The organism is Pantanalinema rosaneae CENA516, assembly GCF_050753385.1.
GTDB lineage: Bacteria > Cyanobacteriota > Cyanobacteriia > Leptolyngbyales > Leptolyngbyaceae > Pantanalinema > Pantanalinema rosaneae.
In genome coordinates, this window is the sequence record NZ_JBLZFZ010000025.1 from 1 (window position 1) to 55,231 (window position 55,231).

61 protein-coding genes and 2 tRNA genes (1 of these 63 cut by a window edge) are annotated in these 55,231 nt (G+C 50.6%); 37 read left to right on the plus strand and 26 right to left on the minus strand.

Annotated features, from left to right (window positions below; genetic code table 11):
* A partial coding sequence (locus ACN4EK_RS15605; RefSeq protein WP_431658923.1) for a P-loop NTPase family protein occupies nucleotides 1-806 on the minus strand: 806 nt, incomplete at its 3' end.
* Between the two features lie 112 nt (nucleotides 807-918).
* On the opposite strand from ACN4EK_RS15605, the gene ACN4EK_RS15610 reads away from it, so the two are divergent.
* From ACN4EK_RS15610 to ACN4EK_RS15650, 9 genes are all read left to right on the plus strand, one after another.
* Nucleotides 919-3,798 (plus strand): cation-translocating P-type ATPase, encoded by a 2,880-nt coding sequence (locus ACN4EK_RS15610; RefSeq protein ID WP_431658924.1) that lies wholly within the window; start codon nucleotides 919-921, stop codon nucleotides 3,796-3,798.
* Nucleotides 3,799-4,971 carry a DNA replication/repair protein RecF gene (recF, locus tag ACN4EK_RS15615; protein WP_431658925.1) on the plus strand — a complete coding sequence of 391 codons (1,173 nt, stop codon included), beginning with the start codon at nucleotides 3,799-3,801 and terminating at the stop codon, nucleotides 4,969-4,971.
* A 77-nt stretch (nucleotides 4,972-5,048) separates the two neighbouring features.
* A complete protein-coding gene (locus ACN4EK_RS15620) occupies nucleotides 5,049-5,546 on the plus strand; it encodes a hypothetical protein (RefSeq protein ID WP_431658926.1) in 498 nt (165 codons plus the stop codon).
* Between the two features lie 212 nt (nucleotides 5,547-5,758).
* On the plus strand, nucleotides 5,759-6,649 hold the full coding sequence (locus tag ACN4EK_RS15625) for an EI24 domain-containing protein (protein ID WP_431658927.1): 891 nt from the start codon (nucleotides 5,759-5,761) through the stop codon (nucleotides 6,647-6,649).
* Nucleotide 6,650: 1 nt separating this feature from the next.
* On the plus strand, nucleotides 6,651-8,240 hold the full coding sequence (locus ACN4EK_RS15630) for a gamma-glutamyltransferase family protein (RefSeq protein WP_431658928.1): 1,590 nt from the start codon (nucleotides 6,651-6,653) through the stop codon (nucleotides 8,238-8,240).
* Nucleotides 8,241-8,482: 242 nt separating this feature from the next.
* The gene (locus ACN4EK_RS15635) at nucleotides 8,483-8,641 is read left to right on the plus strand and encodes a hypothetical protein (RefSeq protein ID WP_431658929.1); all 159 of its coding nucleotides are present in this window, start codon (nucleotides 8,483-8,485) and stop codon (nucleotides 8,639-8,641) included.
* A 3-nt stretch (nucleotides 8,642-8,644) separates the two neighbouring features.
* Nucleotides 8,645-9,019: a DUF952 domain-containing protein gene (locus tag ACN4EK_RS15640; protein ID WP_431658930.1), complete on the plus strand. Its 375-nt coding sequence runs from the start codon at nucleotides 8,645-8,647 to the stop codon at nucleotides 9,017-9,019.
* Nucleotides 9,006-9,452 (plus strand): GNAT family N-acetyltransferase, encoded by a 447-nt coding sequence (locus ACN4EK_RS15645; protein WP_431658932.1) that lies wholly within the window; start codon nucleotides 9,006-9,008, stop codon nucleotides 9,450-9,452. Before ACN4EK_RS15640 ends, ACN4EK_RS15645 begins: the two co-directional genes overlap by 14 nt.
* Nucleotides 9,453-9,605: 153 nt before the next feature.
* Nucleotides 9,606-9,779, plus strand: a complete 174-nt coding sequence (locus tag ACN4EK_RS15650; RefSeq protein WP_431658933.1) for a hypothetical protein — start codon at nucleotides 9,606-9,608, stop codon at nucleotides 9,777-9,779.
* A 29-nt stretch (nucleotides 9,780-9,808) separates the two neighbouring features.
* Here ACN4EK_RS15650 and ACN4EK_RS15655 read toward each other — a convergent pair whose 3' ends face one another.
* Both ACN4EK_RS15655 and ACN4EK_RS15660 read right to left on the minus strand, forming a co-directional pair.
* Nucleotides 9,809-10,075 (minus strand): DUF2584 family protein, encoded by a 267-nt coding sequence (locus tag ACN4EK_RS15655; protein ID WP_431658934.1) that lies wholly within the window; start codon nucleotides 10,073-10,075, stop codon nucleotides 9,809-9,811.
* Between the two features lie 19 nt (nucleotides 10,076-10,094).
* Nucleotides 10,095-10,394, minus strand: coding sequence for a restriction endonuclease subunit S (locus tag ACN4EK_RS15660; RefSeq protein WP_431658935.1), 300 nt, complete (start codon nucleotides 10,392-10,394; stop codon nucleotides 10,095-10,097).
* Nucleotides 10,395-10,429: 35 nt separating this feature from the next.
* Here ACN4EK_RS15660 and ACN4EK_RS15665 point away from each other — a divergent pair, with 35 nt between their 5' ends.
* Nucleotides 10,430-11,584, plus strand: a complete 1,155-nt coding sequence (locus ACN4EK_RS15665; RefSeq protein ID WP_431657427.1) for a transposase — start codon at nucleotides 10,430-10,432, stop codon at nucleotides 11,582-11,584.
* 44 nt (nucleotides 11,585-11,628) lie between these two features.
* On the opposite strand, the gene ACN4EK_RS15670 is transcribed toward ACN4EK_RS15665, so the two are convergent.
* Together ACN4EK_RS15670 and ACN4EK_RS15675 are read right to left on the minus strand one after the other, a co-directional pair.
* On the minus strand, nucleotides 11,629-12,882 hold the full coding sequence (locus ACN4EK_RS15670) for a restriction endonuclease subunit S (protein ID WP_431659027.1): 1,254 nt from the start codon (nucleotides 12,880-12,882) through the stop codon (nucleotides 11,629-11,631).
* 3 nt (nucleotides 12,883-12,885) lie between these two features.
* The gene (locus ACN4EK_RS15675) at nucleotides 12,886-13,131 is read right to left on the minus strand and encodes a hypothetical protein (protein ID WP_431658936.1); all 246 of its coding nucleotides are present in this window, start codon (nucleotides 13,129-13,131) and stop codon (nucleotides 12,886-12,888) included.
* 34 nt (nucleotides 13,132-13,165) lie between these two features.
* Between ACN4EK_RS15675 and ACN4EK_RS15680 the strand changes: the two genes are divergently transcribed.
* Together ACN4EK_RS15680 and ACN4EK_RS15685 are read left to right on the plus strand one after the other, a co-directional pair.
* Nucleotides 13,166-13,417, plus strand: a complete 252-nt coding sequence (locus ACN4EK_RS15680) for a type II toxin-antitoxin system Phd/YefM family antitoxin (protein WP_431658938.1) — start codon at nucleotides 13,166-13,168, stop codon at nucleotides 13,415-13,417.
* Nucleotides 13,414-13,800: a type II toxin-antitoxin system VapC family toxin gene (locus ACN4EK_RS15685; RefSeq protein WP_431658939.1), complete on the plus strand. Its 387-nt coding sequence runs from the start codon at nucleotides 13,414-13,416 to the stop codon at nucleotides 13,798-13,800. The genes ACN4EK_RS15680 and ACN4EK_RS15685 overlap by 4 nt, the downstream gene beginning before the upstream one ends.
* A 21-nt stretch (nucleotides 13,801-13,821) precedes the next feature.
* On the opposite strand, the gene ACN4EK_RS15690 is transcribed toward ACN4EK_RS15685, so the two are convergent.
* Entirely contained in the window at nucleotides 13,822-14,745 is a 924-nt protein-coding gene (locus tag ACN4EK_RS15690; protein WP_431658941.1) for an N-6 DNA methylase, read from the minus strand.
* An 87-nt stretch (nucleotides 14,746-14,832) separates the two neighbouring features.
* A tRNA-Val gene (locus ACN4EK_RS15695) sits at nucleotides 14,833-14,906 on the minus strand.
* Between the two features lie 196 nt (nucleotides 14,907-15,102).
* On the opposite strand from ACN4EK_RS15695, the gene ACN4EK_RS15700 reads away from it, so the two are divergent.
* Together ACN4EK_RS15700 and ACN4EK_RS15705 are read left to right on the plus strand one after the other, a co-directional pair.
* Nucleotides 15,103-15,303: a hypothetical protein gene (locus ACN4EK_RS15700; protein ID WP_431658942.1), complete on the plus strand. Its 201-nt coding sequence runs from the start codon at nucleotides 15,103-15,105 to the stop codon at nucleotides 15,301-15,303.
* Between the two features lie 419 nt (nucleotides 15,304-15,722).
* Complete coding sequence (locus ACN4EK_RS15705) at nucleotides 15,723-18,149, plus strand: hybrid sensor histidine kinase/response regulator (RefSeq protein ID WP_431658943.1); 2,427 nt, start codon at nucleotides 15,723-15,725, stop codon at nucleotides 18,147-18,149.
* 13 nt (nucleotides 18,150-18,162) lie between these two features.
* On the opposite strand, the gene ACN4EK_RS15710 is transcribed toward ACN4EK_RS15705, so the two are convergent.
* Entirely contained in the window at nucleotides 18,163-19,131 is a 969-nt protein-coding gene (locus ACN4EK_RS15710) for an NAD-dependent epimerase/dehydratase family protein (protein WP_431658945.1), read from the minus strand.
* Nucleotides 19,128-20,309, minus strand: coding sequence for a GNAT family N-acetyltransferase (locus tag ACN4EK_RS15715; RefSeq protein ID WP_431658946.1), 1,182 nt, complete (start codon nucleotides 20,307-20,309; stop codon nucleotides 19,128-19,130). The genes ACN4EK_RS15710 and ACN4EK_RS15715 overlap by 4 nt, the downstream gene beginning before the upstream one ends.
* Here ACN4EK_RS15715 and ACN4EK_RS15720 point away from each other — a divergent pair.
* The 3 genes from ACN4EK_RS15720 to ACN4EK_RS15730 are packed head-to-tail and all read left to right on the plus strand — an operon-like array spanning nucleotide 20,300 to nucleotide 23,885.
* A complete protein-coding gene (locus ACN4EK_RS15720) occupies nucleotides 20,300-20,833 on the plus strand; it encodes a CU044_2847 family protein (protein ID WP_431658947.1) in 534 nt (177 codons plus the stop codon). The two genes, ACN4EK_RS15715 and ACN4EK_RS15720, sit on opposite strands and share 10 nt — an antisense overlap.
* Nucleotides 20,830-21,540 carry a S1 family peptidase gene (locus ACN4EK_RS15725; protein WP_431658948.1) on the plus strand — a complete coding sequence of 237 codons (711 nt, stop codon included), beginning with the start codon at nucleotides 20,830-20,832 and terminating at the stop codon, nucleotides 21,538-21,540. Before ACN4EK_RS15720 ends, ACN4EK_RS15725 begins: the two co-directional genes overlap by 4 nt.
* Nucleotides 21,540-23,885: an ATP-binding protein gene (locus ACN4EK_RS15730; RefSeq protein ID WP_431658949.1), complete on the plus strand. Its 2,346-nt coding sequence runs from the start codon at nucleotides 21,540-21,542 to the stop codon at nucleotides 23,883-23,885. Before ACN4EK_RS15725 ends, ACN4EK_RS15730 begins: the two co-directional genes overlap by 1 nt.
* Nucleotides 23,886-23,973: 88 nt before the next feature.
* On the opposite strand, the gene ACN4EK_RS15735 is transcribed toward ACN4EK_RS15730, so the two are convergent.
* Nucleotides 23,974-25,224, minus strand: coding sequence for an HD domain-containing protein (locus tag ACN4EK_RS15735; RefSeq protein WP_431658952.1), 1,251 nt, complete (start codon nucleotides 25,222-25,224; stop codon nucleotides 23,974-23,976).
* A gap of 1 nt (nucleotide 25,225) precedes the next feature.
* Nucleotides 25,226-26,485 (minus strand): carboxyl-terminal processing protease CtpA, encoded by a 1,260-nt coding sequence (gene ctpA, locus ACN4EK_RS15740; RefSeq protein WP_431658953.1) that lies wholly within the window; start codon nucleotides 26,483-26,485, stop codon nucleotides 25,226-25,228.
* Nucleotides 26,486-26,767: 282 nt separating this feature from the next.
* On the opposite strand from ctpA, the gene petB reads away from it, so the two are divergent.
* From petB to ACN4EK_RS15755, 3 genes are all read left to right on the plus strand, one after another.
* Entirely contained in the window at nucleotides 26,768-27,436 is a 669-nt protein-coding gene (gene petB / locus ACN4EK_RS15745) for a cytochrome b6 (RefSeq protein ID WP_431658954.1), read from the plus strand.
* Nucleotides 27,437-27,550: 114 nt separating this feature from the next.
* Nucleotides 27,551-28,033: a cytochrome b6-f complex subunit IV gene (gene petD / locus ACN4EK_RS15750; RefSeq protein WP_431658955.1), complete on the plus strand. Its 483-nt coding sequence runs from the start codon at nucleotides 27,551-27,553 to the stop codon at nucleotides 28,031-28,033.
* Between the two features lie 239 nt (nucleotides 28,034-28,272).
* Nucleotides 28,273-28,653: a hypothetical protein gene (locus ACN4EK_RS15755; protein ID WP_431658956.1), complete on the plus strand. Its 381-nt coding sequence runs from the start codon at nucleotides 28,273-28,275 to the stop codon at nucleotides 28,651-28,653.
* Between the two features lie 77 nt (nucleotides 28,654-28,730).
* On the opposite strand, the gene ACN4EK_RS15760 is transcribed toward ACN4EK_RS15755, so the two are convergent.
* On the minus strand, nucleotides 28,731-29,150 hold the full coding sequence (locus ACN4EK_RS15760) for a hypothetical protein (protein ID WP_431658957.1): 420 nt from the start codon (nucleotides 29,148-29,150) through the stop codon (nucleotides 28,731-28,733).
* 385 nt (nucleotides 29,151-29,535) lie between these two features.
* Here ACN4EK_RS15760 and ACN4EK_RS15765 point away from each other — a divergent pair, with 385 nt between their 5' ends.
* Complete coding sequence (locus tag ACN4EK_RS15765) at nucleotides 29,536-30,093, plus strand: hypothetical protein (protein WP_431658958.1); 558 nt, start codon at nucleotides 29,536-29,538, stop codon at nucleotides 30,091-30,093.
* Between the two features lie 182 nt (nucleotides 30,094-30,275).
* Here ACN4EK_RS15765 and ACN4EK_RS15770 read toward each other — a convergent pair whose 3' ends face one another.
* Nucleotides 30,276-31,469, minus strand: a complete 1,194-nt coding sequence (locus ACN4EK_RS15770) for an RNA-guided endonuclease InsQ/TnpB family protein (protein ID WP_431658960.1) — start codon at nucleotides 31,467-31,469, stop codon at nucleotides 30,276-30,278.
* Nucleotides 31,470-31,557: 88 nt separating this feature from the next.
* Between ACN4EK_RS15770 and ACN4EK_RS15775 the strand changes: the two genes are divergently transcribed.
* The 5 genes from ACN4EK_RS15775 (at nucleotide 31,558) to ACN4EK_RS15795 (ending at nucleotide 35,051) form a co-directional block, all read left to right on the plus strand.
* Nucleotides 31,558-31,764, plus strand: a complete 207-nt coding sequence (locus ACN4EK_RS15775) for a DUF167 domain-containing protein (protein WP_431658961.1) — start codon at nucleotides 31,558-31,560, stop codon at nucleotides 31,762-31,764.
* A 59-nt stretch (nucleotides 31,765-31,823) separates the two neighbouring features.
* A complete protein-coding gene (locus ACN4EK_RS15780) occupies nucleotides 31,824-32,546 on the plus strand; it encodes a pyridoxine 5'-phosphate synthase (RefSeq protein ID WP_431658962.1) in 723 nt (240 codons plus the stop codon).
* 189 nt (nucleotides 32,547-32,735) lie between these two features.
* Nucleotides 32,736-33,065: an MgPME-cyclase complex family protein gene (locus ACN4EK_RS15785; protein ID WP_431658963.1), complete on the plus strand. Its 330-nt coding sequence runs from the start codon at nucleotides 32,736-32,738 to the stop codon at nucleotides 33,063-33,065.
* Nucleotides 33,066-33,836: a hypothetical protein gene (locus ACN4EK_RS15790; RefSeq protein WP_431658964.1), complete on the plus strand. Its 771-nt coding sequence runs from the start codon at nucleotides 33,066-33,068 to the stop codon at nucleotides 33,834-33,836. It abuts the gene before it with no gap.
* A gap of 231 nt (nucleotides 33,837-34,067) precedes the next feature.
* Complete coding sequence (locus tag ACN4EK_RS15795; RefSeq protein WP_431658966.1) at nucleotides 34,068-35,051, plus strand: alpha/beta hydrolase; 984 nt, start codon at nucleotides 34,068-34,070, stop codon at nucleotides 35,049-35,051.
* A 77-nt stretch (nucleotides 35,052-35,128) separates the two neighbouring features.
* Here ACN4EK_RS15795 and ACN4EK_RS15800 read toward each other — a convergent pair whose 3' ends face one another.
* From ACN4EK_RS15800 to ACN4EK_RS15810, 3 genes are all read right to left on the minus strand, one after another.
* Nucleotides 35,129-35,338 (minus strand): TOBE domain-containing protein, encoded by a 210-nt coding sequence (locus ACN4EK_RS15800; RefSeq protein ID WP_431658967.1) that lies wholly within the window; start codon nucleotides 35,336-35,338, stop codon nucleotides 35,129-35,131.
* A 166-nt stretch (nucleotides 35,339-35,504) separates the two neighbouring features.
* Nucleotides 35,505-36,761: a murein transglycosylase A gene (gene mltA, locus ACN4EK_RS15805; RefSeq protein ID WP_431658969.1), complete on the minus strand. Its 1,257-nt coding sequence runs from the start codon at nucleotides 36,759-36,761 to the stop codon at nucleotides 35,505-35,507.
* A gap of 12 nt (nucleotides 36,762-36,773) precedes the next feature.
* Nucleotides 36,774-37,085: a hypothetical protein gene (locus ACN4EK_RS15810; protein WP_431658970.1), complete on the minus strand. Its 312-nt coding sequence runs from the start codon at nucleotides 37,083-37,085 to the stop codon at nucleotides 36,774-36,776.
* Here ACN4EK_RS15810 and ACN4EK_RS15815 point away from each other — a divergent pair.
* Nucleotides 37,084-37,293 carry a hypothetical protein gene (locus tag ACN4EK_RS15815; RefSeq protein ID WP_431658971.1) on the plus strand — a complete coding sequence of 70 codons (210 nt, stop codon included), beginning with the start codon at nucleotides 37,084-37,086 and terminating at the stop codon, nucleotides 37,291-37,293. The two genes, ACN4EK_RS15810 and ACN4EK_RS15815, sit on opposite strands and share 2 nt — an antisense overlap.
* On the opposite strand, the gene ACN4EK_RS15820 is transcribed toward ACN4EK_RS15815, so the two are convergent.
* Nucleotides 37,277-38,044 (minus strand): hypothetical protein, encoded by a 768-nt coding sequence (locus ACN4EK_RS15820; RefSeq protein ID WP_431658972.1) that lies wholly within the window; start codon nucleotides 38,042-38,044, stop codon nucleotides 37,277-37,279. The two genes, ACN4EK_RS15815 and ACN4EK_RS15820, sit on opposite strands and share 17 nt — an antisense overlap.
* Nucleotides 38,045-38,833: 789 nt before the next feature.
* Nucleotides 38,834-39,208 (minus strand): Mo-dependent nitrogenase C-terminal domain-containing protein, encoded by a 375-nt coding sequence (locus ACN4EK_RS15825; protein ID WP_431658973.1) that lies wholly within the window; start codon nucleotides 39,206-39,208, stop codon nucleotides 38,834-38,836.
* A 372-nt stretch (nucleotides 39,209-39,580) separates the two neighbouring features.
* Between ACN4EK_RS15825 and ACN4EK_RS15830 the strand changes: the two genes are divergently transcribed.
* The 4 genes from ACN4EK_RS15830 to ACN4EK_RS15845 all read left to right on the plus strand — a co-directional run bounded on the left by ACN4EK_RS15830 (nucleotide 39,581) and on the right by ACN4EK_RS15845 (nucleotide 43,468).
* Complete coding sequence (locus tag ACN4EK_RS15830; protein ID WP_431658974.1) at nucleotides 39,581-40,171, plus strand: cytochrome b/b6 domain-containing protein; 591 nt, start codon at nucleotides 39,581-39,583, stop codon at nucleotides 40,169-40,171.
* A gap of 3 nt (nucleotides 40,172-40,174) precedes the next feature.
* Nucleotides 40,175-40,897: a molybdopterin-dependent oxidoreductase gene (locus ACN4EK_RS15835; protein WP_431658975.1), complete on the plus strand. Its 723-nt coding sequence runs from the start codon at nucleotides 40,175-40,177 to the stop codon at nucleotides 40,895-40,897.
* Between the two features lie 598 nt (nucleotides 40,898-41,495).
* On the plus strand, nucleotides 41,496-41,897 hold the full coding sequence (locus ACN4EK_RS15840) for a hypothetical protein (RefSeq protein ID WP_431658976.1): 402 nt from the start codon (nucleotides 41,496-41,498) through the stop codon (nucleotides 41,895-41,897).
* The gene (locus tag ACN4EK_RS15845; protein ID WP_431658977.1) at nucleotides 41,897-43,468 is read left to right on the plus strand and encodes a caspase, EACC1-associated type; all 1,572 of its coding nucleotides are present in this window, start codon (nucleotides 41,897-41,899) and stop codon (nucleotides 43,466-43,468) included. Before ACN4EK_RS15840 ends, ACN4EK_RS15845 begins: the two co-directional genes overlap by 1 nt.
* Before the next feature lie 93 nt (nucleotides 43,469-43,561).
* Here the strand turns inward: ACN4EK_RS15845 and ACN4EK_RS15850 are convergent, their stop codons facing one another.
* Together ACN4EK_RS15850 and ACN4EK_RS15855 are read right to left on the minus strand one after the other, a co-directional pair.
* Nucleotides 43,562-44,350, minus strand: coding sequence for a transposase (locus tag ACN4EK_RS15850; RefSeq protein ID WP_431658978.1), 789 nt, complete (start codon nucleotides 44,348-44,350; stop codon nucleotides 43,562-43,564).
* Between the two features lie 64 nt (nucleotides 44,351-44,414).
* Entirely contained in the window at nucleotides 44,415-45,065 is a 651-nt protein-coding gene (locus ACN4EK_RS15855; protein ID WP_431658979.1) for a hypothetical protein, read from the minus strand.
* 110 nt (nucleotides 45,066-45,175) lie between these two features.
* On the opposite strand from ACN4EK_RS15855, the gene ACN4EK_RS15860 reads away from it, so the two are divergent.
* A complete protein-coding gene (locus tag ACN4EK_RS15860; protein WP_431658980.1) occupies nucleotides 45,176-45,508 on the plus strand; it encodes a DUF565 domain-containing protein in 333 nt (110 codons plus the stop codon).
* 45 nt (nucleotides 45,509-45,553) lie between these two features.
* Nucleotides 45,554-47,455 (plus strand): aminopeptidase P family protein, encoded by a 1,902-nt coding sequence (locus tag ACN4EK_RS15865; RefSeq protein ID WP_431658981.1) that lies wholly within the window; start codon nucleotides 45,554-45,556, stop codon nucleotides 47,453-47,455.
* A gap of 127 nt (nucleotides 47,456-47,582) precedes the next feature.
* Here the strand turns inward: ACN4EK_RS15865 and ACN4EK_RS15870 are convergent, their stop codons facing one another.
* Complete coding sequence (locus ACN4EK_RS15870) at nucleotides 47,583-48,224, minus strand: SH3 domain-containing protein (protein ID WP_431658982.1); 642 nt, start codon at nucleotides 48,222-48,224, stop codon at nucleotides 47,583-47,585.
* 82 nt (nucleotides 48,225-48,306) lie between these two features.
* The gene (locus ACN4EK_RS15875) at nucleotides 48,307-49,344 is read right to left on the minus strand and encodes an NADP(H)-dependent aldo-keto reductase (protein ID WP_431658983.1); all 1,038 of its coding nucleotides are present in this window, start codon (nucleotides 49,342-49,344) and stop codon (nucleotides 48,307-48,309) included.
* A gap of 240 nt (nucleotides 49,345-49,584) precedes the next feature.
* Here ACN4EK_RS15875 and ACN4EK_RS15880 point away from each other — a divergent pair, with 240 nt between their 5' ends.
* A complete protein-coding gene (locus tag ACN4EK_RS15880) occupies nucleotides 49,585-50,796 on the plus strand; it encodes an AAA family ATPase (RefSeq protein WP_431658984.1) in 1,212 nt (403 codons plus the stop codon).
* Nucleotides 50,797-50,841: 45 nt separating this feature from the next.
* On the opposite strand, the gene ACN4EK_RS15885 is transcribed toward ACN4EK_RS15880, so the two are convergent.
* Nucleotides 50,842-51,714, minus strand: coding sequence for an S-methyl-5'-thioadenosine phosphorylase (locus ACN4EK_RS15885; RefSeq protein WP_431658985.1), 873 nt, complete (start codon nucleotides 51,712-51,714; stop codon nucleotides 50,842-50,844).
* Between the two features lie 66 nt (nucleotides 51,715-51,780).
* A tRNA-Gly gene (locus tag ACN4EK_RS15890) sits at nucleotides 51,781-51,851 on the minus strand.
* 402 nt (nucleotides 51,852-52,253) lie between these two features.
* On the opposite strand from ACN4EK_RS15890, the gene ACN4EK_RS15895 reads away from it, so the two are divergent.
* From ACN4EK_RS15895 to mnmA, 3 genes are all read left to right on the plus strand, one after another.
* Nucleotides 52,254-53,327 carry a M4 family metallopeptidase gene (locus ACN4EK_RS15895; RefSeq protein WP_431658987.1) on the plus strand — a complete coding sequence of 358 codons (1,074 nt, stop codon included), beginning with the start codon at nucleotides 52,254-52,256 and terminating at the stop codon, nucleotides 53,325-53,327.
* 11 nt (nucleotides 53,328-53,338) lie between these two features.
* The gene (locus ACN4EK_RS15900; protein WP_431658990.1) at nucleotides 53,339-53,632 is read left to right on the plus strand and encodes a protealysin inhibitor emfourin; all 294 of its coding nucleotides are present in this window, start codon (nucleotides 53,339-53,341) and stop codon (nucleotides 53,630-53,632) included.
* Nucleotides 53,633-53,751: 119 nt separating this feature from the next.
* Nucleotides 53,752-54,834, plus strand: a complete 1,083-nt coding sequence (mnmA, locus tag ACN4EK_RS15905; protein ID WP_431658991.1) for a tRNA 2-thiouridine(34) synthase MnmA — start codon at nucleotides 53,752-53,754, stop codon at nucleotides 54,832-54,834.
* On the opposite strand, the gene ACN4EK_RS15910 is transcribed toward mnmA, so the two are convergent.
* On the minus strand, nucleotides 54,797-54,991 hold the full coding sequence (locus ACN4EK_RS15910) for a hypothetical protein (protein ID WP_431658992.1): 195 nt from the start codon (nucleotides 54,989-54,991) through the stop codon (nucleotides 54,797-54,799). The genes mnmA and ACN4EK_RS15910 overlap by 38 nt on opposite strands.
* A gap of 6 nt (nucleotides 54,992-54,997) precedes the next feature.
* On the minus strand, nucleotides 54,998-55,231 hold the 3' portion of the coding sequence (locus ACN4EK_RS15915; protein ID WP_431658993.1) for a hypothetical protein. 288 nt of this gene lie beyond the right edge of the window; only the last 234 of its 522 coding nucleotides appear in the window; its start codon lies off the right edge, out of view — the gene reads right to left on this strand; the stop codon is at nucleotides 54,998-55,000.

A 55,231-nucleotide genomic window follows, 5' to 3' on the forward strand; every position in this document is an offset into this window, starting at 1 on the left:
AGATGTGTATAAGAGACAGGTCCAAGATCGCAGTTTAACGCTCGATAGTCGAGCCAAATCCGGCGAGCCAGGGCGATCGCATCCCCTAAGTTGCCTTGAACATAGTTGAGAAATAGCTTCAGGGCTTGGCTATCTGGATCAAACTTTAATCCTTGGGTTGCCATTGTGGTGATGATCCAGGGTTCCAGTTCCCGATCGGCAAGGGGCGGTAGAAATACCACTTGCATGTTGCTGTGTTGTACCCAACTTTCAGCAGTTGTGGCGATTAAGGCATAACTCACCCGGCTTTGGTGTTGAATTTCCTGGCGTAAATAGCGCTCCCATTGTCCCGATCGATCCCAGGAGCGAATGTGAGGAAAATTCTCAAACACCAACACAATCCGGCAGTTGAGCCATTCTGCCATGACCTGCGGTAGGGTCAGGAGGATTTGAAACAGTTTCCAGGACTCTTTGGGCGATGAATGCCACACTAGCTTGGCACGTCCGCCGATCGGGTGCTCTAAAACAATGGGTTGATTGCTACTCCAGTGTCGAATCAGGGCTAAGTCAGGGGCGGATTCAAACACTGTCAGAATACTTTCAGCAATTAAGTGTAAGAAGCGGTTGCTATCTGTGGCTCGCAGGCAGTCGATTTCAACCATCCTGGCACCAACGGCTTGCGCGGCGAAACGAACCAGGGTTCGTCGTCCACTACCGGGAACTCCGGCAATCAACAAATCACCATCAGCGGCGAGAATTTGGCTAACTTGCTGCAATTCTGCCTGCCGCCCTACTAATGTTTCGGGAATAAACGGGTTAGCAACCATCTGAAGAAGGAAATTGGCTTTAACTTAACACTATTTAATAGTGCTATTTGATTAGTATAGGCACTATCATTAAGTTCTGTAGGTGTTATAGCACTTCCCGTAACATTTCTGTATGACTGCACAACCTCCTGCGTCTGGCTCTGTCACGCTTTGGCATACTTTGGACGCTGACAAAGCTCTGGAATTATTACAGACCGATCGCCAACTCGGTTTAACCAGTGAACAAGCGGCTGAGCAACTAGAGCGCTATGGTTCCAATGAATTGGTAGAAGCCCAGGGACGGAGTGCCTGGAAGATTTTGTTCGACCAGTTCACGAACATCATGCTGCTGTTGTTGATTGCCGTGGCGATCGTCTCTGGCATTTTGGACTTTGTTTCCTGGCAAGCGGGGGATCTGAAGGCGAATGATGTGCCGTTTAAGGACACGATCGCAATTCTGGCGATCGTGATTCTGAATGGGCTACTGGGTTACTTGCAGGAAAGTAAAGCGGAAAAAGATCTAGCTGCCTTGAAGCAAATGGCCTCGTCCCGAGTGCGGCTCATTCGGGATGGTAGAACGATCGAAGTCGATTCCCGTGATTTGGTGCCGGGAGATGTGATGTTGCTGGAAGCCGGGGTACAGGTGGCTGCCGATGCCCGGTTAATCGAAGCAGCAAATTTACAAGTGCGGGAAGCTGCATTAACCGGGGAAGCCCAGGCGGTGAATAAGCAGGTTGCTGCCGTACTGCCTGAAGATACCCCCTTAGGCGATCGCGTTAATCTCGTGTTTCAAGGGACGGAAGTCGTGAATGGTCGGGCAACGGCGATCGTCACGAACACCGGGATGAAAACGGAATTGGGACGGATTGCCACCATGTTGCAAGAGGTGGAAACGGAACCGACTCCCTTGCAGCAACGGATGGATCAACTCAGCCAAGCCTTAGTAACCGGTGCCTTAGCCCTGGTGGGATTGGTGGTATTTGGTGGGATTGGCTATGCCGCCTGGAGTACCGGCAGGAATGTATTGGCGGTGGCACTGGGTGATGTGGGAAAAGAGTTTTTAGAAGTGTCGCTGAGTATGGCAGTGGCGATCGTGCCGGAGGGGTTGCCTGCGGTGATCACCGTGACGCTGGCATTGGGAACGCAACGGATGGTGAAGCGCCATGCCCTGATCCGTAAACTACCGGCCGTCGAAACCCTGGGGTCTGTCACCACAATTTGCTCGGATAAAACGGGCACCCTGACTCAGAACAAAATGGTGGTGCAATTACTCCATACGGGTAACACAGTGCTGCAAGTGACGGGTTCGGGTTACGATCCGGTGGGAGAATTTCAGCCGCTAACCGACAGCAGTCATGCCGTGATCGCGCCCAGCCATCATCCAGAACTGTTAAACCTGCTAACTGCCTGTACATTATGTAACGACGCGGTATTACAGAAAGAGCAAGGCGATTGGGTGATTTTAGGCGATCCGACGGAAGGAGCCTTACTATGCCTGGCGGGTAAAGCGGGATTTCAAAAAGACCAGTGGATGAATGAGATGCCCCGCGTGGCAGAGTTTCCATTCTCATCGGAACGGAAGCGCATGAGCGTGATTGTGGAAACAGCGCCTGAAAATGCGGCGGGTCGTGGCATCGATCGCTTCATGATGTTTACGAAAGGTTCCCCGGAGTTAGTTCTGGAGCGGTGTACGCAAATTCAGGTTGGGGAAGCGGCACAATCCCTGACACCAGAGCAACGCCAGACGATTTTAGAGCATAACAATCAAATGGCAGGGCGGGGACTGCGGGTACTGGGCTTTGCCTGCAAGCCATTGTCAACGGTGCCATCCGAGGCGGAAGAGGATGCCGCCGAGCAACAGTTAATTTGGTTAGGTCTGGTCAGTATGTTAGATGCGCCTCGTCCGGAAGTGCGGGGGGCTGTGGCTCGTTGCCGGACGGCGGGTATTCGTCCGGTGATGATTACTGGCGATCACCAATTAACGGCGCAAGCGGTAGCGGAAGACTTAGGCATGGCGGAACCGGGCGATCGCGTGTTAACCGGACGCGACCTGGAGAAACTCAGTCTGGCGGAACTGGAACAGGTGGTGGGCGAGGTCAGTGTCTATGCCCGAGTTGCCCCGGAACACAAGCTGCGGATTGTCCAGGCGCTTCAGCATCGCCAACAAATTGTTTCGATGACCGGCGATGGTGTAAATGATGCCCCAGCCCTGAAACAAGCCGATATTGGGGTAGCAATGGGGATTACGGGCACCGATGTCAGTAAAGATGCCAGCGATATGGTGCTGCTGGACGACAACTTTGCCACGATCGTCGCGGCGGTAGAAGAAGGTCGGGTGGTCTATACCAATATTCGGCGCTTTATTAAGTACATTCTGGGCAGTAACATTGGTGAACTGCTAACGATCGCGGCGGCACCATTAATTGGTTTAGGGGGGGTGCCACTCACGCCATTACAAATTCTCTGGATGAACTTAGTCACCGATGGTTTACCCGCGTTGGCACTAGCCGTCGAACCGGCGGAACCGAATGTGATGAATCGTCCGCCCCATGATCCGCAGGAAAGTATTTTTGCGCGGGGGTTGGGGAGCTATATGCTGCGAATTGGCTTAATTCTGTCAATTCTGGCGATCGGACTGATGACCTGGTCGTATAGCTATACCCATACTGTTTATACCAATCCTGCCGATCAAGAACGCTGGAAAACGATGGTATTTACAACCCTGTGTCTGGCACAGATGGGACATGCGTTGGCAATTCGGTCTAACACCCGCCTGACGATCGAAATGAATCCGATGACGAACCTGTATGTTTGGACATCGGTCGTGTTTACAAGCCTGTTGCAACTTGCTTTGATTTATGTGCCATTCCTGCGTAATTTCTTTGGGACTCATTACCTCAACTTGACCGAATTAAGCATTTGTTTAGGCTTTAGTGTCTTAATGTTTGTCTGGATTGAACTGGAGAAGATTGCCCTCCGGCTCTATGTAACCTGGCGGAAGCGAAAAGGCTAAATGTTTCTGAAAGCCCTGCACCTGCGGCAGTTCCGCAACTATCACGATCAGGTGGTGGAATTTGATGCAGCCAAAACGATTTTGGTTGGCAATAATGCCCAGGGTAAATCCAATTTATTAGAAGCAGTAGAACTGTTATCGACCCTGCGATCGCACCGGACTTCCCGTGATCGCGATCTGATTCGGGATGGGGACACGGTGGCTCAGATTGCGGCTCAGTTGGAACGGATGACCGGGACGATCGATCTGGGAATTACGCTTCGGCAAAATAGTCGCCGGACGGTCGCCCTGAATCACCAACCGATGCGACGGCAACTGGATTTTCTAGGTACATTGAACACCGTCCAGTTTTCTAGCCTCGATCTGGATTTGGTTCGGGGCGGTCCCGAGCAACGTCGTCACTGGCTGGATGCTTTGCTGATTCAACTGGAACCTGTTTATGCCTATATCTTGCAGCAGTACAACCAAATTCTGCGTCAACGGAATGCGTTGTTAAAGGAAGGGCGGGCAGATGGGGGAGTAGGGAGATGGGGAGATGAGGGAGATGAGGCAGGTGGGGCTGTAGCAGATTCGTCGTCTGTGGATGAGTTGGCGTTGTGGGATGCTCAGTTAGTCACGGCAGGAACGCGGGTGATCCGGCGACGATCGCGGGTGGTGCAGCGGTTAGCGCCGTTAGCGCACTACTGGCATCAGGCGATTAGTGGGAGTTGTGAAGCGTTGACAATCCGTTATGCGCCCAATGTGCCTCTGGAGCAGGATGAGCCAACTGTGGTGCAACAGGCGTTTTTCGAGAAATTGCAGACACGGGCGATCGCCGAGCAACAGCAGCGCAGTACCTTAGTGGGACCGCATCGGGATGATGTGGAATTCACCATTAATCAAACCTCGGCGCGGCAATATGGTTCTCAAGGTCAACAGCGCACTTTAGTTTTAGCCCTTAAATTGGCAGAACTGAAGTTAATTGAAGAGGTAATTGCTGAACCACCTTTACTATTACTGGATGATGTCTTGGCAGAGTTAGATCTCGATCGGCAGAACCAACTATTAGAAGCGATTCAAGATCGCTTTCAAACGTTAATTACCACCACTCATTTAGGCTCATTTGATGCCCAATGGTTGAAGTCCTCCCAGATTTACTCAGTGAAAGCTGGACACTTATTTGCTAGTGATTAGGGATAAATAAGCTAGAGAATGGTTGTAATTGAGTTATCTTAGTCTTGCGATCTCTCTAGCAAATATCTGTAGGTAATATGATTGATTTTGATCGGCTGGAATACATCAAAAATGTTAATGATGATGATGATAAGAAGTGGGCATACAAAGATTTTTTGGTTGGCTCTTACTTTCAATTGAGCTTTAGAGATGGTGTAGGGGTAAGGAATCATGCTTTAAACTTACCCAAAGGAGCATTGATTATCTTGTCTCAGAAACGGTCTACAGACGTTCGCCGTCTAACACATATCGTTGAACTTGTGAATGAAGGTATTGAAGATGAAGCTCAATGGAAGCAATCAGATCCGTGGGGAATTTTCCGTTGGGTTAAGGTTCACTGGGTGGCTGATTTTGACAATTCTGATGCTGATTGTATCCCTTCCGATAAAAAATTTATGAAGGCAGATTGGGGCTGGTTCGATACCAAAGCAAAGTCATTAGCTAGCCCGAAACTGCTAGCTCAGTGGAAAAGTATCGAAAACCTAAGAATGCACTTAAAGGAGGTATTCACTAACACCTATCCATCCCGAGGATAATCTAACAATAAGTAGGTAGGCGTAATTAAACTGACGATGCTAAAACTGCCCTCATCCCCCAACCTTTTTCTCCCAAATTTGGGAGAAGGGGGCTAAGATTGGCTCCCCTCGCCCAGTTTTGGGAGAGGGGCTGGGGGTGAGGGCAAAAGGCTGGCATCTCCCAATTAATTTCACCTGGCTACTGAGTTGGCTCCATTTAATGATTGATTTACATGAACCAAAAACCAGAACCGGGAGCGATTAAAACCTTTGTCACAGCGCCAATTAGTTTTGTGGCGGGGGCGTTGTATCCTCTACGAGTATTGTCGTTGTTGCAGCAGGCTCCGCAACTGTGGAGTGGGATTGTCATTCCCATTGGGGTGAATATTGTGGTTGGCATGATTTTGTATGCCAGTCTGTTGATTCCGGGGTGGCGAGCGATCGCTCAGGGAACTGCGAGTATTCCCAATTGGTTAGCCACCCAAATTGCCCGATCGCCGGAGTGGTTGTCTCGTTGGCTGATGTGGATTCCCTCAGTGGCAACGGTGTTTGATGAATTGTTGCAAGCCTTATTAGCGTTATTGTTATTGCTGATTACGGGATTCCTGCTGGTACAATTTGGGGCGATTTTTGGCGCACCCTGGTATGGCATGGTTGCCGAACAAATTGAGAAAGAGCGATTAGGTGAATTACCAATCATCGGTTCTCCCAGTTGGGGGCGCATTGTCCATGACATCTGGCGGGCGATCGCCTTTCAACTGAAAAAATTGTTGCTCCTGGTCGTGATTGGCTTGCCCTTATTACTGCTGCACTTTTTCCCCCCGATCGGGAATCTGATTGCCAGTCTGGGTAGTATTGCCCTTGCCGCACTGATGGTTGTGTTGGATTTTATCGATCCCCCATTAGAACGACGGCGACTGCGTTTTCGCACCAAAATTGGTCTGGTTTTCCGCACGATTCCTGCCAGTGTCAGCTTTGCGCTGGTGTGTTTGGGATTGATGAGTATTCCCTTTTTGAATTTGATTATGGTGCCCGTTTGTGTGATGGCTGGAACTCTATTTAGCTGCGATCGCATTCTCCCCAAGTTAAAACCAGTGGTAGGACAAACCGCGATCGATACCTAACATGATTTCCTTTGATTTAACTGATTACCCCTATCCCTCCAGTCGCCGGGTTGTTTTAGGGCAACGGGGCGCGGTCGCCACCAGTCAACCCTTAGCCACCCTGGCAGGGATGGAGATGCTGTGGGCAGGGGGGAATGCGATCGATGCGGCGGTGGCAATGGCGATCGCCCTAACGGTGGTAGAACCAACCTCTAACGGGATTGGGGGGGATGCCTTTGCTCTGGTTTGGGATGGTAAACTCCACGGCTTAAATGGCTCGGGTCGCAGTCCGCAAGCTCTCACTCCAGAACAATGTGCGAATCTCCAGCAGATTCCCGATCGCAGTTGGTTGAGTGTCACCGTACCGGGGGCTGTGTCGGCATGGCAAACCTTATGGCAACGGTGGGGAAAATTACCATTTGAGCGATTATTTGAACCGGCGATTCGCTATGCCGAAGCGGGCTATCCGGTGTCGCCGGAGACGGCAATTGCCTGGAAGCGATCGGAATCTCGCTATTTGCCCTTACAAGGCGCGGAATTTCAACCGTTCAAATCAGTGTTCTTTCCGGGCGATCGCGCTCCATCGGTAGGGGAAATCTGGTGCAGTCCTGCCCACGCTGCTACCTTACGAGCGATCGCGCACAGTGGTGGAGAATCGTTCTATCGAGGCGATTTAGCAACACAGATAGTGAATTTTGCGGTGGCAACTGGGGGCTATCTGACTCTGGCGGATTTGGCAAATCATCAGGCAGATTGGGTGGAACCCATTTCGACCGATTACCGGGGGATTACAGTCTGGGAAATTCCCCCCAATGGTCAGGGGATTGCCGCGTTGATGGCATTGAATATTCTGGAGGGCGTTGAGCTAGGGCGTTATCCGCGTGAGTCAGCCGACAGTTACCACTGGCAGATCGAAGCGATGAAACTGGCGTTTGCCGATGCCTATCGCTATGTGGCTGATCCGCATCACATGGATCTGTCGTCCCTTGATTTATTAAGTCAGTCCTATGCCCGCGATCGTCGTCAGCTGATTCAACCCACTGCCCTACCTCTAGCGCAACCGGGTTTACCCAAAGGCGGTACAGTCTACCTGACGGCGGCTGACCCGGATTTGATGGTGTCGTTCATTCAGTCCAACTATGAGGGGTTTGGCAGTGGCATCTTAGTGCCGGAGACGGGAATCGCCCTGCATAACCGAGCGACTGGATTTAGTGTTGAAGCGGGACACCCGAATCAGATTGCTCCGGGTAAGCGTCCCTTTCATACGATCATTCCTGGCTTTCTCACCCAAGCTGACCAACCATTAGGAGCCTTTGGCGTGATGGGTGCGCCGATGCAGCCCCAGGGACATCTGCAAATGGTGGTGAATTTAGTTGATTACGGCATGAATCCGCAGGCGGCGCTGGATGCTCCTCGTTGGCGGTTTTTGGAGCAGAATCGGATCTTGCTGGAGCGATCGGTGTCTCAATCCGTTGCCGATGCGTTAACAGAACGGCAGCATTTAGTTCGGCGGGGTGGCTTCTTTGGGCGGGGACAAATGATTTTGCGGCAGAATGGGGTGTTGGTTGCCGCCTCCGAACCTCGTGCCGATGGCTTAGCGATCGCCTGGTAAACCGGACGTTTAGGAATGGGAATTCAATCACTCTGCATCGTTCTGTAGGGGCGTGGCATTCAATAAAAAATCTTTGCCACCCCAGAAATCTCTGTAGCTTGCTTCCCGGATGGGATGCCGTACCCCTACTCTTCACCTGATTGGGCGAACCATTGAGGCGAGGTGACTTCATCCAGGCATTGGGTAGGATGACTACAGATGGCGATTCAATTCGCTGTGATCAACTGCTCAGGAGGTCGGAGATGCTCAACAAATTCTTTCAGGCAATTGTGATTACTGTCATTCTCGGGTGGATTGGTAGTCAAGGAATGATGACCGCGCCAGTACCGATCGCCACCGTGAATTCCTCTCAGTCAACTGGGCAAATGATTAGTTGGAATTTACTTGATTTAGTGCTGTAAGTGATGACGATTATTTTGCACATTACTACCCGATCGCAGTGGCAACAAGCCGAACAACTGGGGGAATATCGAGCCGATAGTTTGGCATCGGAAGGCTTTATTCACTGTTCAGTTCCGGCGCAAATTCCCGGAGTGGTGGAGCGGTTTTTTCAGGGGCAAACCAACCTGGTATTACTGTGTATTGATGCTACCCAAGTACAGGCAGAGATTCGCTACGATGCGATCGCGACGGGAGAAAAATTTCCCCATATTTACGGCGGTTTAAATTTGGATGCGGTGGTGCAAGTCGTAGATTTTAACCCAGAGCCCAACCGGGCAGTCACCTTGCCGCCGAGCGTTACAGAATTACTCAGGAGGGCAACGGATGATCGGGTTTGAGGAACAGGTGATGGTGATTAAATTAGCGGAATCAACGACTGAAATTGCTCAATGCTATCCATTATTGGTGCAATTGCATCCTTACTTAATGGTTGAAACGTTTGTCGAACAAGTTCAACAGATGCAACACGATCGCTATCAGCTCGCTTACTTACAAGTTGACGATCGGGTTGTCTCAGTTGCCGGATTTCACATTAGTGAAAGTTTTGCTTGGCGCAAGTATTTATATGTTGATGATTTGGTGACAGATAGCGAAACCCGTTCCCACGGTTATGGTAGCCAGCTACTCTCTTGGTTAGCGGAATATGCCGAACAGCATCACTGTGTGCAACTCCATTTAGATTGTCGCGTAACTCGTCATCCGGCTCACAAATTCTATTTGAATCAAGGACTGATGATTGGCGGCTATCACTTTCTAATGGAACTCCGCTAGTCCTCTGCTTCAGTGTCTAGCTGGGGAACTTGTTTATAATTTTTTGTCACCAAGGGATATGGCGTACAGTGACATATTAGTCGTCGAGGAAAATTATTAACCGGAAGAGGGCTATAATAACCTGCTAGAAAACTTCAGCAACTTCCGATCGCTATGTCTTCGCTTGACCGTCAACAATCCGATCGCCTCATGCAGCACCTTGCTGGCGTGGAGCAATTGTTAACTGAGGTGGATGAGGAGGGGGCAGAGGAGGTTCTGGATGAACTCTATATGCTGATTACTAAGCTGTTTGAGCAGTTTCCGCAGCTAGATAGGGAAGAGGATTAACGAAGTCTCCCTCGTTGCTATTTCCTGCCCTACTCTTTGACCGGAAAGGGTGAGGGATAGATTCGGGCGACTTGAAACTCCAGGTGGGTGACTCTTTGCTCCCAGGTGAGTTTGGTGATGATGGCATCGGCGTAAGCGACCCAGTTTTCATCGACTAACGGAATCGGCACATCGATCGGAAAGATTCGGTAACTCTCTTTCTGTGCCTGATAGACTTTGCCGTGCTCAAGTTGAGCCGGATAGCCTTGAGCGGGCTTGAGCTTGAGAATACTATTGACGACGCAGGGCATTCCCATCTTTCAGGCTCCTGGGTAATTAAGCCACTAAGATCTGTTTGGCGGCGACTTCCATCAGGGTGGTGCTGCTGTCGCGAACGGCTTTGAGTTTGGCTTCTAGGGTATCGCAGAGGGAGAGGAGGGCATCAACTTTGGCAACAATTCGTTTTTGTTCAGCGAGGGGTGGAAGGGGAATCAACGTTTCTTTGATCTTGCCTACGTTCAGGTTAGGTTGAGCACCACCTGCTGCTAACTCCTTAGTGGTGCAGAGAAGTCCTGAAAGGCTTGCTGTAGCGAGAGTCTTAAATGAGACGGGGATAGCTGAGACGGGGCGTTTCATGAGACGCTTAAGTTCCCCAACTCAGAGCAAATCTCATGGAAACACCCCTCTTGTATCGTCAACTGCAAGACCAATTGCGTCAATGGGTCACGCCCAAAGACCAACGGCACCTCCAAGGGTTCGCTGAAATTGTCGCGGCTATCTTGCAATCCGGCAGTGCCTGTTTGGGAAAATGGATTCCCTATCTCAGTCATCGGGGATGCCAAGCCCGTGCTCACCTAGAACGGTTAAGCTACTTCCTCCACAATCAACAGATCAGTGCTGAGCAGTTTTATGAACCAATACTGCGCCATGTTCTGGCTGCGTTTGCTGGAGAACCTGTATTGCTAACCCTTGATACCAGTATGTTATGGGATCAATTCTGTCTGATTGAAATCTGCTTTGTCTGGGGCGGGCGTTCCTTCACATTGGCTCAAGTTGTCATTGAACATGGCAGTGCTACGGTAGGCTTTGACCAGTATCAGAGTGTGCTTCAGGGTGCCAAACGGGTCTTGCCTCACGGCTCTCAGGTCACCTTATTGGCCGATCGTGGCTTTGAACATGGCAACTTGATTCATTGGTTGGGGCAACAGAATTGGTCATGGGCGATTCGGGTGAAGTCAGACTTGAAGATAACGCTCTCGAACGGTTGCACTCAATCCGTTGAACAGCTATTGCCACCTGAAGCACAGGCGTACCTGTTTGAGAATGTGAAAGTTCTCGATGGCATTGCCTGTCATCTTGCCACGGCTAAGGTGCCCGATACCAAAGACACCTGGGCAGTGTTGTCTGACCAGTCACCTTCCCTGCAAACGTTTGCCCTCTATGGCAAGCGATTTGGTGGAATTGAACCGCACTTCAAGGACTACAAGTCAGCCGCTTTTAACGTGTTGCAATCGGGCTTACGGACGGCTCAAGCCCTGACCTGCTTATTCATGCTGCTGGATTGTGCCTCTCTGATTGCTTTGATGTTGGGCATGATGCTGGTGCAAGCTGGGGAGCGCTCACGCCTGGACTGGCATGGAGAGCGGGGTTTGAGTTTTCTGCAACTTGGTCTACGGGAGCTATCTCGGCTTTGCTACGAGCGATTGTCTCTGCCCAAACTCGTAGCATTACCCAACACAAACCCACGTTCTGGCTGCGCGTCTCTCCGTAAACGAGATGTCTTAGATTGTCGAATTGAATTCTCCAAAGTGGTCAAATTCTCATGATGAGACTGCCCTGAGTTTTCTGCACCACTAAGCTGCTAACTCTCTCAATTCATCATATTTTTTCTGAAAAACACGCTTGATGTATGTTTGCAAACCATCAGCAGCTTCAAAAAAAACAATAGCCGCGCAAGCTTGATTGTAGCTGAGATTCTCAATTGAGAAATTTGCCCGCGAGTTCTACCTTGACCATATAAGGCAACAATAAGTGAACCAGGTGGGTAAAGTCTTAAACGATAATCTGACACAGCAGTTTCTGTGATGTAAGTTTCTGCTGAATCAATGAATTCACGAGAAGTCGCAGTACTTGTAATCCAAGGAATTTCGCCATCAAGATAGTAATCACTATTTGATGTCAACGGCGTACTACCTGTACCTATATCATTGATGTCATCTAGGCGAACCCACATCCAATTTTCGGGAAGAAGGTAAGGTATATTTTCGGGGTCTAATGGTGGCAGTGGAGATGCCTTTTTAATTATTTTCTGCTTAATCAGAGCTTCTTTTCTAGTCTCAATTCTTTCAAATAAAATTGATGCAGCGTCATCAGTAGGATTTTGAGGAACGAGTTTGCCTTGAACGGCTAATTGGAGACTTGCCTGACGGAGTTTGGGAATGGTTTCGGGGATGCTGTAGAGCAGGTCGAAGTTGTTGCAGATGCCTTGCCAGTGGTGATGGAAGTCGTCGGGGTTTTGAGCGGTGAGGAGTTGGGAAATTGCGCCCTCGTTCATTTTGAGCAGGCTGGCTTGTCGCTGCTGCTGTCGTTTTTCGATCTCGTCACAGAGAACAAGCAGGCGATCGCACTTCTCCACAATCCGCTTCTGTTCTGCGATCGGCGGAAGCGGAACAGGAACACTAGCAACTTGTGGCTGGCTGACAGACGCTTGTCCAGATGCTTGCTTAGCATCTCCCTGAAATATTGCTCTTACTCTATTTGTGCGAAACAATAGGTTTATGTATTCTGGAAGATCTTGATTATGGAAAAGTCGAACTCTGATGTTCATCGCCTCATAAATCAAAGGTTCTTTTATCTCTTGAACAAGGGCAGCTTTTCCCACCAATTCTCGGCTATTCACCCTATTTACAACTAAATCACCTACTACAAGCTTATAAGTTTCAAGTTCGTTTTCATCAACGATTACACGCTTTATTTCTCTTAGATCTAGTTGTCCATCTTGAATATTGAACATTCTGACACAAGCAATACCATCTTTGGAGTAAAATCTAGCAGGCTTGTAAAGTCCGTTATTCATGGACTCAACTAGATTTCCAAGTTTCAACCATTTCCAAGAATCTGGGATTTCCTAAGGTACTTCATCCAAACTTATGGAGTAATTCGATTGTGATTTACCAATTTTTCCAGCTTTTAGTAGTTGAGCTTTCTTAAGCCGAATCCTCTCAAGCAGAACAGAAACTGGTTCATCACTAGAATCTTGAGGGACAAGCTTTCCTTGAACGGCTAGTTGCAGAACAATTTCCCGCAGATTTAAAACGGCATTGGGAGCATCGGTCAGTAGGGCAAAGTTGTCAAAGAAAGAGTCGAGGGTCATACTGGAAACCAGGGAAACGGGAGAGAAACAAGCGATGACAATTCGTGTGAGTGTCCTCGAAGTCGTGTCTCAGTTTAGCGAACTTCTCGATCGCGTCAAGCAGGGCGAAGAAGTGATTATCTCCGATGGTGACGTTCCCGTTGCCCGATTGCTGGCGGCTCAACCGTCTCTACCGCGTGTGCCTGGGCAAGATAAAGGTCAAGTGATGATTGCTCCCGATTTTGATGCCCCTCTACCCGAAGACATCCTCCAGGGCTTTCTTGAACCCGCTTCTCCCCAATCATGAGAGCCTTGCTCGACACCCACACCTTCCTCTGGTGGGTCACAGATGCCCCTCAGTTATCGGATACTGCCAAAGCCGCGATCGCTGACCCCGGCAACCTGCTCTTTTTGAGCAGCGCCAGCGTTTGGGAAATTGTCATCAAAGTGGGTACAGGCAAATTGCTTCTACCCGAAGAACCAGGAACCTATATCCCTTCGCGCATGGCATCCAATCGGTTTGAAAGCCTACCGATTCAGGTCAGCCACGTACTACAAGTTGCTAAATCGCCCGATCTGCATCGAGATCCATTCGATCGCATTCTGGTAGCACAAAGCCAGGTTGAACAAATGCCGATTCTGACGATCGATGCTTTAATTCGCCAGTATCCAGTCACAACCATTTGGTAAACCCACCTTTTCTCGTAGAGCCTACTCCTGACGCTCCAGTGATGCCTTCAGCTCAAACTTCAGCTTACTCCGCACCTCCTCCAACTCCGCCAGTAGTTTCTGATGGGCTGCCAGCATCTCATCCAGGTCAGCGTGTTCTACATCTACCTGATGCGGATTTTTGATATCCAGGTTGTAGTTGTTCGCCTTGATCGTCTCCACCGACACCTTCCAGGCAAACTCATTCTCCTCCCGGTTGTGCCACCAGGCTTGCTCCGGCTCAAACTCCTCAAACCGAATCGGCTTTGTCTTGTTGTAAGACTTGTACCCTGGTGGATAGGGATGCTCGTAGTACCAGACCTCCGTGGTCGGTTCTCCCTTGGTGAAAAACAGCAGATTCGTCTTGATGCCCGTGTAGGGGTTAAACACGCCGTTGGGCAACCGGACGATCGTATGCAAATTGCACTCTTGTAGCAGCTTCTCCTTAATCCGCGTCTTCACACCCTCGCCAAACAACGTGCCATCGGGCAGGACGATCGCCCCTCTGCCACCGTCTTCTAGTAGGTGCATAATCAGCACTAGAAATAGGTCTGCCGTTTCCCGTGTCTTGAAAGAATCAAAATTGTTCTCAATGCCATCCTCCTCCATGCCCCCAAACGGTGGGTTAGTGACAATTACCTGCACCTTTTCCTGAGTTGAGTAGTCCCGCAACGGTCGCGCCAGCGTGTTGTCATGCTTCACGGGAGGCACATCCACCCCATGCAGCAGCAGGTTGGTGATACAGAGTAGGTGGGGCAGAGGTTTCTTCTCAAAGCCTCTCAGCGATCGTTGCAGCGTCTCCTCATCCTCCGCTGTCTTCACATAGTTCTTGCGGATATACTCCAGCGCACAGGTCAAAAATCCCCCCGTCCCACAGGCAGGGTCAAACACAATTTCTCCTAGCTTGGGATCGGTCATCGTCACCATGAACTGTGTCACCAATAACAATAATCTGTCCTCAATGACAGCAATTTGTCACCGATGACATTTAATTAGTCACTGTACAAAACCTAATGGACACAACTGGACTCGAACCAGTGACCCCCACGATGTCAACGTGGTGCTCTAACCAACTGAGCTATGCGTCCGCGACAACGATTAATGAGTATAGCACAGGTAACTGGGGAATGGGCAAGTGGTTTGCGAATAACGATCGCTGCTGATTTATCTTTCGTAATCTTTTAAGTTCATAACGTTAAGCTTCGTTGCGAACTCCGGAACGAAGGAGGCGGCATGATACCTTCGTTTACGTTGATCACTGAAGCAGAGTAGGGAGAGAACACCTTGGATTCGCGTTCACATCAACCCTTAAATACGGCTGTTCGAGAAGACTTTAGCGAGTACGTAGCCCATTTGCAGCTTCACATGACTCTACAGGCTCGTAACTTAGTGCCGCCTTTGACTAACGCTAGTGATAGTCGAGAGCAATTCCTTCAACAAACTCAGGCCAATTTTGAAAAGCTGGTGTCTCGACAGGGGCGCTAAGCCATTACAAATCTTGTTCCGTATCCAAGTTCAGATCAGAGCTGATTAATAGCTCTGATTTTTTGTGGGTGTTTCTGCGTTGCTTGGAAGAATTGCTAGGGGAAACCGGAGTGGGTTAGGGGCTGCGATCGTGCCGCAATTCGGATTACACTAGGCATCAATCCCGGAACAACTTAGCTCTAAGTGTTTCCCTCAAGTTTCCACCGATCGATCGTGCCGTGTTGAGACAAAACTAGCCCAAGCGAATTGCCTGAAGAGTTTTGTTGAGTGGAGCCGTTGCTCCCGGTTGCAACGGTTAATCTGGGTTTAGTGGGTTTGATATTTAATCTGGTTTGAGTTAAAGATCAAGCTCCTTGGAATCGCTATAGGGTAGGGATAGTGCCATATCTCTACATGCGTTTGCAGAGTTTGCGAAGAACATGCCCAGCACTCAACCATTTGCTTTTACTCGCCTATTGCCAGTCACCAGCTTTGAGACATTACGCCGGGTAATGCAGGGGGTTGTGCGGTTACCGGCAGCCGATGTGTTGGTGATGACGGAAACCGGATTAGCTCCATCAACCACCTGGTTAGCCCGACAAGGAATCCGGCAATTTGTGCTGGTTGTGTCTAAATCATTTAGCGGGCTACTTTTGGGCAAGTCCCCGATCGGGCAGCCAACGACCCCGAACCGATTACCCGTACCCCAGGACAATGGGAATTCGTCCTCGCCAATGTATCTGGTGGAGTTGTGGTTTGATGCCGATGCGATCGCGGGCTTTTTAACCGAACTCAGCCAGCAATTAAATCACGATCCAGGGATGCTGGCTCACCTGCAACAGGTTTCCACCCAAATTCAGCCCAATGATCCAACCTTGCAAAGCCAATTTACCTTGCAACTGGTTGAGGCAATGTCTACCCATCTCAACCACCATCCCACCTGTGATTTGTCGGTAGATGGCCGTACAGCGGAAAAGTTGCGCCAACAGGTGGAACAGGAACGATTACTGAATCAGGTCGCCAGCCAAATTCGCAAAAGTTTAGAGCTGCCAGTAATTCTGGAAACGGCGGTGCAGCAATTACGATGCTTTCTTCATGCCGATCGAGTGGTGATCTATCAGTTTCCCGCCCAGTTGCCATCTGCCTCAGATGCGTTGTCGGAGTGGCAAAAGCCTGGAGCCGACGCGGAACCCGTAAACTCATTGCTACCGGCGAGTGGGCGCATTACCCATGAGTCGAAGGCGCATGACCAGATTCCTTCGGTACTGAATCAGATGGCGGGAGAACGCTGTTTTATTGAACTCTCTGCTTGCCGGGAGAAGTATCGTAAAGGTTCAATTCAAGCCGTTGAGGACATTACAACGACCTACGCTGAGGCTCCTTGCTTAATTGAATTGCTGCAACGGGCAAAGGTGAGGGCAAAACTTGTCGTGCCGATCGTGGTACAGAAACAACTGTGGGGCTTATTAATTGCTCATCAATGTTCCGGGACGCGCCAGTGGCAGGAGAGCGAAAAGACCTTTTTACTGAATATTGCCGAACACCTGGCGATCGCGATTCAGCAAACGCAACTCTATGCCCAACTGCAACAACAGGCGGAAACTCTCTCTCAGCATGTAGTAGAACGGACTCGGGATTTACACGATGCCTTGAATGCTGCCCAGTCCGCTAACCTGGCTAAGACAGAGTTTTTATCCGCCATTAGTCATGAATTGCGGACTCCGTTAACCTGCATCATTGGCATGGCGGCGACCTTACTCCGCTTACCACCGGGGGCAGAAGGACAGCGATTTATTTCCCTGGAAAAGCAACAAGATTATTTGAGAACGATTCAGAAAAGTGGCGAACATTTACTCGAACTGATTAATGACATCCTCGATTTGTCGCAGGTGGAGTCGGGGCGTACTATTCTGGATATTCAACTATTTTCGTTATCTCAAACTGCCAATGAATGCTTCCGCATGTTGAAAGATAAGGCAGATAAGGCTGGAGTCAAACTCGAACTTCAGCTAAAGCTCAAACCCGCCTCGGAAGCAGGATTATTACCCAGATTGGATCAATTTGCGGCAGACCCTCGACGAGTCCGCCAAATTCTATTGAACTTGCTGAGTAATGCCATTAAATTCACGCCCTCCGGTGGGCAGGTGACGTTGCAGATCTGGCGAGAGCAAAACCATGCCATTTTTCAAGTCGAAGATACCGGGATTGGCATTTCAGAAGATCAGCTCCCGTTACTATTCAAAAAGTTTCAGCAATTAGATGGTTCCTATCATCGGCGGTATGAAGGAACGGGATTGGGATTAGCCCTGACCAAGCAATTAGTAGAGCTACATGGCGGCTGGATCGAAGTCGAGTCTACGCTGAATCTGGGATCTACGTTTACCGTTTGGCTACCGAATCAGCCGCTAGATCGGCTCGAAACGCTGCCTACACTGAATCTCCGGGGCGATTTGGCTCCGATCGTGCCGGGACGGGTGGTGTTGATCCATAGTCAGGAGGAAGCGGCAACATTAATCTGCAATCTGTTGACGACGGCTGGCTATCAGGTTGTGTGGATTATGGATGGTACAACGGCGATTCGCCAGCTAGAGATCCTGAAACCGATCGTGGTGGTATTAGAAATCCAGGTGGCAGGGGCAAGTAGTGACGAAGTTTTGCAGCACCTCCGGCAGCATAACAGCACTCAGACAGCTAAGGTTTTAGTGTTACTGAATGGCAAAGCTGCCCTGCATGGTGACTATTGGTTGGCTGAGGGAGCAGATGATTACTTGGCAGAACCGATCGCCCACCCAGAAGCCTTGCTCGATAAAGTGACAGCATTAGCCATTACCTCGGATGCGGCGACCATGCCAGATATGCCGCCATAATGTCTGGAGATGATCAAGCTGGTTGCAGGCTGTGTACCAGTTCCTTTAGGGTTGCCTCGGGCGATCGCGGCTGCCAGCCAAGTTCCCGTTGGGCTTTGGTACTATCGACCCGCACACAGCGATCATAAAGATAATGCACCCGTTCGCGGCTGAGTGGGGGTTGCCAGGAGAACAGGCGACCGATCGGGTCAAGCAGATTGCCCACAAATCGCACTACGGCTTCCGGTGCTTCGGCGGGAACTGGGATGCCCGTTTCTCGACTGAGCACCTCAAACATGTCGTGGGTACTCAGATCGCCAGCCGAAATGATGTAATAGTCCCCGGATTTGCCCTTGTCCATTGCCAGCAGCATCGCCGTGACTAAATCATCTACATGCACAATGCCGGTAATTCTGCCGCCCCCTGCCCAGAACTTCAACCGACCTTTGAGGAACTGCTTCAGGACGGGGACAAAGTGGGGGTCATCAGCCCCAAAGATGCCAGAGGGCATGACGCTAACGGCAAAATGTCCGTTTGCCGCATAGCGATCGACCAGTTGTTGGGCTTCGTACTTGGTGCGATCGTAGGCAGAGGAAAAATCCGCTTGTTGGCGCTGGAAGGTTTCGTCAATCACCCGCCCCTGGGTATCCCCAAAAATCCCGATCGTGCTGCAATAAACCAGCTTTGGCAGATTCACGGTTTCAGCAACCTCTACCACCGCCCGAGTGCCATCGACATTCACCCGCGCCATTTCGGTGGCATTAACAATCCCCAGTTCGACATAGGCGGCGGTATGGAATACCACATCCACATCGGTCATTGCCGTTTTTAAGGCAGCGCGATCGGTAATATCACCATAGACTAACTGTATTTGACAGTTGGCTAACCGGGAGCGATCGCTCGACTGCCGCACTAATCCCACCACCTGATCTCCCCGTTGATTCAGGGCTTTCACGATGTGAGATCCTGTAAAGCCGTTGGCTCCAGTCACTAATGCTTTCACGCGCTGCCTAACTCCTTCTGATAAATCCGATAGGTTTTGTAGATTGTGCCGCCGGAGGCTTCGATCACTTTGCGAGAGGGCATGTTGTCTTCATAGACCCAGGATAGTTCGGCTCGCTGATATCCCAATTGGATGCCGCCTTGCATCCCCAGATAGATCAGCGCTAGAGCTACCATCTGACGGCGATATTCGGGTAAAGCACAGATGGCAATTACTCGGGCTTGATTAATCTGGCGCTTGTACCAGAGGAATTTGAGAATACCCAGCCAGTTGAGTTTGCCATTCACATACTTTAAGGGAATGCCGTAATCGGGTAAGCACATAAAGAAGCCAATCATTTCACCGTTGTATTCCGCGATCGGAAACAGTTTGGCATCAACCAGGCTTTGCAAATCCTTGGCTTCGTCTAGAAAGTCTTCCTGACTCCGGGGTGTGGAACTCCAATTATTGGCAAAGGCTTTGGTGAACAGGTGATATAGGTCGATACAATCCTGCTGGAACCCTTCCCCTTTGGTGCGGAAGGGACGAAAGGTGATGCCAGATTTACAGGCGACCTGGTATGCTTTCTCAAACTTGGGAGATAAGGGTTTATCCAGCCGGAAATCGTAGGCGTAGGCATCCTTAGCTTTCTGCCAACCCGCTTGCTCCATGAATGTTGGGTAGTATGCCGGATTGTAGGGCATCATGAAGGCAGGTGGGGAATCGAAGCCGTCTACCAGCAAGAGGCAGCTATTGTGGGTCGAGAGATTAATCGGACCCCGCACTTTGGTCATGCCCTGTTCTCGCAACCATTGTTCGGCGGCATTGAACAAGGCTTGAGCAACCGCGAAGTCATTCACACACTCAAAAAAGCCAAATAGTCCAATCTTTTCGCCTTCCCGATCGATCAAGCGTTGATTGACGGCAGCAACAATGCGACCAATCGGAGTCGGACGATCGCTGCCTTTTGATTTCACCGCCAGAAATTGCTGCAATTTGCCATACTGGAAAAATGGATTTGTGGGGGCAAGCTGTTTGGCAACACTGCTTCTCAGCGGCGGCACCCAATGGGGATCATTGGCATACACGATCGCAGGCACATCCAGAAATAATTCCTGTTCGGCAGGGGTAGTCACAGTCAGAATCTGAATATCCGAACCAGATTGGGCTGAGGAAGTGGTGTCAACTGATGAACTCATTGCTATTCCTGCTAACGAGTGGGCAACAAGGCAGACCGAATCATGGTGACTATACCATCCGGAGTGTTGACCGTCGATTGCAGGAATGGGTTTCCGTCCTCCCCATTGATCAGAGGCTCGATGGCATAATGGCAGTGCAGGCACACTCCCGCAAGCATCGGATAAGAACTGGCATGACAACAGATTTAACGGATCCTAACGAGCCAATTTTAGTGGAATTTACCCTGTCCCCAGGACTACAACCGGGCATGGAAGACGTAGGGATTCAGTTGCCTTCACCGACTGCCCTGGCAGAGCGATCGACGCAGGCGATTAATAGTGCGATGGGGACGATGCGGAGTATGGCAAATCGGGTTGTTAAAACCATGCAATCGCTGCCAGTTGCGGAACGTCCGGCTCAGGTAGAGGTGCAGTTTGGCATGAAGCTGACCGCCGAAGGCAATGCGGCGATCGCCAAAGCTGGAGCCGAGTCTACGATTACCGTAAAACTTGTTTGGGATTGTCGAACCGCAACTTCGCAATGATAGCTGCTCCATCCCCGCGCTTAACTGAACTGCAACGGTTAATTGATTTCTCGATCCAAATTCGCCATCGGACGACCAATGAAGTCGTAGGGACGGGAATTGTGGTATCAGAGATCGGCGAAATTTTGACCTGTCGCCATGTAGTTACCTTAGCGGGGATTGATCCGCTAAACCCGGAGGTGGCAAGGGTGGGGGTGGTATTTCCCAAAACCCGGACTCGATCGGAATACTGCGATCGAGCGGCGGTAGTGAAATTTTTTCCGGATCATGACGACGATATTGTGGTGTTACAACTACAGAATCCGCCGGTGTTGGCTGCCCATGAAATTGCCGTTTTAGGGACGATTCAAGACTCGGAAGGCAATCCCTTTCGCAGCTATGGGTTCCGTCGCTTGGGAGAATCGCCCAGTGGGTATGCGACCGGAGAAATTTTGGGCGAAGTGTTACCGTTTGATGGCAAGCGGCTATTGGTGAATCCGGTAGAATTACGATCGAGGGATATTCGTCCTGGAATGAGTGGTGCCGGGGTGCTGGATACCGAACGCAATCTGGTGGTAGGCTTGGTGGCTCGTCGCTGGAATCCGGGAGAAAGTTCGCTGAACGATAATATTGCCTGGGCGGTTGATCCCCTGGTGTTAGTCGATTTTGAAGATAAATTATTAGACCTGCTGACGCTTAATGCTGTGCCAGCCCCGGAGACGTTGTAATGGCATTCGTAATTCATCGTCACTCTAAACCCCCTGAGCCTGGGCCTCAACCGGTGACGGATTACGAGAAAGCCTGGAATTCTGTCGCGCCTTGCCGATCGCTGGAACTGTCGGGGGCACCAGAGCTATTAGATGAGTGGGTCGGACGACAACGCCTATTGGCGGCTCTAGATCAGGATTGGGTGGATCCCAAGTGTCAGTTAGTCGGCTTAATTGGCTTTGGCGGACAGGGCAAAACCTCGATCGCCCGTCAGTGGGTCGATCTACTGCTGAACAATTCTGCCTTGCCCCAGCCTCAAGGCGTGTTCTGGTGGGGCTTTTACGAAAAGCGCAATGTTGATGAGTTCTTTGAAGCGGCGTTGATCTATCTCAGTGGTGGGCACGACATCTTAGCCGAACTGCCATCCTCCTATGCCAAAGCCAACTTTTTAGCGGCAATGCTGCAAACCGGACGCTATCTGTTTATTTTAGATGGCTTGGAAGTATTGCAACATCAACACGGCGATGAGTACGGACTGCTGACCAATACCGACTTAATGGAATTTCTTAACTTCTTTGCCGCGATCGACCATGAATCTTTTTGTCTGATTACCAGTCGCGCCCCGGTATATGACCTGATTCACTTTGTCTCCTACCTGCATCAGGATGTCAACCGCCTGAGTCAGCAGGACGGGCATCTGTTACTGGAAAACGTGGGCGTATGGGGGCAGGAGGAGCAGATTGATCGCGTCGTGGAGCAGTGGGATGGTCATGCCCTCACCCTCAGCCTGTTAGGTTCCTATTTAGTGCGGTTGCACCACGGCAATGTAGCGGAAATGCCACCCGATCTGACTCCGACGGTTGATGAACCCCGGTACGATCGGGTCAAGCGCCTGTTACGCCGTTATGATGAACACTTGACGGCATTGGAGCGGGAGTTTTTACAGACCTTTAGTGCCTTTCGGGTTCCTGTACCTGAAGCGGCATTGTATCCGGTGTTCCGGCATGGCAACCCTGCGATCGCGCCGCTCAAATTGGTGGAACAACTGGCGGATTACCGGATGTTACGCCGTCTGCCGCAGCAAAATACCTATACGATTCATCCGTTGATTCGCGATCACTATTGGTCGCGGTTGACCAGTGATCCTCTGCAAGCCAGGGCAGTACATCAACGGATTGCCGAGTATTACCTGGCGGTGATTCGTCAGATCCCCGAACATCCTACGATCGAGGATTTAGCACCGGCGATCGAAGCCGTCCATCATCTGTGTCAGGCGGGCGAGTACGATCGGGCATTTCCGATTTTGATGGAACGCTTGTACGATGCCAGACGACGGGTGATTAGCCATGAATTGGGAGCCTACGAAACTGCGTTAATGACTCTGTTGGATTTCTTTCCCAATCAGGATAGCCAGCAAGATCCCCAGGTCAGCGATCCCCAGGCGAAACGCTTTATTCTGAATGGCGTGGGCTTCTGTCTGATGAATCTAGGGCGCTTACGCGAGGCTGTCCCGTTGTTTCGGCGGTACATTACCCATAGTCTGAAGCAGCGCCTTTGGCAAAGTGCCAGTATTGGCTACCAAAATCTCACCTGGCTGTATACCTACCTGGGAGAATTAGCCACCAGTTCCCGCACCGCTCAACGGGCATTGAAATATGCGGGGCGATCTGGCAAGCCATCGGAACAACGGGATGCTCTGGCACTCTGGGCATGGACTGCTCACTTACAGGGGCACCTAGAGGCAGCAACGAGCGGTTTTGAACAATCTATTGCCCTACAGCAAGCCTTATCTCATCAGCCTTATTTAGAGGGACTACATGGCAGTTGGTACGCGGATCATTTACGTCGGTTAGGGCAATTAGAAGGGGCAGGTCGGGTGACGATCGCCAACTTAAAAAACTGGGTCACTCGTCAACGCTGGGTGAAAGATGAGAGCCAATGTTACCGAATATTAGGTGATTTACGATCGGCCGCAGGGTATCCCGATCGGGCACGTCGCTTCTATAATCGGGCACTCAAACTGGCTCGAAGAATCTCTAATCGGGCGGTGTTAATTGAGGCTCTCTTAGCTCGGGGACGGTGGCTGGCACAACAGGGCAATCCGGAGGATGCTCGTAGCGATCTGGAAGAGGCTTTGACCTATGCCGTGTTTGGTGAATATCACTTGTACGAGGCAGATATCCGAATTGGGTTAGCCTGGTCACATGTAACGGGCAACAATCTCAATGCCGCTCAAATTGAAGCAGAACGGGCGCAGCAAATGAGTAGGGACATGGGCTACTACTGGGGGCAAATGGACGCAGAAACGGTCTTCCAGCAAGTGGCGAACAGCGCATTATCCATACCTCAGGATGGTGGATTTTAAAGTCGTGATCCTTGGGAATGGGAATTAAATTAGTCCAAGATTGGGCAGGGGCGGGTTTTGCCGCCTGCAACGACAGCAACGATTCATCTCAGCCGTTGGCGATCGCGGCTAGTAATTTACCCTCAACCTCGCGGGGATGAATGAGCCAAACTCGTTGATAGGGTTGGGTCAATGTCCGAACGAGGGGCGATAGCTCACTAATTTCTGTTAATCCAGTGGGGGTCTGAATCTTGATTCCTCGTTGATACAGCGTGTAGCCTCGACTGAACGATACGCGCAGTCCCGCATAGTAGGTTGCCTGGAAGCCTGCTTGAGTTAACCAGTGCTGTACTTTCTCCAGCAGTAGCGTTTGTTGGGATTCGCTGAGATGAGAAATGTCGATCGCCTTCAGCAAATCGCGATCGAGATAGCGCCGACACAAATCAGCTAAAACCGGATCGTCGCTGTGTTGCCAGCGTTGCAGGTGATAGCTAAACACACCATCATCAGCAGCCAGATAATCGGCTAAGGATAACTGATCATGACAGTCTTGCATTAACCAGGCGGTAACGGTGGCATCGGCAAAAAGTTGTCCGGTCGGAAGCTGCTCACGGGCACGAACAAAGGCTTGATCCAGAATCCAGGTGGCAGCAATATTTTTGGGATGGTTGTAAATCTGGGCATACATGAAGTACCGCACAATCAGGTAGTGCTCGATCGCCGCCATCCCCTTACGAGCAACGACCAACTGTTGCGACACGGCATCATATCCCAAAGCCAGCAAAATTCGATCGAGGTCAATCCTGCCGTAGGAAGCTCCCGTAAAATAACTATCCCGCATCAAGTAATCCAGCCGATCGCAGTCTAATTGACTGGAAACGAGTTGCCAGACCAGCGGTACGGGATAGCGTTTCTGGTAGACCTGAATGATGCGTTCCACCAGATACGGCTCAAAATCAACTAATAGCTGATGGATGGGTTGGGACTCCCGCAGAATTCGTTCTGTCCAATATTCATGCTGGCAACCAAAAATTTCCTCTGCTGTGTGACTAAAGGAACCATGTCCAATGTCATGCAGCAAGGCAGCACACAACACCACCGGACGATGGGATTTCAGTTGGGGGTAGGACTGGGCAATGCGATCGAACGCCCGTCGAGCTACTGCCATCACGCCTAAAGAATGGGTAAAGCGGGATGACTCTGCCCCATGAAATGTCAGACTGGCGGGACCCAGTTGGCGAATCCGCCGTAACCGTTGAAAGGCTGGGGTATCAATTAACCGAATCAGCAGGGCTTCAACAGGATCACGTCGATTCAGGACGATCGCACCATGCAGCGGATCGTGGTAAGTCCGTTCCACGTCAGCTTGCCCCAGCCAGCATCGAGTGATTGGTCAACAGTTCCACCGCCGCTTGATACTGAGTGTCTGTGGCTGTGCCCGTTTGTCCAATCGCGATCGGATCCAGCGCCACCATCAGATCGGGCTTAATCCCTTGCTTATTAATGTCATGGTGAGCCGGGGTTTCGTACTTGGCGACCGTTACCGCTAACCCAGACCCATCCGACAGATCAAACAATGATTGGATTAAGCCTTTGCCAAAGGTGCGTTCTCCCACGATCGTGGCGCGATCGTTATCCCGTAAGGCTCCGGCCAGAATCTCGCTAGCGCTGGCTGTTCCCTGGTTGACTAAGACGACTAAAGGATCATCGGTGAGGGCCTGCCCCATTGCCTCAAAGCTGCCCTCGACCCCCTGACGATTGACGGTATAAACGATCGTCCCCTGATCCAACCACAATCGCGCCACTTCAATGCCTGCCTGTAATAGACCGCCAGGATTACTGCGTAAATCTAAGATGTAGGCTTCGGCTCCCTGTTGCTCTAATCGCTTAATCGCTTGCGTGACTTCCGCCGTGGCATTGGCATTAAACTGACTCAGCCGAATGTAGCCAACCTTAGTTGGTTGACCATTGGCGGTTGGACTGGGTTCTGTTCGCAGATCGGCATAGACGGGATTAAGGGCAATTCGATTCCGCACCACTTCGAGGTCGGTGGGGTCACTGTCTTGGTGCTTGATGGTGAGGATCACCCGACTCCCGATCGGACCTCGCATCCGGGCGGCCGCTTCATCCAGGCTCAAACCAGAGGTGGCAACACCATTAATTCTCAAAATCGTATCGGCGGGTTTAATTCCAGCTTCGTCGGCGGGTGAGCCAGCGATCGGCGCGATCACCTTCAGTTCACCCGTATCGGCATCCAGAGCAATTTGCAGGCCAACGCCCGTCAATTCACCGGAGGTATTGGTCTGTAAGCTCTTGTATTGTTCGGGTTCTAGCAACCGCGTAAATGGATCATCAAGCCCTGCCAACATTTGACGAATCGCTTCATAGGTCTGAGGGCGATCGTTGAGCGGTTGTTTCAGCGCTTTCTGCCGGATCGCCCACCAGTTTTGATGGTTGAATGTATCGTCTACATAGGCACGATCGACCAGTCGCCAAACTTCTGCCACTAATCGCTGTTCTTCCGTCAAGGCTTGGGCTGGAGCAGCCGGATAGCTGAGTAGGGTTACTACTGCGATGACGAGAACGAACAGCCGCCCAATCCAAGAAACTTGCTTCCGCATACCACTCGGTTTTAATGTCAAAACTGTTATATGACTCACCTATTGTAAGGGGGCAACTGGTGTGCGTGTGATGCTAATAACACGATCGCTGCTCCTAGCTTAAAAACTTCCTCCTGAGATAGGCAACGTCTAGTCAGAATCAGGCACTCATAGGGCAGGATTCCAGCTTGATTGATTTCTCCCCAGGGAGTGATCCCCCGATCGGGGTTTCGCAAGAAATCGGCACTGCCTCTGTGTTACATTCTTTATGAACAGCAATACATTTTTAGGAATTCTTGCTTCATGTTCACTAAGCAGGTGACCGACTCTAAGCCATTCCAGTGGTTTAACGAGCGGCTGGAGATTCAGGCGATCGCAGATGATATCAGCAGCAAGTATGTTCCACCCCACGTCAATATTTTTTATTGTTTGGGTGGAGTGACGCTGGTCTGCTTCCTGATCCAGTTTGCCACTGGGTTTGCAATGACTTTCTACTATAAGCCAACTGTTACCGAAGCCTTCGACTCCGTGAAATACATCATGAACGAAGTGAACTTCGGTTGGCTGATTCGTTCGATCCATCGCTGGTCTGCCAGCATGATGGTGCTGATGATGATTCTTCACGTCTTCCGCGTTTACCTCACGGGTGGGTTCAAAAAACCTCGCGAATTAACCTGGGTAACTGGGGTAATTCTGGCAGTGATTACGGTTTCCTTTGGCGTGACTGGCTATTCTCTGCCCTGGGATCAGGTGGGATACTGGGCGGTCAAGATTGTGTCTGGTGTGCCGGAAGCGATTCCCGTGGTGGGAACGTTGATTGCTGACTTGCTGCGGGGCGGTTCCAGTGTGGGTCAAGCTACGCTAACTCGCTACTACAGCGCTCATACCTTTGTTCTACCCTGGTTGATTGCAGTCTTTATGCTGCTGCACTTCTTGATGATCCGTAAGCAAGGGATTTCTGGGCCTCTCTAACCTATGGCGACCCGATCTCTGGCAAAAGCCCTTATGATGGTGGAACACCGGAGCCGATCCTGCTTACAACTCCTACCTGCTGACCTCAGAAAATAAGGAGAACGACGTTTAATTATGGCAACGCTGAAGAAGCCAGATCTGAGTGATCCCCGGCTCCGCGCCAAATTGGCAATGGGCATGGGACACAATTACTACGGCGAACCCGCCTGGCCCAATGATTTGCTTTATACCTTCCCGATCGTGATTCTTGGCACGATCGCGCTTTGCGTTGGTTTGGCAGTGCTTGATCCAGCCATGGTTGGCGAACCTGCGAATCCCTTCGCTACGCCCCTGGAAATTCTGCCGGAATGGTATCTGTATCCGGTATTCAACATTCTGCGCCTGGTGCCCAATAAGCTGCTGGGTGTGGTGTTGATGAGTGCAGTGCCCCTGGGGATGATCACTGTTCCCTTCATTGAAAGTGTGAACAAGTTCCAAAACCCCTTCCGTCGTCCAGTGGCAACCACGGTATTCCTGTTTGGGACAGTGGTGACTCTGTATCTCGGTATTGGTGCAGCCTTCCCCATCAGCAAAGCGCTGACTCTAGGCTTGTTCTAAACTGGTTGCGATTTAGTTCTGACACCTATCAAAGTCTCTGGTTGGTTTGTGACCACAAGGGGGTTTGGTGGGTGTCAATTTTTGGGCAAAACGCTAACATGGCGGAAAGCCGCGATCAGTACCGGGGGTATCCCTACTCGATCGGTGGGGAAGTTACGCTCTCTCTTCAAGCCAGTTTTTGCCTAGCATAGAACTATTACAACCTGTTATTTCAAGCTTAGTGTGTACGGGAGTTTGCTGTGAATCAGGACAGCTTTAAAAATTTGCAGATTGGGTTAGCCGAAGTGAACCGCCTGCTGTTGCCGTTCTTCGTGATTTGGCTACTTGCCTCGATCGGGTTGGGCTGGTTGGTCAAATCCTTTTTCATCCTGCTAGCCTTAGTCCTGATTACATCTATCGTTGCCGTTATTGGGTTTCGCTGGTGGCTAAAGCGTAACTTGATCCAGGGAGAATGCCCGGTCTGTAGTTATGAGTTTATGAGTTTAAGCCAAGCAGAATTTCAATGTCCCAGTTGTGGTGAAGCTTTGAAAGCGGAACAGGGTAAGTTCAGCCGTTTAGCGCCTCCCGGCACGATCGATGTAGATGTGGTAGAAGTGCAGGCTCAACGCCTGGAAGACTAATTTTCTATAGATGGCATGACAAAATCGGGACGTTACCAGCCAGTAGCGTCCCGATCGCATTTCAGGCAACGGCTCAATTAGTTATGAGAAATCGATAGCGTGTAAGGGCTTTGCCCATGCTGCCGATCGCCGACAAAAATGTCATACATGCCCTTACTCCAGCGTCCGGGAATTTCAATTTTGCCGCCAGAGTAACTATCCGAAGGGACACAGAAATCCTGTCCTGTGGAGCTACGAATCAGCAAGGTCGGTTGTCCTGACCCTTGTAAGACAAACTTGAGATCACTATCTTCGGTAATTTCAATTCTGTGGTTAGGAGTTACCGCAATATATCCGGCACAACCGGAATCCTTTCGCTCCCCGCCCGAAATGCCCGTAACTTGAATCGGGTTAGAACCGGAATTAATGGCGATCGTCTGCGCTAAACCTCTGCCAGCAGACACCAGCGTCCCTGCCACACTAGCAGAAACAATTAACCAGCGGATTGCAGTATTCATTGACTTCGCCTCCCGCGCTAACCTTATGTTCAATTGAGTACTCGATCCCCACTTCTAGTATCGCAACTCTAGAGATGCTCAGGTGTTTGCCTGTCCCTGTTTCTCAACTGTCACTATATCTTTGCCTAAATCCAGTGAACCGATTCACGATCGCCCGACAAGTAAGGCAGGGGCAATCGTGACTTCAACCCCTTGGAAAAGGATGGTCTGACTGATCAAAAGCTCTACTCTGAATGGCGGTTTAACTATTAAGAGGAAGTAATAATTTTAGAGGGTTCACTGCTCAAGAAGTTGCCGGAATAAATAATTCGCGCAATGGCTAAGAGTTGGGTTAAATTAAGTTATGGTCACAGCTCTTGCTACAGAGTACTGAAGGAGTGAAAGTATGCAGCATCCCACGACTTTGAATTCAGACCGGCAAGTAGCTCGCCTTTGGGGGATGGGATTGGCGGCGCTTGGTAGCACGATCGCCGCAACCGCACTCATCGTTGCCGCTCCATCATCCGCCAGCGCCCAGGCTGCCTATGGGAGTTATATTGGGTTAGGGGGTTCTTTTGGATTAACCCCTGGTGTAAATGACCATAATCAATTCGCGGGTGATTTAGCTGTCCGCTACAAATTTCTTCGAGCACCTGTTTCCTTACGCACACAAGTTTTAGTGGGTGAAAGTACGGCGGTTGTGCCTACCGTTTCCTACGATATTCCGATTAATTGGCAAGCCGATGCCTATGTGGGAATTGGCGCGTCGATCGTGACAAACCGCGATAAGAATACTCCGGTGGGAAATCGGACTACATTTGTTGTGCAACCTGGGGTGGATTATGCTCTGCCTAACAGTAATTGGGTGGTTTTTGGCAACGCTATTATCGCCTTTGATGCCTATGACAATGTGAATAACCGCACAGCAGTATCTCTACAAGGTGGCATGGGGTTAAGGTTTTAAACCTGCCGCGATCGGGCGGCAATCCATCGGTTCTCCTCGTTGCAACCCTTCTGTTAAGTTAGAAGGGTTTTTTGAGGTAATTATTCAGGTATCGCTGGTGGAATTCTGTGAGGCACTGACCTTGATGTATGAAAATTATTAGTTTGACATTCCTCGACCTAAAGGCGCGAGGATTCTTGGTTCTACGACTCGCCATAACCCAGCAGGTTTTCACCAACCGAGCTAGAGGGCAAATCTCCCCAAGCGGATAAACTTCCCGTGTGCCCCACGGTAGTTAGCCCTTTTTGCAGGATGTTGAGTGCGGCATTGAGGTCTCGATCTGCACTGTAGCCACAATGCGGACAGAGGTGAGTTCTCACGCTCAACGATTTCTTGACTGTCGTTCCACAGCTAGAGCAGTTCTGACTGGTGTAGTGGGGAGGTACAGCAACCGTGACCTTCCCATACTTGCGACCAAAATACTCCAACCATTTGCGGAACGTGTACCATCCTGCATCACTAATCGACTTAGCTAGATGTCGATTTCTCACCAACCCTTTCACATTCAAGTCTTCGTAGGCGACCAAATCGTTAGATTGGATGGCGGAGTAGGCAACACGCTTGCAATACTCTTCTCGCTGCCGACTTACTCTTAAATGGTTCCGGGCGTACCGATTTCTGGCTTTGTGATAGTTTTTGGACTGTGGTTTTGCACCTTTGCGGTACTTTTTCGACTTCTTGCGGTTGGCTCGATTCAGTTGATTTTCTGCCTTGCGGTAAAACTGCGGAGCAAGTTCTACTTCGCCGTTGCTGTAAGCCAGAAAATACTTCAAACCTAAATCAATGCCAATCGCTTTTTGAGTCGGTATAGATGCAATTTGAACGTCAACATGAACGCAGAATTGGCAATAATAGCCATCTGCTCGTCTAACCAGTCTGACCCGTTTGATCTGATCAGATTGATAGAAATTCAAGTCACGAGTGCCAATCAATTTCAGCTTGCCAATCTGCTTGCCATCGGTAAAAGTAATCCGTTTGCGATCGTCTGAAAGCGTCCAGCCACTTGTTTTGTATTCAACAGAACGGCTGTGTTTCTTGAAGTTTGGATAACCTTTCTTTCCGGGGATTTGCTGTTTGCAATGATCAAAGAACCTGGCAATGGCAGACCAGCAGCGTTCCACCGAAGCTTGGCAAGCATGAGAGTTGAGTTCTTTGACAAAGGGGAATTCCGCCCGAAGTTGGGTATTGTAGCGGTACAATTCCGCTCTCCCAACTCCTCGGTTATCCATCCAGAAACGCAGGCATTTGTTCCGAACGAATTGAGCGGTTTGAATCGCTTCGTCGATAGCCTGGTACTGAATTGGCTTCCCTTTGACTTTGAACTCCAGAACGATCATTTTGACGCTGGTTTAGTTGGCATAATACAAGTGTACCATAAAGCCGTCCTAGAAGGACGGGGCTTGAAACCCATTACTTTCGGTCAAAGTGAAGCCCAATTCCAAGCAGCAATCGATTCGCCAGGAGGCGGATGGTAGCCTGACCGTTCACCTGAAATCGCCACCTGTAGATGGCAAAGCGAATACGGAATTAATCCAACTGCTGACTCAAGAGTTGAAGCTGCCAAAATCCAGCATTCGGATTAAGTCTGGGTTGTCGTCTCGAACTAAATTAATTGAAATTGCCGAGGCATGACGGAAGCACGAATTGCCAGATACTATGAAAAACGATCGTGTTTGTAGGGAGCTGCGACGTTGCCGACACTAGGAGTAAATATTGACCATATTGCGACGATTCGCCAAGCCCGTCGCACTGTTGAACCCGATCCCATTGCGGCGGCAATTCTGGCGGAACTGGCTGGAGCCGATGGGATCACAGCTCATTTACGTGAAGATCGGCGGCATATTCAGGATCGGGATATTCAACTGCTGCGCCAAACGGTGCGGACCCATTTGAATCTGGAAATGGCAGCGACCGATGAAATGGTTGCGATCGCCCTGGACATCCAGCCGGATTACGTCACCTTAGTTCCAGAACGGCGGGAAGAAGTCACGACCGAAGGTGGCTTAGATATTGCCGGACAGGTCGATCGCCTGACGCAGGTGGTGGATACCTTACAGGGGGCAGAAATTCCCGTTAGCCTGTTTATTGATGCGGAACCGATCCAGATTGACGCGGCGGCGGCCACCCAAGCCAAGTTCATTGAATTGCATACCGGGAAGTATGCCGATGCCCATGATGCGGCGACCCGCGATCGGGAACTCAAACATCTGGCAGAGGGGTGTGCCCATGCCCTTTCCTTGGGACTCCGGGTGAATGCGGGGCATGGACTGACCTACTGGAATGTCTATCCCGTTGCCTGTCTACCGGGGATGGAAGAATTGAATATTGGGCATACCATCATTAGTCGGGCGGCTTTAGTGGGGATAGAACGGGCAGTCCGCGAAATGAAGCAAGCGATTCGAGGTGAATTGTAATCATTTCCGGCTCAAACTCAGCCCCGCGCTGCACTACAATCAGAAACGCAGCGATCGGTGGTACGGCTTTTAAGCTGCATTCGTTCACTAGGGGGCAAGCTCTTTAACCACATATTCGCGATCGGTTTGTACCCCTTTGCTGCCCTTAACATTCCACCTCAAATCCTCGAATCAGAGACCTCGATACCCATGACAACTTACTATTACGCCCTTGCCAGCCAGCGCTTTTTAATTGAAGAAGAACCCCTGGATGAAGTGTTGCGGGAACGGACTCGCCACTATCAGGAACAGGAGAAAGAAATTGATTTCTGGCTGGTCAAACAACCGGCATTTCTAGAAGCTCCCGAATTGGCAGAGGTAAAAGCCAAGTGCCCCCAACCGGCGGCGGCGATCGTCTCCACCAATCCCCAATTCATTACCTGGTTGAAATTGCGGCTGGAATATGTCGCTACTGGCGAATTTCAAGCTCCTTCGGCTACAATTCCCAAACCATTGGATTCGTTGGCAACGGTTGCCTAAATGATGGATCGAATTGCCTACAGACTACGGAGTTGGCTCACCCTGGTCGGTGTGACGACATCAGGTGTTTTGGTGGCGATCGCTGGCATCGCCCAAACTCCCCCGCCTCAGCCCAACCCTGCCGTTGCCCCTGTGGGCAATTATCCCCCCTGTCAGCCGCCGAATCCCGGTGAATATCTGCTACTGGTGGTGAGCAAAACCACTGCCAGCCAGGAACAGGTACGCCGATCGCTACCGGCGGGTGCGCCTATTCTGGTCTGTAACTATCTGAATGATGTGGTGACGCGGGTCAGTGGCTTTACCACGATCGAAACCGCCAATGCCTGGGCACGCTACTTAAACGATTCTGCCGGATTGGCGGCGTATGTGGCTCGACCTGCCGAAGCCCCACCCACGGCAGTCGTTCCCCCTCCTGGCATTCCCCCGGCTTCTACTGCCACCCCAACCACGAGTCCTTCTCCGGCTACGCCGCCCTCAACCTACAATCCGCAACCTTTAGGGGCAGGCTATGCCGTGTTAGTCGATTACTTCAATCAACCCGCGATCGCCGGTCAGGTGCAACGATCGCTGGGAACACCGATCGGCTTAGTTTCCTATGGGCAACGTCCCTATGTGTTGGCGACGTATTCTCCGGATCTGAATGCTGCCAATATGGCGTTTCAAGCCCTGGCAAATCAGGGATTTTGGACGATCGTCGTGGATAGTCGTCGGGTGATGCTACTCAGTCCCGCCGTTGCCCTACCTTCATCACCTCCGGCTGCCAGAAATTGAGCCTGAGTTACCCGATGTGCCCTGACCCACTGACCTGATTGGGTGAGGATGTTGGCAGCTAGCTCAGGCAATTTAAACCTTTGTTCACACGTTTGTTGCATTCCCTTTAAACATGCCAACCCAGTGCTAAGAAAACTGACATTCTTCCGGTAGTGGGGAATCGATCCTGTATGCTGCCTAAGATCCTGGCTGATTTTCTTCCTTCGTTGCACTGCTAAGGAGCTTGCCCCCATGTTATTTGTCACGAATCGGGTGATGCGAGAAGGTCCAACTCCCTACAACCCAGATGGTTCTCTGGGAGTTCCGCGTCGAATTAATTTTGATCTTAGGAATAATCAGGCGGAGCAATCCGTGTACTTCTGTCGGCGGGATGGAGCCGATAACTATACCGAGATTGGTAGCCAGACGTTTTTTGATCAATTAAGAAACTCCGACTGTCGGCAATTACTCTTTTTCCTGCATGGGTATTCCAGCCTGCCGGAACCCGCCATTTTTCCCCGCGCCAATGAATTGCAACAATTGTTCGATTTAAAGTCTCGCGGTCAGGTGCAAGTAATCCCGCTGATCTGGCCCTGTGGTAATCGGCTTGGGGCAATCAGAGATTATTTTGATGATCAAATTGCGGCGGATGCCAGTGCGTTTGCCTTTGCCCGGATGTTTCAAAAATTCCTGACGTGGCGGGATGAACACAGTACGCTAGAAGAACCTTGTGTGAAGCCATTGAATGTATTAGCCCACTCAATGGGCAATCGAGTGTTACGTGGGACGATGGTGCGTAGCGTGGAGTATTACCAACCTGCCGGAGTTCCTCTGGTGTTTCGCAATACCTTCATGGTGGCGGCGGATATTGAAAACACCTCGCTGGATATCGATCGCGAAGGACGCTTGATTTCCGATGCCTCTCGCAATGTGGTGGTGTACTATGCGGCTGATGACCTGGCGATGCGAGCCAGTAAAGTGGCGAATGGTAGTCCTACCTCTCGGCGTATGGGGCACACCGGACCCGCTCGGATGGAGAATGTGGCAGTGAATGTGTTCTCGATCGACTGTGGTGATTTCAATAACGACTACGATCCACCAACGGGACATGGCTACTTTGCCAGCGATCCCAATGGTAATCCTGGGATTGCCTTCAATCACATTTGGGAATGTATTCGTACCGGCAGAGTTCCCACTCGTACCCAGGGAGTTCGCCGCTTCATCCTGACCCCATAATAGTGAATTGATCAATGCCCAGGGAACCACGATCTCGGCTCACTGGGCAGGCAATTTAGATGATGGTGATGAGAGGGCTAATCAACGGCGATCATGACATCTGAGGATTTGATCACCGCATAGGCTTCCTTGCCAACTGCCAAGCCCAGGCTTTCAGCCGAGGTTTTGGTAATTACTGCTGTCACTTCGACCCCAGGGGCTATTTCAACCGTAACTTCATCGTTGACCGCACCCGTCACTACCGATTTGACTACGCCTTTCAGAGCATTACGAGCACTAACTTTCATCAGCTTTTCCTTATATTTAAAGCTTTGTTGCCATGATGTAGCTTAGTTGGAGGCTGATCGCTCAGCCCTGGTTAGTTAAGAATGTACTCAACGCCTGAAAGCCCTGATTAATCAAGCTTTTAGCCTTGGCTTTGGGTAAGGGGGGCGGTATTTTTTCTACTACTAATTATTTCAGGAGGAGGTAATAAAGCTGTCCAGTGGAGTTGATTAGTCCTGCCCGATCGCCCGCTAACTGACCCGTCCCCATAAAGATATCGACCCGTCCTGCTCCTTTAATCGCACTGCCGGTATCGTGATCCAACACGTAGCGGCTGACGAGTTGGGGAGATAGTTGCTTGGTGGCGGTCGGGTAGGGAATTTCGGTTTGAATCAGGGCTAAGGCTCCTGGTGGAAAGAGACTTTTATCGGTGGCGATCGAGCGATCGGCGGTGACGGGCACGTTTAAACTGCCAGTGGCTGGAGCGCCGTTCGTCTCGCGGAAAAACACAAAGCTGCGGTTGCGGGGCAAATAGGTATTCATCTCGGCGGGATTAGCTTGGAAGTATTGCAGCAGTTTCGGTAGTGTCAGTTCTTCCAGCTTAAATTTGCCCGCGTTTACCAGTTCCCGGCCGACACTACTATAGGCATGATTGGTTTTTCCGGCATACCCGACGGTCATGGTGCTGCCATCCGTCAATTGCAGGCGAGCCGAACCCTGTACCTGCACCAGAAACGCTTCCAGCCGATCGCGCAGCCACACCAGTTCCAAGCCCTTTAAGGCTCCTTTGCTGTACTGTAAGCCATCGGCTCCTTCTAGCTGCAAGCGTGTGGGGTGGGGCGATCGCCATTGGCTAAAGTTGGGTGGTAAGCGAAATAGTGGATAACGGTATTCCTGATTGGGGACGCGACTCGCCCGATAGACCGGCTCAAAGTAGCCCGTAAACCCCACCGTTCCCCGATTGTCCTTGCCTGTTGATTGGTAAAAGGTAAATTCCTGTTGTACGGCTTGCTGCAATTCCGCCGCCGATCGGGCAGAGACGACTAATTGCCGAAATCGCCGGAGACTGCGTTGTACCCGTTGCCGCAACAGTTCGGATTGATTGGGATTGCTGGCATTCAGATATTTGCGATAATCCTGAACGGCTTTGGGCGTTTGCAGGTAGCGCAGGCTATCGTCGATCGCCCTCAGTAATGCCTGTCGATCGCCGCCCTGCCCCCAGAGTTGCTCGTCCATTCCTAAGGGTGTTGGAGGGGCTAGACGGTTCAGGTTGGTGACTCGGTTCAACGGCGATTTGGGTTCAGCCGCGCTGGCGGTCGCTAATCCAGTCAGGGGCAACAAGCCGGATGACGATCGCAGGGGTAGCTCGATCGCGGCAATTGTGGCAGCACTAGCTAACCCGATCGCCAGGAGATAGCGAACCGAGGGCAACAACAAGTGATTCATGATTGTGACGATTTAGTAACGTTCCACACTGGAGCTAAATACGGGTTCAACGCGAATCCCCAGGACAGAAGACGGTCGTAACACCATATATTCTCCCTGAATGTTCTTGATCGGCACCGTAATGAAGTCTGTCGAAGCGGCTTTCGGCATTAATTCGCCGCTGTACCATTTTTGAAACTCCTGAATGGTGGGGAAGCGCACCTCTTCCCGATGCCCTCCTTCAATCAACAGATGTACCGCATACTCCGTCGGAGTCCGGGCATAGCGACTACGCTTCGGTTCTGCGGACTCACCAGTGGGAGCGGGATTCATATTTCCTGTCATGGTGTTTCTACTCTATAGCGTCAAATGTCGGCACAAGGGGTTTCCCGATCGGGCAAACTATATTCACTCTGCCCATCGACCAGCCAAAAATATCTTACTCGTTGATCGTGATTTCCATGCCCTACTGCGAACGCATGAAAATATGATCCTAGCCTTAAACCGGATCACAACTACGGCGGGAATGGTTTGGGTTAGGGGAACAGATTAAAGCGCTGAAGTTGAGTTTGGACGAGGGGCTGTAACGCTTTGCGTAATTGCCCTCTATCTTTAAACACCAGGCGGTTTTGACTGGGCAGATCAAAGGGAAATTGTCCAGGTAAATCCGATCGCTCCATCTGCATCAACAAGATTTGTTCCGATCGCTTACTTTGCAGAGCATAGCCCACTTCAACACAGACTTTGGGGCTGGGAATCAGTTGGGCAGGGGAAGCGTTGACCTGGGTAATCGGCGTACCATCGGCAATAAACAGCAAACTCTGGCGAATCGATTTCATCAGGGTGCTGTTGAGCCGGACGGGGCCATCGGTCAATCGGTGGGATTCTTTCAGGGCGATCGGCAGGCGCGATTTACTGTTCAACTTCTCGATGACGGTCTGTAATTCTTCCCGCAATAACTCACTCGATTCGGGATATTCCGTTTGGTAACAGAAAAAGATCTCTGGCTCCAGTCGTGCCATCACATCTTGTTTAGAAAAGTAAATTTCGTGGCTACGCAGATCAATGTTGGCAATCACATAGCCGCCGCTACCCTCAACATAAAACTCGACGGCTTCCCCTTCCAGGTAGCGCTGGAACCAGGCGGATTGCTTAACCTCTTCGCTATCTTCCAAAAAATCGGCGCGTAATCCCGACTTCAACAGACTATTTTTACTCAGTCGCAGGTCGTGGGGACGCTTTTCTAATTCTCGAATCGGTTCATACTCCTGGAGATACCAGGCTTTCAGGGCAATAATCGCCATGCTGTGCTCTGCCTTTGTTTAAAACTACAACAGCACCCAAAGTCTTACTCCCTGAGTGATCTCCCCTTCTTCCTTTATTGTATTCAGAGTTGAACCGATTGGAAACCTAATTTTTTTAATTAAGATCAACCAGCCTCATTACTCCCGTTTGTGTAGGTGGGGAAATATCAGTTTTCGGTGCGGGTGCTGTAGTAGTCGAGCGAGACAGATATTAAGTGAAACAGCGCTTTTTACCTCTTAACTATCTTTGAACTTGGCTGTTTATCTGCCAGGGAAGCTTGGTAGCTTCAATTACTAGAATAGCAAACTTGGAAATGGGCACAAGGGCATGAAACTAAAGTTTACCTTTGTTCGCTAAACTACATTGCGAAACCGCAATAAAGCTGAATACCCTGATAGACAGGAGATTATGGCAGTTAATGACTCCCTGGATTATCAGGTAATAGTAGACTTTTTGTTCTATTTACTTTAAATAGGGAGTTTTATTAGGTTAGTAATTTCTGTCTAAAGGATTATCTAAAGTCACTGAATTGGCTCATGAAAGATAGATGCACTTTTGTCCCACTTCTGCACTAGCTGATGTAGTTTCTTTAGGATGAACTGAGGCAGTTGCTATTAGAAAAACGTTAGTTTAAACAGACTTTTTATTAAATAAAAAGACCTGGCACTGCCAAGTCTTGACTAAACAGGAGGGAGATTCAAACTAGCAGAATTAGATACTTCGGCGGTGCCGGAATTTGGGAAAGTCATCAGATCAGGAATGACTCATCGATCGCTTGGCACTACGGTTTAGCAGTAGGCGGAAATATCTTCGCCACATTCGTCGGCTAAGTAGCATAGAGCGCGAAAGCGGAGGGCGACCACTTCTTCATACAGTGGATTCAGCTTACACATGGGGGGAATCCGGAGGATGGTGCGTCCGAACAGTTGGATGGTGCGCTCAAAGGGACATTGGGCGGGAATCAGGCGACAAATGCGGTGAGCGGTTTCCCGATCGCAAATTTCCAGACCTTCAAGCCATTGGCGCAGGGGTTTGAGGGGAGCAAAACGAACTGTCGCCACGGGCTGACCCATGCTTGCCAAATGGAGGGGAATTTCTTTTGCCACCCAAATCATTTTGGTGGTGACAGGTGCTTCCGGGGTTGTGTAGCGAGAGCTGTTCATAAATCGTTCCTCACTTCAAGGGGCGTTGACTTCACCCATTGGTTAGCTACACCAGTTCCAGCCAAGTTATCGGAATGTTACAGAAATCTGGTGCGGGATTACTGTGATCAAACAAGGTCATGCGATGGAGATCAGGAAACCAGCGACACAATCATTGCTGTCTTCTGGGTTGCTTCCATCTTTCCCTGAACTCCAAGATTCTTAATGAGCAAAAACACGGAAAATTTTTCACCCTCTTTCTGGAGGATCTAGAACGATCGGGGTTTTACCGGAGGAAGGAGCAAGATTGCTCTAGCAAAGCCAATCCCTCAAGATTCTGCGATACAGTAGGAACCAATCCCTTGCTGACAGATTGTTGCAGTGAATCCATCGGTGTCTTCTCAGTCAAAACCGCGCTTTGATCAGGCGATCGCAGCGAAACTGTTTCATTGGATCAACATAGTTAGCCTCAGCATTATGTTGACCAGTGGCTTGCAGATTTACAATGCCAATCCTGTGTTTGGCGGACGGGAAGGATGGCACATTCCCCCGATTGGCTTGTTGGGTGGCTGGTTAGCGGGGGGACGACATTGGCACTTCGCTGGGATGTGGTTTTTCTCGCTGAATCTGCTGTGGTATGGCGTTTATATATTGATCTCTCGACGCTGGCGACATCGCTACCTGGGTACGAATGATCTGAAAGCGTTGCAGGTGGGCAAGAATCCCAAACGCCGGATTTATGCGTGGCATCGGTTGGCCTATACCGCGATTATTCCGATTCTGTTACTGGCGCTGTTTACCGGGATTGGTATGTATAAACCGGCGCAGTTTCCCTGGATTGTGGACTGCTTTGGCGATTGGTTTGCCTTGCGCGTGGTGCATTTTCTCACCGTACCAGCCGTGATTTTGTTTGCGATCGCCCATTCCTGGTTAGCGTTGCGAGCTGGGGGCGATCGACTCGTGAATTCGATGTTTTGGGACTAACTGATGACGAACACTCCGGATGAGCAAGAATTGCTAACTCGTCAGCGTTTCCTGCGGTTGTTGGCATGGTCGGGGGGCAGTGTGATGTTTGGCAGTATCGGGTTAACGCTGGCTGAGGGCTTAGCTGGAAGAGCGTTTGAGCCGTTGAACCAGAGGGTTGAGGAATTACTGCAAAACTCGCAGAAGTTGGTCCCAGAGTTTCCGCTTAGCGCGATCGAGCCAGAGGCGTTACTGGTGAATAGTTTTCGGTTTACGCCAGAACTCGATCCGGCAACGTTTCGCTTGACGATCGATGGGGAGGTGAATCAGCCTCTGAGTCTGGATCTGAACACGATTTACGGGATGCCACAAACATCAATGGTGATCCGGCATGTCTGTGTGGAAGGTTGGGCAGCGATCGTCCAGTGGGGTGGCATTCAGATGCGGGAGTTAGCCCGATTGGCGCAACTGAAACCAGGGGTGCGGTATGTCTATTTCTGGTCGGCGGATGGCTACTACGGCAGTTGGGATTTAGCGTCGGCGTTACATCCTCAGACGGTGCTGGCGTATCAGAAGAATGGGGAGTCGTTGCCGATCGAGAATGGGGCACCGTTGCGGTTAGCGTCACCGATTAAGTTGGGCTACAAGCTGAGTAAGTGGGTGACGCGGGTAACGTTTACCAGTGAGTTAATGCCCCGTAAGGGTTACTGGGAAGACCTGGGCTATGAGTGGTTTGCTGGGTTGTAAGAGTTCTAAGAGAGTGTTGGAAAGTCACTCACAATCATTATCTGAACTGCCCCCCTAGCCCCCCAATTCTGGGGGGAACTGGATTCAAAGTCCCCCAGAATATAGCCTGACGGCATCCTAGAAAGGGGGCTTAAAGCCCTACGGGCATACCAGAAAAGGGTTTAGGGCAATCGTTTTGATACCGTTAAAGCATCCTCTAAGATCCTCAGTTGGATGTTAAAGCTAAACTATTCAGCCGTGAAGGTTAAAGATTAAGGCGTTAAGCTCAAACATTCAGCCGCTAAAGTTGAACATTAACGCGCTAACCAAAAACATTAAGGCGCTAAGGTCAGACTTTAACGCGCTAACCAAAAACATTCAGCCGTTAATGTTCAACATTCAGCCGCTAAGCAAAAACATTCAGGCGCTAAGGTCAGACTTTAACGCGCTAACCAAAAACATTCAGCCGTTAATGTTCAACATTCAGCCGCTAAGCAAAAACATTAAGGCGCTAAGGTCAAAGGTTCAATGCTGGTAGCCTGCCTATCCAGAGATCTAGTTCCGAGAAATTTAGTAGTAAGGCTAGAATTTTGAGAACTGTGCTTATCGCCAACCATTCATGTCAGACATACTCGATCTGTTTATTGATCTAAATGCCGCCGGATTAGATCTGGAACCGGAGGAACTGGAAGCCTATTCGCAACGCCTGGTGACGGAATTAAAAGACGGATTAGCCGAGGATGCTACCTTAGCCCGATCGAGCGACATTCCCGAGGGCAGTAAAGCGGGAGAAGCGGGATTCGATTTAGGTATTCTCAAGGCAGAGGTGAACCTGAAAAATATTCTGGCGGTGTTGGGGTGGTTGAAGACCCGCATTGCCGGAGCCACGCTGAAAATTGAGTATGGCGATGTCAAACTGGAATACCGGACTAACGCCCAGCTAGAACAGCAGTTACAGGCATTAGAGAAGATTTCGCACCTGACGGTGAGAGTGGTAAAAAGCGAACCCAGTAAGAGTTAATGGCAAGAGTTGCGCTGCTGATTGGGACTGGAGAATATACAGACGGATTTAAGCCGTTATCGGCGGCTCCTAAAGATGTGGAGGCGATCGCGGCTGTGTTGCGTGACCCAGAAATGGGCGGATTTGATCAGGTAGAACCGTTAATTAACCAACCCCACACCACGATCGCCGAAACGATTGAAACCTGGTTTCGCTCACGCCAAAAAGATGATCTGGCATTGCTCTACATCTCTGGACATGGGGTGAAAGATGCCCAATCGGATCTCTACTTTGCGGCTTGCAATACTCGGAAGCAAAAAGAGGAATTAGTGCGATCGACGGCTGTTGCTGCCAGTTTTGTCCGCGATCGGATTCGGGAGAGCAAAGCCAAACGACAGGTGATTATTCTGGACTGCTGTTTCAGTGGAGCCTTTGGTGATCTGTTGTCTAAAGATGACGACACGATCAATCTAGAAACGCTGTTGGGTGCCGAAGGGCGAGTCGTGCTGACCTCTTCCAGTTCGATTCAATATTCCTTTGAGCAACGGGATGGGGGGCTGTCGATTTATACTCGCTATCTTGTCGAAGGAATTCGGACTGGAGCCGCTGATATCGATGGCGATGGGGCGATTTCAGTGCAGGAATTGCACCACTATGCCAGTCGTAAGGTGCAGGAAGAATCCCCGGCAATGACTCCCAAGATTATTGTGTTGAAGGATGAGGGCTATCAGATTCGGATTGCCAAAACGCCTCTAGGTGATCCGAAGGTGAAATATCGCAAGGAAGCTGAGGCGATCGTGCAGGAAGATGGCGACACGATCGATGAGATATTCAGTCGTCCGGTGTTGGAAGAGTGGCAACGTAAGCTCGGCTTAACGGATGCAGAAGTCCAAACGATCGAAACCGAAATTCTAGAACCAATTCGCCAGCGACAGGCGAAGATTCAGCGCTATCAGGAAGTATTTACACGGGCAATTCAGCATAAAAACCCGTTAGGTGAATTGGAGCGCAAGCGACTAAAACAGCTTCAACAGCTTTTGGGTTTATTGGATGAAAATGTGCAGTGGGTCGAGCAGGAAGCTTTAAAGCAATTGGAACATAACCTGGCTCAATCTCCAGATGACCTGAGTTCAGAGAAAGGGATTGACTATACAACGCTGCGTGACCTGCTGAAGGCACAGGACTGGAAAGCCGCAGACCGAGAAACCTACCGGGTGATGATCCGGGCAGTGGGGAAAGAGGAGGGAAAGGGATTTACCCAAGACGAGCTATTAAATTTTCCCTGCACCGATTTGAAGACGATCGATGCTCTCTGGGTCAAATACAGCAAGGGTCACTTTGGCTTTAGCGTCCAGAAAAAAATCTATGTAGAATGTGGTGGTAAACTGAACGGCGAGTATCCTGGTGATGAAATCTGGGAAAAATTTGGCGATCGCGTCGGCTGGCGTAAAGATGGACAGTGGCTAAACTACTCCGACCTCAATCCTTCTCTTTCCTCTCCCCAGGGAAATTTTCCTCCGTTCGTATGGTGGGTCGTGTTGAGGGGGGGGTCGGGGTTTCTCTTCTCTCGCATCGAGACTTGTGAACTGTAGCACGAGCCAGTCCTGAGATTTTTTTAAGTTTTGTATCTGTCGTCCTACCCTACATAAAATCCCCCTTTCAGCGATCCGTTACCTGTCACCGCATCACTCACTTGTCAGGTTTTTCTCTGAAGAAATGCTATATTGCTGTCGCTTCGCCTGCGGATCAAAGCAATTTGCTAACACAAACGTTGCGGCAACTTGGCGGATCTCCTCGGCGGGGGCATCCCACTCTGCCCACAAACTCTGCTGCCCCGGACTCACCTTGCTGGGCTTACCCCGCGCTCTAATTCTTGCCAGTAGCTTACTGCCCCAGTAATTCCGCTTTTCTGGTTTTGCTTGTGGTCTGTACTTTTGACAAAATTTACGATATGCCGCCGCACAGATCTCCAACGTTTTCCCCAATGCCAAAAATGCCGGATGCCATTGGGTAATACCATCATTGGTCAGACGGTCATAGATCCCATAATTGCTGTAATCATAGAAAAAACCTGGCTGCATATTAGCCGCTTTCGGATTGGCGTGAATGTAGCGCAACGTATTCAACGCTCGGCGTTTGTCACTCACCGGAAACCCCGTACTGTGATACCGTTTCTCCCAAAAATGTCCAGTACGATTCAGCATCCGGTTAAAACACATCGCTGTATACCAGTTCAGCCAGTGCATAATCTTCGGCAAATCTTCCGGGAGTTGTGGCTCCAACAGATAATGCACATGGTTACTCATAATGCAGAGCGCATAGAGCTTAAACCTAAATTTTTCCTGACACTGGCGAATCGCATACAGCAACACCTCCCGGCATGGCTCCCGCACCAGCCGAAACTCGCGATTATTACACCGAACCGTAATGTGATAGCAGTATCCAGTTTGCAAGTTGCGAGGTTGACGTGACATCTGGGCAACGTTCCATCAAAGTTCCCCATTTCAAGCGGCGGTATACGTTACACATAGTCGATCTCTAAGGATCTAATACCAACAGCCACTCAGTACCTTTGGGATTCCACCTTGGGCTAGGCGTGTCGCCAATCACATACGGTCCCCAGTAACGGCGGGAACCATCCTGAGCAAAGGCAACCACAATATCACCCTTGTTGACTTTGAGCTTGCGATCGGGCAACGACACAATCAACCCTTTAGCGGCTCCTTCACCGGGTTCAAAATCCCAGTGTGCCGGAGGTTCATAGCTACCATACGAGTTATCGGTTGTGACTGACTCTGGAGTGCTAGCGGTTTTTTTCGCCAGTACCGCCACCCGAATCGGGTAATCCGTCGGGTTACTAATCCGCAAGCCGCCCGATCGACCCACATTTGAGCCAGGAGTGACTGGGGCTTGCGCGATCGGAGGCGTTGTCGGTTCGGCTTGGGCTATAGGGGTAGGGGTGGGCGAGGCGGTGGTTCGCTCAGGTAGAATCGCAGACTGAGTTGGTACCGGATCATTAGGCAGGGCATCAATACCAGCCGTTTGTAGATTGGAATCAGGTAGAGATTGCCCCAGCCACCACCAACCACCCGCCAGCAGCAATGCCGCTCCCAGGACAGTCACGATCGCTGGATGACATATCTGCTTCATCTCTTTAATTGCCTTGCCCCACATCCGTTCGTCACCCACGCACCTACTCTTTAGTGATAGCAATCTTTCAGCCGACTTGGAGCGAGATTCACCATCCAATGATCAAATCTAGTGTAGGGTGATGAAAGCTTACGAGTAGAGACAAGCCGATGCAAAATACTCGTCTAAATAATTTGGTTGATAATTGGATCGCTGGTGCAGAGGGTTGGTTACGCAATCCCTGGCGGCGGCTGTCAGTGGTGATTATTAGTCTACTGTTAGGGAACTTCCTGGCGACCGCTCTGGCAACGGTGGCAGGGCAACGGGCAGAACTGGATATTATTATTGCCGGGTTGTTAGTGGTATTGATCGAACTGATCAACCGGATTCACTATGGGGGTTCTGTAGAACTCCGGCGATCGTTGCTCGTCCAAAATTTGAACGCGATCAAGATTGGTCTAATGTACGGGTTCTTTGTGGAAGCCTTCAAGCTGGGCTCGTAAGGTTACAATCCAAACAAATCCCTTAACCTTGCAAGTTTGGTTGCTATGTCTCCAGTTGATTTGTTGTCGCCCCAGGTTCGGTTTGCGTCTGTACGAGAAAAGGTGGCTGATCTGCGATCGCTTTTGCAAGCGGATCAGCTTGATGCCTACCTGATTCCCGCCGCCGATGAGCATTTGAATGAATACTTACCTGCCGCCAAGCAACGGCGGATTTGGGTCAGCGGCTTTACGGGTTCTGCTGGAGATTTCTTGCTGGGACGGGAGCAAGCCTGGTTGTTTGTCGATTCCCGCTATTACGAACAGGCGGATTTAGAAGTTGATCCAGCTTTAATTCAAGTCTCAAAATTAGGGTTAGAAAATCACAAAACCTTAGAGGAAACACTGGAAACCCTTGGTCGCGAGGCAATCAAAGCCGGACGATCGTTGCGCTTAGGGTTTGATCCATTTACCCTGTCGCTGCATCAGTTCCGCACCCTGCAACAACAACTGGAACCCTGCGGCATTACCTTAGTATCCTTGCCCGAAAATCTAATCGATCGCGTTCGTACTCAAGCCCCCTGGCAAGCCACTGATCCCCTCCCTGCCTACGCCGATTCCCAAGTCTTTTATTTGCCAGATGCTTTAACCGGGGAATCGATCGCCCAAAAACTGAAGCGGGTTCGCGATCAACTGCAACAGGTAAACGCCACCATTCTGCCGATTACCAAATTGGATCAAATTGCCTGGTTGTATAACCTGCGGGGGTGGGACGTGCCCTACAATCCCGTGTTTATTGCCTACGCGATCGTTACTTTAGAACAGGCTTTTCTCTTCACGAATCTGGAACGGATCACTCCAGAAATTCAAGCCTTACTGCAACCGAATGTGACCTTGCTCCCCTACGGCGACTATGCCGCCACCCTGCGATCGCTAGTGACGCAGACTGCCACCGGTCGGGTGTTAATCGACCCCAAACAGATAACGGCAGGAACCTATCGGTTAATTACCCATGATCTGGCAAGGCACTGTCCGATTACGGAAACCGATCATCCGATCGAGGGCATGAAAGCCCGCAAGAATGCCGTCGAAGTCACGCAAATGCAGCAGGCAAACCTGAAGGCGAGTCGGGCGAAAACCCGCACGTTAAAGTGGCTATCCGATCAGCTTGCCAATGGTGCTTCAATCACAGAAGCCGATGTTGCTGCCACGGTCGAACAGTTTTATGCCGAAGAATCAGAGTTTCAAGGCTTAAGCTTCAACACGATCGCCGCCACGGGAGCCAATAGTTCGATCGTACATTACGGCACTCCCAGCGCCGACCAACCCTTGCAATCGGGACAATTTGTTTTACTCGATTCCGGTGCCCAATTCGCTTCGGGCACTACAGATGACACCCGTACCGCGATCGTCGGCGACCCGACTCCGGAGCAAATTGCTCGCTATACCGAAGTGCTAAAAGCCCACATTAACTGTGCCATGCAACGCTTTCCCAAAGGCACGACAGGAGCGCAGTTAGATGGCATTACGCGATCGACACTGTGGTTTGCTGGCTTGGACTATGGACATGGGACAGGGCATGGCGTTGGCGCATTCCTGAATGTCCATGAGGGACCCAACGGCATTAGTAAACGGGTGCAAGCGGCTCTGGAACCAGGCATGGTCACGAGTATTGAACCGGGCTTCTATGAGCCGGGATGGGGTGGGATTCGGATTGAGAATTTATACGTGGTACAGGAATTACCGAACGCGCAACCTGCCACCGACGATCAACCCCAAACCTCCTGGTACGGCTTCGAGTCGCTGACCTATATTCCGTTTGATCAACAGTTGATTGATCTTGATCGGCTGGATGTCCGCCAACGTCAATGGTTAGCCGACTACTACCAGGCGATCGTTGAAAAACTCGCTCCTACCCTCAGCCCGGATGAAGCCACCTGGTTACAACAGGTTTGCCAGTTGCCAGCCTAGTCCAGTTCAGACCAGCTTGGTATCCCCTGGATATTGCCCTCATCCCCAACCCTTCTCCCCAGGAAGAAGGGAGCTAAAGTTCTTGTTCCCTCGCCTTTTGGATGAGGGCAGTTGGGCTGTCCCAGCCTTAATTCGTCAAATCAACAAAATCGCCGCGTACCCAGCCCGTTGCTCCAGAACGGAACTTGACGTGATACCAGGTATAGCCATCCCCACCTCGGGTAGAGTTCATCACCTGCACCCGATCGCCATCAATGCCGTAATGGGGTGAAGCAGCACTGGTGGAAGGAGCCAATCGCACATTTACCCGCGAACCGCGATCGGCAGTCCGGAGATAACCCACCCGGCTAGTGGCAGGACCGCCCTGTCCCGAAACAAAGGTAACAAAGTCGCCGCGCACCCAACCCGTCGCCCCAGAACGGAACTTGACGTAATACCAGGTATAGTTGTCACTGTAGCCTTGAGCGCTGTCTAACACTTCGACCCGATCGCCAACCAAGCCATAGTGGGGAGCGGAAGCATTTGTGGTCGGTTGTGATCGCACATTAACGCGGCTACCCGGTTGTTGGCCACTGAGCATCGCGGGAACGGCTAAGGCGGGTACAGCCAATCCCACAGTCATCGCGGTAGTCGCTAGAATGGATAAAAAGTGACGCTTCACTGCCATAGTTGTGATATCCTTTGCGTAGTCAGCTTGATAGGGATAGTCCAAGTGCTTCACCAGATGGGATAAATGCGTGAAGCCTGGAGGTGTATTTTTAGAGTTCACTGCATCCCTATCAATCTCTACACTCCTCGATCGCAAAATTTCTTATGTCGCGATTGAGGATTATATTCTTTTCTTATGAGAATTACGGTGCGGGATTAGGATAGCGGCTGTGAATGCGATCGATCGCGGTTAAAATCTCTTCGGTGAGCGTGACATGGACGCTATCAAGATTTTGCTTGAGTTGGTCTAAGGTGCTGGCACCAACGATCGTGCTGCTGACAAACCAGCGTTGCTGCACAAACGCTAACGCCAGGGCAACTGGACTCAGATCATATTGCTGCGCCAGATTGACATAGTCGGCTACGGCTTCATTCACATTGGGTTTTAAATACCGTTGACCAAAGCCGGGAAATAACGTCATTCGGCTATTGGGGGGTGGGTTTTGTAGATACTTGCCCGTGAGATTCCCAAATCCCAATGGACTGTAGGCTAGTAAGCTGATATGTTCATGGCGACAGGCTTCCGCCAATCCCCATTCAAACGATCGATTCAACAGATTGTAAGCATTTTGAATGGAAACAATTTTGGGTAAGCCACATTGCTTGGCGGCATGGCAGAACTCCATCACGCCCCAGGGAGTTTCGTTACTCAAGCCGATATAACGAATTTTGCCCGCATGAATCAGGTCAGCAAAGGCACTCAGTTGCTCGACGATCGGCACCGTGTCCCGAATTTGCTTGGGGTCGTAGCTGGTCTGTCCAAATAGCGGCACATAGCGATCGGGCCAGTGAATTTGATAGAGGTCAATGTAATCGGTACGCAACCGCTTCAGGCTGGCATTCACGGCTTGGTCAATATTGACGCGATCGATCTGGCGTTGACCCTGGCGCATCCAATTCATACCACGCGAGGGGCCGGCAATCTTAGTGGCAATAATCAACCGATCGCGGGGTTGCTGGGCTAACCACTGACCAATGTAGCTTTCGGTCAAGCCCGAGGTTTCAGCTTTTGCCGGGACAGGATACATTTCCGCCGCATCAATAAAGTTGACCCCTGCCGCGATCGCATAATCTAACTGTTGGTGCGCCTCCGCGATCGTGGTTTGCTGCCCAAAGGTCATTGTCCCCAGGCAAAGTTCTGAAACGTTCAGGGCACTATCCCCTAATTGCCGATACTGCATGATGTTGAGTGCTGTTTAAGCGTCTGATCTATCCTACCGGAGGATGAAGCATGACTCTGATGGCGATCGGGTGAGCAGCCTGGGCTGACAAGATGGCGGTCACAGGACTCCAGTTCAACTCTTCCGGAGTGAATCTAGTCCTCTTGTAGTATATTGAAGTATTAATGTAATATACGGATAAAGACGACTGCCTTTGCCGCAGACAATAATCTTCTCTGCCCGTCGCCCCAGGAACGTGCTATGACTTCGCCTTACTACAACTATGATGATTACGCCAATCCCGGACAAACCGGACAAAGTCGATCGCAGGGTTTGCTGAGTTCTGGTTGGCGACCCCTGAACCGGGATTTGGATTATCAGTATTTAGCAGAGTTGCTCTGGACAGACACTGGCGAGTGCTGCCAAAAACTGATGAATTTGGCTAGCGACCTGGCAAATGCGGCGGGGCGGCGGGAATATACCTGGTGGGCTAATTTGTTGAATCTGTTTTCCAGTGATACCCGCTACTACCTGGATGAATTCTGGAGTTACATCACCCCCGATCCGCTCTATCCCGATCATCGTTATCCCGATGTTTTAAGCATTGAAACGCCAGTTAAACCGATCATTAGTCGCAACTCGATCGCGATCGATCATGTGTTTCGGCGGTTATGCGAGTTGATTATTCTCAAGATTCTCAAGTTGCTCGGCACACCGGATCTGATTACCCAGTATTACCTCGATCGGCACTTCTATTATCCCGTCAACCAGTTCACGGATTGGGAACGGCTTGATGTCGTGAATTCCGCATTAGCCTACTGGCACGAGGCAGACGTTTGGTTGCAGATTGACACCCTGGATAAGGAACGGCGGCTGACGTTGCGGGCAAAGGATCTAACTCCATTGGCGCGGAAAGTCACCTATGGTTTGGCAGTGATGCTGAGTGGCTATCAAAGTCGGGTGGGACAAATCCAATCGGACTACCCAATTCGCACCTTTCCCCCAGAGGTGCAGAGTTTTACCGATGTAGTACAGCAAGCGATCCTGGATCAGGTGCAGTTAGCTGTTCTGGTCAGTGGTGAGCCGGGAACGGGGAAAACTGCCTGGACTCAAGCCGTGGCGAAAGAAGTTCTGGTGCCCCTGGGGTATGTGATCTTTATTTTGGATCACGAGGCGGTTGAGAACTTTGTGCCACCCCCCTATCTCGAACGGATTTGTCTGATCATCAATGAGGCAGATAATCTGGCACAGAATCGATCGATGGAAGCGGCTCAACAGATCAACAAGACCGAACGCATTCTCAGTCTGTTAGATGGCACTCTGTACCGCAGTGTGATCGATGATTTTGGCTGCCAACTGGAACAGCGATTAGTGGTGTTGATGACCTGTAATACAACCGAACGGCTTGATCCGGCGGTATTACGCAAAGGTCGAGTGGATTTGATCAGCGAGTTTACCCACCGCTTTGTTTAAGAGCAATGGCTAGGGATTTAGCCCCCTAGCCTCCCTTTCTATTTTTTACAGGTACTTCTGTAACAGCAACTGCAATTTCTCTTTCGTTGCTGCCGACACCTTATCCAACGGGGTGAGAATGGCATGTTTTAGCGCAGAGTGGGCATCTGAAGTGAATGGATCTTGTGCCAAGCGCCGTACCGTTTCTTGAATTACCTTTTGGGCATTGACGGCATTGCGCTGAAGGTTGGCAATCACCATATCCACCGTCACGCTGTCATGGTCAGAGTGCCAGCAATCATAGTCGGTGGACAGCGCTAGAGTCGCATAGGCAATTTCGGCTTCTCGTGCCAATTTCGCTTCGGGCAAATTCGTCATACCAATCACCGTTGCCCCCCAACTGCGGTAAAGGTGGGACTCAGCTTTGGTGGAAAAGGCAGGTCCTTCCATACACAAGTAAGTACCCCCGCGATGCAGGGTGACATCTGTGAGGTTCAGACTGGCAACGGCATCAGCCAGCACTTCGGCTAACTGAGGGCAGACGGGATCACCAAAGGTAATATGGGCAACAATGCCATCGCCAAAAAAGGTCGAGATCCGGTTTTTGGTGCGATCGATGAACTGATCCGGAACGACCAGATCCAGGGGTTTTACTTCTTCCTTCAAGGAACCTACGGCTGAAGCCGAAATCAGATACTTGACCCCTAAACTTTTCATAGCGTAAATATTCGCCCGGAAGGGTAATTCGGAGGGCAGTAAATGATGATTGCGCCCATGCCGCGCCAGAAATGCGACTTTAACTCCATCCAATGTGCCGACGATTAACGCATCTGAGGGTTGACCAAACGGCGTGTCGATCGTTACTTCCTCAATATCCTTCAGCGCCTCCATTTTATAGAGCCCGCTACCCCCAATAATCCCGATCGTCACCTCAGTCATGCCTTTTCCCTACTGTTGCAGAGTGCCAAATAACCTAGCCATTCTACAATTTCCGGTGACGTTGGAAGCGGGTAGCGGGAATCGAACCCGCAACTGAAGCTTGGGAAGCTGCCGTTTTGCCACTAAACTATACCCGCCAGAGTACGATCGCCAGCCGCGATGCGCATTCAGGATTTCAATTATAAGCTGATTTGGCAATTCTCAGCATCGTTCTCGCGATCTCGCTGAAAAGAATATTCTTTTTTAAGAAATATCTACTCAATAAGCTCCGATTGGCTTTGGGCGATCGATTCACCTGACTGGGTGAGCCAGCTTTTCAGCGATCGCTTACCATGAGCAAAGACTCAACTGAACAGCGATTCAGGTTTAGTTTCCAAACTGGAACTTTTCCCGTTCCTAGCCTTCTTAAGCATTACTCTGCTGAAACTAGCAACTTTCCTTATAGGTGATAGAGCCTGTTCCCCCTTTGACCGCCCCCTCATCACTCCCTGTTTCGTTCGCCATTGAACATTAACAGCGGATTCACAAAGGAGATTACTATGGTTTCGAGACAAACATTTGGCTGGATTGGTGCCCACAACCAGTCGCATCGCTGCCCAATATGCTGCATTATGCCACCCCACATGTTAGGAGCAGTAATTAAAAATGGCAACGAAGAACAACGTGCCTGGGCATTTCAAACACTAACCACCTCAGAGCAATTTCGGGGACGACGGGAAGTGGTCGGTAAAATCAACTTTTCTACCTCCCCAGGAACCAAGCAGCGCACCGTTTATGATGCCAAAAATAATGAAACCTTACCGGGAGCCATCGTCCGGACTGAAGGAGATCCAGCTACTGGAGATGCGGCTGTAGACGAAGCCTATGATGGGGCAGGAGCCACCTACGATTTGTATGATGAGGTGTTTGAGCGTAATTCGATCGACGATCGCGGCTTACGCTTAGACTCCACTGTTCACTATGGCGAGAAGTACGATAACGCTTTCTGGAACGGCGATCAGATGGTGTATGGCGATGGCGATGGCGAGTTATTTGAGCGCTTCACCAAAGCGATCGATGTGATTGGACATGAACTGACTCATGGGGTTGTGCAGTACGAAGCCAATCTGATTTACTACGGCGAACCGGGAGCCTTGAATGAATCCTTTGCCGATGTATTCGGCATATTAGTCAAACAACGATCGCTGAATCAAACCGTTGATCAATCCGATTGGATGATTGGAGCGGGGCTGTTTACTGCTAATGTCAACGGGGCTGGGATTCGATCAATGAAAGATCCGGGTACCGCCTATGATGATCCCGTCCTGGGGAAAGATCCCCAACCTGCTCATTACAAAAACCTCTATAAAGGGCGAGCGGATAATGGCGGGGTACATATTAACTCCGGCATTCCTAACCGGGCGTTTTACATCGCAGCAACTGAAATGGGTGGCTATGCCTGGGAGAAAGCTGGCAAGATCTGGTACATTGCCTTGCGCGATCGGCTACGGTCGCGGGCGAACTTTAAACGGGCAGCGAATACTCTGGTGACAGTAGCGGGAGAACTGTATGGGCAGAATAGTCCCGAGCAAGCGGCGGTTCGGAAAGGCTGGCAAACCGTTGGCGTGTTATAGGGAAGCCAATCATGCAGATTAGCTTTGAACGCAGTGGTGGCTTTGCGGGCATGGTGATGGCAACGGAGGTAGACACCGCTAACCTATCGACTGAGGAAGCGAAGCATCTGCGCACTCTCGTAGAAGCGGCTGATTTCTTTCGGCTACCTGCCACGATCGCGGCGGTGAAACCCGATCGATTTCAGTACCAAATTACTGTCACCGATGCCGGAAAACAGCACTCGATTAGTGTCGATGAGTCCGCCATGCCAGGAACTTTACGTCCCCTGGTGGATTGGTTGATGAATGCGACGCGGCAGCGGTAAGGAAGAGGGGGAGGGATGGGGAGGTAAGGCGATCGCTTCCCTATCCTTCTAGTCTGGGTTGAGAAAGGGAGTGTTAGCCTAGAGAAGAATGTTTCTCAAATTTCCGGCGATCGCGACAGATGGATAAAGTTGTGGTAGGACTGTCGGGTGGAGTAGATAGCTCTACGGCAGCAGCAATTCTGCATGATCAAGGCTATGACGTAGTCGGCGTGACCCTCTGGTTGATGAAGGGAAAGGGTCAATGCTGCTCGGAGGGTATGGTGGATGCCGCCAAACTCTGTGAGCAATTGGGCATCCCCCACCATATTGTGGATAGTCGCGATCTGTTTCAGGAAAATATTGTCGATTATCTGGTGGCAGGCTACAGCACTGGGATTACACCCCTACCCTGTTCGCAATGTAATAAGGCAGTCAAATTTACCCCGATGTTGACCTATGCGCGGGAGCAGTTGGGCATCGATCGGATTGCGACGGGACACTATGCCCGGATTCGCTATGACGAGGCGACGGGACGCTACCACCTCCTACGGGCGATCGATCGCAACAAGGATCAATCCTATTTTCTGTATGACCTCTCGCAGGATGTGCTGGCCCGTGTGCTATTTCCCTTAGGCGAACAACCGAAAACGGAAACTCGCCGAGTCGCCGCCGAATTTGGATTGCATACCGCCGAAAAACCGGAAAGTCAGGATCTCTGTTTGGTTGAAGCCAATGGCTCGATGCAAGCCTTTCTGGACAAGTACATCACTCCACAGCAAGGGGAGATTGTTGATCAATCCGGTAAGGTTTTGGGACAGCATGAGGGGGTACATCACTATACGATCGGGCAACGCAAAGGATTGGGAATTGCCCATAGCGAGCCTCTGTATGTGATTGGGTTGGACGCAGTCCGGAATCGGGTAATCGTCGGCGATCGTACCGCCACCTTTGCGCCAGAATGTACGGTGCAACGAGTTAATTGGGTGTCGATCGCAGCACCGACTGTGCCTATCCAGGCAGAGGTGCAGATTCGGTATCGCTCTATGGCTGTACCCGCCAAGATTCTGCCCCTGGCGGAGAATCGGGTGCGGATTGTGTTTGACGAACCCCAACCCAGCATCACTCCGGGTCAGGCCGCCGTCTGGTATGACGGTGAAACCCTGCTTGGGGGAGGCGTGATTGAACCTATGAGTGATACACCGCCGCAAACACCAGGGCAATAATCAAGGGTAATAGGGTTGGGATGGCAACCAGCAACCCCCATTTGCCCAGGCGAATTTGCTGCCCATCGGCTTTTAATAACGCGACTAGACCAACCGCGCCAATAATTGCCCAAATAACTCCAAACGCAATAAAAACCGTAAAGGCAGCATCATCCATAGTGATTTAGCGACGTTGGCTGAAAAAGCGACTTGCCATCATCATGGCATCCCCAATGTCTACATCACCATCCCGATCGGAATCTAAAAAGCTATTTAGTACCGAGTTGCCGCCCTGGTTTCCCGGAGTGGTTGCCCCCGATCGTAGGAGGTTCAATACCTGTGCAACCAATCCCGGTAACATTGCCTGTATCACCCCTGCGGGTAAGCCCGTCCGATTGGCGATCGCGGTGGCAATATC

Coding starts and splice junctions, on each gene's coding strand:
- ACN4EK_RS15610 (WP_431658924.1), top strand. CDS start 919: ATGACTGCACAACCTCCTGCGTCTGGCTCTGTCACGCTTTGGCATACT.
- recF (WP_431658925.1), top strand. CDS start 3,799: ATGTTTCTGAAAGCCCTGCACCTGCGGCAGTTCCGCAACTATCACGAT.
- ACN4EK_RS15620 (WP_431658926.1), top strand. CDS start 5,049: ATGATTGATTTTGATCGGCTGGAATACATCAAAAATGTTAATGATGAT.
- ACN4EK_RS15625 (WP_431658927.1), top strand. CDS start 5,759: ATGAACCAAAAACCAGAACCGGGAGCGATTAAAACCTTTGTCACAGCG.
- ACN4EK_RS15630 (WP_431658928.1), top strand. CDS start 6,651: ATGATTTCCTTTGATTTAACTGATTACCCCTATCCCTCCAGTCGCCGG.
- ACN4EK_RS15635 (WP_431658929.1), top strand. CDS start 8,483: ATGCTCAACAAATTCTTTCAGGCAATTGTGATTACTGTCATTCTCGGG.
- ACN4EK_RS15640 (WP_431658930.1), top strand. CDS start 8,645: ATGACGATTATTTTGCACATTACTACCCGATCGCAGTGGCAACAAGCC.
- ACN4EK_RS15645 (WP_431658932.1), top strand. CDS start 9,006: ATGATCGGGTTTGAGGAACAGGTGATGGTGATTAAATTAGCGGAATCA.
- ACN4EK_RS15650 (WP_431658933.1), top strand. CDS start 9,606: ATGTCTTCGCTTGACCGTCAACAATCCGATCGCCTCATGCAGCACCTT.
- ACN4EK_RS15655 (WP_431658934.1), bottom strand. CDS start 10,075: ATGGGAATGCCCTGCGTCGTCAATAGTATTCTCAAGCTCAAGCCCGCT.
- ACN4EK_RS15660 (WP_431658935.1), bottom strand. CDS start 10,394: ATGAAACGCCCCGTCTCAGCTATCCCCGTCTCATTTAAGACTCTCGCT.
- ACN4EK_RS15665 (WP_431657427.1), top strand. CDS start 10,430: ATGGAAACACCCCTCTTGTATCGTCAACTGCAAGACCAATTGCGTCAA.
- ACN4EK_RS15675 (WP_431658936.1), bottom strand. CDS start 13,131: ATGACCCTCGACTCTTTCTTTGACAACTTTGCCCTACTGACCGATGCT.
- ACN4EK_RS15680 (WP_431658938.1), top strand. CDS start 13,166: ATGACAATTCGTGTGAGTGTCCTCGAAGTCGTGTCTCAGTTTAGCGAA.
- ACN4EK_RS15685 (WP_431658939.1), top strand. CDS start 13,414: ATGAGAGCCTTGCTCGACACCCACACCTTCCTCTGGTGGGTCACAGAT.
- ACN4EK_RS15690 (WP_431658941.1), bottom strand. CDS start 14,745: ATGGTGACGATGACCGATCCCAAGCTAGGAGAAATTGTGTTTGACCCT.
- ACN4EK_RS15705 (WP_431658943.1), top strand. CDS start 15,723: ATGCCCAGCACTCAACCATTTGCTTTTACTCGCCTATTGCCAGTCACC.
- ACN4EK_RS15720 (WP_431658947.1), top strand. CDS start 20,300: ATGAACTCATTGCTATTCCTGCTAACGAGTGGGCAACAAGGCAGACCG.
- ACN4EK_RS15715 (WP_431658946.1), bottom strand. CDS start 20,309: ATGAGTTCATCAGTTGACACCACTTCCTCAGCCCAATCTGGTTCGGAT.
- ACN4EK_RS15725 (WP_431658948.1), top strand. CDS start 20,830: ATGATAGCTGCTCCATCCCCGCGCTTAACTGAACTGCAACGGTTAATT.
- ACN4EK_RS15730 (WP_431658949.1), top strand. CDS start 21,540: ATGGCATTCGTAATTCATCGTCACTCTAAACCCCCTGAGCCTGGGCCT.
- ctpA (WP_431658953.1), bottom strand. CDS start 26,485: ATGCGGAAGCAAGTTTCTTGGATTGGGCGGCTGTTCGTTCTCGTCATC.
- petB (WP_431658954.1), top strand. CDS start 26,768: ATGTTCACTAAGCAGGTGACCGACTCTAAGCCATTCCAGTGGTTTAAC.
- petD (WP_431658955.1), top strand. CDS start 27,551: ATGGCAACGCTGAAGAAGCCAGATCTGAGTGATCCCCGGCTCCGCGCC.
- ACN4EK_RS15760 (WP_431658957.1), bottom strand. CDS start 29,150: ATGAATACTGCAATCCGCTGGTTAATTGTTTCTGCTAGTGTGGCAGGG.
- ACN4EK_RS15765 (WP_431658958.1), top strand. CDS start 29,536: ATGCAGCATCCCACGACTTTGAATTCAGACCGGCAAGTAGCTCGCCTT.
- ACN4EK_RS15770 (WP_431658960.1), bottom strand. CDS start 31,469: ATGATCGTTCTGGAGTTCAAAGTCAAAGGGAAGCCAATTCAGTACCAG.
- ACN4EK_RS15785 (WP_431658963.1), top strand. CDS start 32,736: ATGACAACTTACTATTACGCCCTTGCCAGCCAGCGCTTTTTAATTGAA.
- ACN4EK_RS15790 (WP_431658964.1), top strand. CDS start 33,066: ATGATGGATCGAATTGCCTACAGACTACGGAGTTGGCTCACCCTGGTC.
- ACN4EK_RS15795 (WP_431658966.1), top strand. CDS start 34,068: ATGTTATTTGTCACGAATCGGGTGATGCGAGAAGGTCCAACTCCCTAC.
- ACN4EK_RS15800 (WP_431658967.1), bottom strand. CDS start 35,338: ATGAAAGTTAGTGCTCGTAATGCTCTGAAAGGCGTAGTCAAATCGGTA.
- mltA (WP_431658969.1), bottom strand. CDS start 36,761: ATGAATCACTTGTTGTTGCCCTCGGTTCGCTATCTCCTGGCGATCGGG.
- ACN4EK_RS15815 (WP_431658971.1), top strand. CDS start 37,084: ATGGTGTTTCTACTCTATAGCGTCAAATGTCGGCACAAGGGGTTTCCC.
- ACN4EK_RS15810 (WP_431658970.1), bottom strand. CDS start 37,085: ATGACAGGAAATATGAATCCCGCTCCCACTGGTGAGTCCGCAGAACCG.
- ACN4EK_RS15820 (WP_431658972.1), bottom strand. CDS start 38,044: ATGGCGATTATTGCCCTGAAAGCCTGGTATCTCCAGGAGTATGAACCG.
- ACN4EK_RS15825 (WP_431658973.1), bottom strand. CDS start 39,208: ATGAACAGCTCTCGCTACACAACCCCGGAAGCACCTGTCACCACCAAA.
- ACN4EK_RS15835 (WP_431658975.1), top strand. CDS start 40,175: ATGACGAACACTCCGGATGAGCAAGAATTGCTAACTCGTCAGCGTTTC.
- ACN4EK_RS15840 (WP_431658976.1), top strand. CDS start 41,496: ATGTCAGACATACTCGATCTGTTTATTGATCTAAATGCCGCCGGATTA.
- ACN4EK_RS15845 (WP_431658977.1), top strand. CDS start 41,897: ATGGCAAGAGTTGCGCTGCTGATTGGGACTGGAGAATATACAGACGGA.
- ACN4EK_RS15850 (WP_431658978.1), bottom strand. CDS start 44,350: ATGTCACGTCAACCTCGCAACTTGCAAACTGGATACTGCTATCACATT.
- ACN4EK_RS15860 (WP_431658980.1), top strand. CDS start 45,176: ATGCAAAATACTCGTCTAAATAATTTGGTTGATAATTGGATCGCTGGT.
- ACN4EK_RS15865 (WP_431658981.1), top strand. CDS start 45,554: ATGTCTCCAGTTGATTTGTTGTCGCCCCAGGTTCGGTTTGCGTCTGTA.
- ACN4EK_RS15875 (WP_431658983.1), bottom strand. CDS start 49,344: ATGCAGTATCGGCAATTAGGGGATAGTGCCCTGAACGTTTCAGAACTT.
- ACN4EK_RS15880 (WP_431658984.1), top strand. CDS start 49,585: ATGACTTCGCCTTACTACAACTATGATGATTACGCCAATCCCGGACAA.
- ACN4EK_RS15885 (WP_431658985.1), bottom strand. CDS start 51,714: ATGACTGAGGTGACGATCGGGATTATTGGGGGTAGCGGGCTCTATAAA.
- ACN4EK_RS15895 (WP_431658987.1), top strand. CDS start 52,254: ATGGTTTCGAGACAAACATTTGGCTGGATTGGTGCCCACAACCAGTCG.
- ACN4EK_RS15900 (WP_431658990.1), top strand. CDS start 53,339: ATGCAGATTAGCTTTGAACGCAGTGGTGGCTTTGCGGGCATGGTGATG.
- mnmA (WP_431658991.1), top strand. CDS start 53,752: ATGGATAAAGTTGTGGTAGGACTGTCGGGTGGAGTAGATAGCTCTACG.
- ACN4EK_RS15910 (WP_431658992.1), bottom strand. CDS start 54,991: ATGGATGATGCTGCCTTTACGGTTTTTATTGCGTTTGGAGTTATTTGG.